The organism is Pseudomonas sp. AC070, from assembly GCF_979258635.1.
Window position 1 is genome coordinate 2,355,309 of sequence record NZ_OZ409871.1, and the last position, 56,560, is coordinate 2,411,868.

Here is a 56,560-nt window from a genome sequence, read left to right on the forward strand (position 1 = left end):
AGAAAGCCATCGAGGACACCGAAGATGGCCAGAACCGTATCCGCCAGGAAGAACAGATCGACGAAGAGCAGAAGGAATTGAAAGCACGTTTCAAAGGCGCGCTGAAAACCCTGAAGACGTCGAGCCTGTATCGCGGTCGCAGCGAACGCTGGCGCAGTGATTTGCCGTGGTATCTGCTGATCGGTCCGCAGGGCAGTGGCAAAACCAGCTTGCTGGACTTCTCGGGACTTGAGTTTCCGATCAACAATATTGATCGCAAACTGACCCGCGACACCCTCGGCACCCGTCACTGTGACTGGTATTTTGCCGATCACGGCGTGCTGATCGACACCGCTGGCCGTTACCTGACCCAGCCAGATGCCGGCGTCGATGGCAGTGCCTGGAGCACGTTGCTCGGCCTGCTGCGCAACCGTCGCCGTAATCGTCCTCTAAACGGTGTACTGGTGACCCTCCCGGTGGAAACCCTGTTGAGCGGCAGAGAACAGGAGCTTGAAAGCCTAGCCCGCCAAGTGCGTGCGCGCCTGCAAGACGTGCATCAGAAACTGCACGTCGACGTGCCGATTTATCTGGTGCTGAGCAAGGCCGATCGCCTGCTCGGTTTCGATGAGTTCTTCGACCAATTGACTCGTGAAGAAAGCAATCAGGTGCTCGGTACCAGTTTCCGCAAGGAACAGAGTGGCACTGATGTGACCGTGCTGCGCACCGAGTTCGAAGCGTTGCTGCATCGCCTCAACAGCCAGGTGATCATGCGCATGCACCAGGAGCGCGACACCCAACGCCGTGGCCGCATCCTCGATTTCCCGCATCAACTGGGGCAAATCGGCGAACGTCTGTGCCTGTTCGTCGATATGGCGTTCACCGGCAACCGCTACCAACGTGTGAGCCAGTTGCGCGGTTTCTACCTGACCAGCGCACCGCATCTGACTGAGAAAATGGACGCAACCTCCGCCGGCATCGGTGCCAACCTGGGCATGAACGCCGGCGTGCTGCCGACTCTGCGCAGTGGCCGTTCGCGCTTCATCCACCATTTACTCAGCCGGGTAATTTTCCCTGAGGCCGATCTTGCAGGCCTGGACAAACGCGAACGCAGCCGCATCCACTGGGGCCAGCGTGCGCTGTACGTGGGCGCACTGGCCACACTGACGCTATTTGGCATGCTCTGGGCGGGCGGTTTCTCCGCGAACTACGAACGCCTGGAAAACCTGCGTAACCTGGCACAAAGCTGGAGCCAACAGAGCTCGACCCTCACCACCCGTGATGACTCCATGGTGGTGCTCAAGACCCTCGACACCCGCTACGCGGCTACTCAGGTGTTCCCAGAAAAAGGTGATGTGGGTTACCACGAGCGTGGCGGTCTGTATCAAGGTGAAGACGTTAATCCGGTGGTTAAGACTGCCTATGAACGTGAGCTTGAAGGACAGCTATTGCCACGGGTCGCAACTCTGCTGGAAGGGAAGATTCGAGCCAACATGAAGGACCGCGAGCGTTTGCTCAACAGCCTGCGTGCGTACCTGATGCTGAATATTAAGGGTCGACGCGACGCGCCATGGCTTAAGGACTGGATCGCTACCGAGTGGTCTCAGCGTTATGCCGGTAACACCGCCGTGCAAAACGGTCTGAATAGCCACTTCGAACGCTTGCTGAAGCAGCCGTTTATCTATCCGCTTAATGATCAGTTAGTGACTCAGGCGCGTCAGGTTCTGCGCAGTGAATCCTTGGCCAACGTGGTGTATCGGATGCTGCGCGAGCAGGCTCGTAATCTGCCGGAATACCGTTTGAGCCAACACATCGGTCCACAGGGGACGCTATTTGTCGGCACCGACTACGTGATCCCGGGGTTCTACACCCAACAGGGTTATCAGCAGTACTTTTCGGTGCAGGGCTCAATGCTGGTCACTGATATCCTGAGTGACAACTGGGTACTGGGTGAAGGCCCAGGCATCAGCAGTATGGACTTACGCCGCCTGATGGTCGAACTCGAGCAGCTGTATTTTCGCGACTACGCCAACTACTGGAGTGAAGCGGTAGGCCAGCTCGCGCTGCCAGCGATCAACGACTTCGGTGAGGGCACCGAGCAGCTAGCGCGCCTGACGTCAGCCAATTCGCCTATCCTTCAACTGCTGGTGGAAGTGCGTGAAAATACCCGTTTCCCAGTGGTCGTTGACACGTCAAATGAGGCTGCCGATGCAGCAGACAAACTGGCAGACAAGAGCGGTAAACTCGGCAAGCTAGCGGTCGCTAAAACCAGCAAGGCGGCTGACGCCTCGGTGAAAACATTACCGGATACCGCGAAAAAGTCCCTGCAAAGTCGCTTCGAGCCGCTGCACCGTTTGCTGGACAACGACAACGGCCCAACCGCAGATCTGGCCCCGGCGCTGGCCGCCCTTAACGACCTGCAAATGCAGATGGCCAGCCTGGCCCGTGCTAGTTCGCCAGAGGAAGCTGCGTTCGAAATGGCCAAGACCCGCATGAGCGGCCAGCGTGATGCGCTGAGTAACTTGCGCAATTCGTCGGGCCGTCTGCCGCGCCCGGTGAGTGTGTGGTTCAACGTATTGGCCGAAGATACCTGGCGTCTAGTACTCAGCGATTCCTATCGATATCTGAATCAGCGCTATCAGAGTGAGCTGTACAGCTTCTACGGCAAGGCGATCAGCAAGCGCTATCCGTTCAGCGCCCACAGCGCCAGTGACGTGGCAATCAGCGACTTTCGTGAGTTCTTCAAGGTCCAGGGGATTGCCGACCGCTTCTTCGACAGCTACCTGCGTCCGTTTGTCAGCGGTGATCCGGGTAACTACCGCATGCGCAGCGTCGATGGTCATAGTCTGCCGATTTCCAAGGTATTCCTTGATCAGATGGCCGCCGCGCTCGTGATCCGTCAGAGCTTCTTCGCCGACAACCCAGCCGAACCTCAGGTGCAGTTCAAACTGGAGCCTTACACCCTCGACCCGGCTGTCAGCCGTTCCGAGTTCAAGTTCGGCGACAAGACCATCGAATACCGTCATGGCCCGATAGTACCGGTGTCGTTCAAATGGCCAACCGACGCTGAAGACGGGCGTACCAGCCTGGTGCTCGACAAAATGGTCGGCCGCCCGCTGGGTATCGAGAAGAACACCGGCCCTTGGTCGTTGTTCCGTCTGTTTGATTTGATGCAGACCGAATACCTTACCGGCCGTGACGTGCTGGTGCTCAAGGCTGACGTAGGAGGCCTGCGCGCCAACTACTTGTTGACCAGCCAGCGCACGCCAAACCCGTTCGACATGGGCGTGCTGCGCACCTTCCGCATGCCGGTGCAGCTTTGATGTTGGTGGCCAGCCCCTGGCGCAGCGCAGCGCGCACCGATGCCGGCAAGGTTCGGGCGCGCAACGAAGATGCTTTTCTGGACGCTCCACTGCAGGGATTGTGGGTGGTTGCGGACGGCATGGGCGGTCATCAGCGGGGCGATATCGCCAGCCAGTTGATTGTCGCCAGCCTGGCGGAGTTGCCGGTGCAGGATAATTTCGACGAACGACTCAAAGGAGTTCGCCAGTGCCTGCACTGGCTCAACCGTCGTTTGAGTCAGGAGTTAACGGTCACTGCTGGACGTCACGATAGCATCATGGGCAGCACCGTGGTGGCCTTGCTGGTAGAAGGCAGTCGCGCGGCCTGCATCTGGGCCGGCGATAGCCGCTGCTACCTTTGGCGTGGCCAGCGTTTGTATCAGCTGTCCAAGGACCATTCTTTGCAACAACAACTGATTGACGAACAACAAATGAGCGTCGAACGGGCCAAGGACCATCCCGCAGCGCATGCTCTGACCCGTGCGGTCGGGGCAGCCGAACAATTGGCCCTGGATGTACTGGAGCTTGAGGTCTACCCCGGCGATGCGTTCTTGCTCTGCAGCGATGGTCTGTATCAGGGGCTTGGCAGCGATGCACTCGGCGACGCCTTGAGCCTGACAGTGCCGCAGGTTGCACTGGAGCTGTTGTTTGACGGCGCAATGCGTGGCTCGGCCCGGGACAACCTGACAGCGGTAGTAATCCGCCAATGACTGAACACATGCGACCGATCGGCGACCTGTTGGAGAGCGAAAAGCCGAAGAGCAACCTGACCTACTTTGCGTTCGCCAAGTCGTACAAGGCTGAAGCCGTGCTGGCACCAACTAAGGCCAGCATCGGTGAGCTACCCGATGTGCTGGCAGGCCGTTACCGCATTGAGCGCCTGCTCGGCGCCGGTGGCATGGGCGCGGTTTACCGTGCACGAGACCTGCTGAGCGAACAGTTCGGCGATCCCGATCCTTACGTCGCTCTGAAAGTTCTCAGCGAAGAATTTGCCGAGTCACCGGACGCCAGCGCATTGCTCTACAACGAGTTCGCCCTGACCCGGCGCCTGCGGCACGACAACGTACTGCGTTTGCACACCTTTGAAGTGGACACTGACTGCCAACGAGCATTCGTCACCATGGAGCTTATGCGTGGCCTGACCCTGGATAACTTACTCTGCGAGCGTCCCCACGGCCTGCCGTGGGAGGAGTTGCGCGACATCGCGCTGCCGCTGCTCGATGCACTGGCTTACTCCCATGCTCGCGGCGTGCTGCATGGTGATATGAAGCCCAGCAACGTGATGCTTAGCGAAGAAGGCGTGCGCCTGTTTGACTTCGGTCTCGGCCAAGCGGAGAAAGGTATCATGCCTGGTCTGCCGCACCTGAGTCGCGAGCGCTTCAACGGCTGGACGCCGGGCTACGCTGCCCCGGAGCTGCTGGAAGGACTGCCTCTATCTGCGAGCGCTGACGTGTACGCTGTAGCTTGTGTAATCTACGAGTTAGCGGGGGGCCAACACCCGTTTCGCGGCTTACTCTTGGCCCAACCACGTAATGAATCGCTGGAGCGAGAGCTACGGGCACCTCAGAATTTACCGAAGCACTGCTGGCCGGCTTTGCGAGCGGCGCTGGCGTTCGACGTGGCTGACCGAACGATTACTGCTAAGCAACTACGTGATGCTTTTGCCGTCACTTCATCCTGGCTGCAACGCTTGACGCATTGGCGTAACGTACGACTACCGAACAGGGAGTAGGAACGATGAATAGCAACGCGAGCGCAAGCGCAGCGGGCTTCGGCTACCAGTATGAGTGAGCGCTACACGGGATTTCGTAGCACTCACACAGAGACGCGCTTTGTGAACCACCCCCGAGAATTCGGACACCCATGAAAGGGGGCAGTCCCCGAGTAGGTGTTTGATGGAACAATGCAATCGGTTTACAGCAGAGTTCAAGCGCGAAGCTGTCCGTCTTTTGAAGACATCCGGCAAGCCAGCCGCCGTGGTCGCTCGCGAGTTAGGCATCCCACGCAACCGGCTCTACAAGTGGGCCCAAGACATGCAGGACAAGGGCGATCAAGCGTTCCAAGGCAGTGGTCGACCGAAAGCAAGCAGCGATGAGCTAAGTGCCTTGAAACGGGAGACCGCGCGGCTCAAGGAAGAGAACGAGATTCTAAAAAAAGGCGGCGGCGTACTTTGCGCGAGAGCTGTCGTGAAGTACGCCTGGATCAGAAGCCAAAAGACTTCTTCGATTCGCAAGATGTGCCAGGTGCTCTCGGTTTCCACCAGTGGTTACTACGCTTGGGTCGGACGTAAACCAAGCGCCCGCAAGCTAGAAAATGCCCGACTGTTGAGCCAAATACGGCTGCTGCATACGCAAAGTCGAGAGGCTTATGGAACAGAGCGGATATGGCATGCACTGCGTAGCAAGGGAGAGACGTGTGGACGAAATCGAGTGCAACGGTTACGTCAGATCAACAAGATCCAGAGCCGCCGTCGGCGGCGTTATGTGCACGCAAGAGCGCCTTATCAACGTCAGGCAGTTGCACCAAACAAATTGAAATGGCCATTTTTCAGCCCCGGCCGTGATCGAGTTTGGGTAGCGTACATAACCTTCATACCGACTCGTCAGGGCTGGTTGTATTAGGCGGCAATACTGGATTTGTACACGCGCCGAATCGCGGGCTGGGCAATGGGCGAGCGAGCGGACCAACAATTAGCCAGTGCAGCCTTAAACATGGCCTTGCAAGTGCGCAGGCAAGCGCAAGAAACGATTCACCACAGCGTTCAAGGCGTGCAATACACCAGCAACGCTTACCGGCAGCAGCTTGAAACCGAACAGTTAGTGGTTAGCACCAGCCGCAAGGGGATGCCGTATGACAACGCCGTTATGGAGAGCTTTTTCGGCTCGTTGAAACAAGAAGTGACGCACCACTAAGACTTCGCAAGCCGTGACCAGGCACGCGTTCAGGTGTCTGATTACATCGAAGTCTTTTACAACCGCCAGCGGATACACAGCGCCCTGAGATACCGCACACCGCTGGAGTTCAGTGCGATGAATGAAGTACGTAATTAAACTGTACGAGAAATCGTGGGTGGTTCAGGCCGTCCCCGTCTTCGTGGGTGCCAGGGGTCGTTAGATTTTCAATTTGCTTTGCTGTCAGCTTTCCTAAGGAAATGTTCCTTTATCGGTTTTGTCCCCCCCATCTGTTCCCGCACAAAGGCTCGGAAGGTGACGAATGTTGGTGGATGTCTTGAGACGATGACAGGCTTTTAGCCCCCTAAAATAAGGATTGTAGAGTTTTATCGGTTGTTGGTGGATCTTAATTTGGCGGACTCCTTCACCGCCATATTAGAAAGCCCCGCAGCTCAACGAGTTGCGGGGTTTTTTTGTCATGGGTCAGCCGTGCAGCACGAATATCCCTACCTGCGGCGATGGGCTCAGCCAATGTCGCTCTACGGTCCAGCCCGCGGATTCAGCCAGGCGCGCGACAGAGTCCGGGGTGTATTTGTGAGAGCACTCAGTGTGCAAGCGCTCGCCCTCGGCGAAGTGGAACGTTTTTCCTGCAGCGTGTACGTCTTGATCCTGCGTACTCACCAGGAACATTTCCATGCAGCTTTGCTGCGGATTCCACCGGGCCAAGTGAAGAAACTGCTCAAGTTCGAAGGTGCCGTCCAGTTCGCGGTTAATACGGGCGAGCAGGTTCTTGTTGAATTGAGCCGTGATGCCGTCGGCGTCGTCGTACGCCGCTTCTAGCGTGGCAATGTCTTTGAGCATATCCAGGCCGAGGATGAGTCGCGCGCCTTCGCCCAGAAAACGCCGCACGGAAAGTAGGAAATCTACGGAGTCTTGTTTGCAGAAGTTACCGAGTGTCGAGCCTGGGAAGAATCCAACTCGAGGGCGCGTTCGTGCCGCAGCGGGCAAATCCTTCAGGTGGCAGAAATCACCGACTTCAGGCGCGACCCACAACGCGGGGTACGCTTGCTGAAGGTGTTCGGTGGCTTTGTGCAAGGCGGATGCACTGATGTCCAGCGGGATGTAGACGTCGAGCTGGGGCGAAGCTTCTAGCAGCAGCCGCGTTTTTAAGCTGGCGCCGCTGCCGAATTCGATTAACGCGGCGCCGTCGGGAATAAAAGCGGAAAGCTCGTGCGCGATATCTTTCAGCAGGGCGGTTTCTGCGCGGGTAGGGTAATACTCGCGTGTTTGGCAGATCGCCTCGAATAATTCCGAGCCGGCCGCATCATAAAAATACTTAGGCGCCAGGCTTTTCGTTTCGGCAGACAGCCCCTCGCGTACGTCTTTGGCGAAGTCGCTGCTGTGCTGAGCCTCGCCTGTCTCGGTTTCGTTTTGATCCGACACCAAGTCTCGAGCCAAGCGAAGGCCCGAAAACATCCAGCGTTGGCCGGGGTAGAAGAAGTTGCGGTAGCTCAAGCGCGAATGTCCAGTTGGCGTCACGCAGGCGCCGCCCCGAAGGACCAGCTGGCTCACCATAAATTTGCCGTTGTACTCGCCGACAGCGCTTTTAGCGGGGCGGAAGCCGGGGTAGGGCGCGTAAGCAGTTTGTGTCCATTGCCAGGCGCAATCGTCGATTTGTTCTAACAATCCCGAGCGAGCGGCGATTTCCCATTCCGTCTCGGTAGGAAGCCGCGCGTTCGCCCAAGTGGCGTAGGCGCACGCTTCGAAATAGCTGATGTGCGTCACCGGGGCGTCGAGATCAACAGCTCTTAAGCCCGCCAATGTCATGTGCTGCCAGTCACCGTCGCCCTTCTGCCAGTACAACGGTGCTTGCCAGCCTTCGGTCTGAACTTTGCTCCAGCCGTCAGACAGCCAAAGTTCGGCTCGTGCGTAGCCGTCGTCCCCCATAAAGGCGAGCCACTCGCGGTTGGTCACCAGCCGGTCACTTATTTCGAAAGGTTGAAGCCATGTGGCGTGACGCGGATTTTCGTTATCGAACGAGAACTCATCGCCGACGTGGCCAAGCTCGACCATGCCGCCGGCCATTAGCTGAAACTGCCCAGAGCGGTCGTTTCGAGGCGTGCGCCAGTCCCCGCTATACGGGGGCTTCAAGGGCGATAGGCTGAACAGATGGAGGATGTCCATTAACAACAGCTCTTGATGCTGCTGCTCATGGGCGAGGCCAAGCTCCAGTAGTCCGTTCACCTCGGTCGACACGCTATCGCTCAGGAACGCTTGGATATGCTCATCAACATAGGTTCGGTAGCGGCGAATATCTGCCATCGATGGCCGGGTTAAAACGCCGCGTTGGGGGCGTGGTTGTCGCGGGCCCAGCGATTCGTAATAAGAGTTGAAGAGATAGGCGTAGGCGGGGTTGAAGGGTTTGTATTCGGCTTGATGAGTAGCTAGTACGAAGGTTTCGAAAAACCAGGTTGTGTGTGCCAGATGCCATTTAGTGGGGCTCGCATCCGGCATGGACTGCGCGACCATGTCCTCATCGCTGAGTGTCGCTATCAGCGATTCGCTATGGCGGCGAACCTTCAGATAACGCTGAAGCAGGGGGCTTGTCATTCTTATTCCTCACGCAGCGCTACCGGTGAGGAACCGTGTTGCGCTGCTCAGCGGGGCTAGGCGGAAACAGCCAGAAGCTTGCGCCTAATATCAGGTTATAGGTCTGATACATAAGGTTCTAAAAAAGTTCGAACCGGGAGGTGCCGATCGCCGAGCGGCAAGCCACTCGGCGGGAGGAGGGATGAAGCTGATCGAAACGGCGGTTGGTTGGCCGGTTACTTTTTGCCTGTCTTGCGTCCAGTTTCACTACTCGGTTCGGTCGGAGAACTCTCCAACACACTGTTAGGAGGGTCTTCTATCCCGGTACCGTCCGTGCCTCGACTTGGTGCGCTGTCAGGGCCGTCAATACCTGTACCAAGATCGTTGCTGTCGTGGGTGCCCGCACCCGGTGTAGGCAATGTCGGAGGAGTAGGGTTCGTCGGCCCGGGACTTGAGCTGGGGCCAGTGCTGTCGATAGTGTCCGCCGCTAGGCTAATGGGACCGCTCATTAGCAACCCAGCGAAAAAGAGCGAAACGAAGGTAACCCTGTTCATCTCAAATCCCTCATGGAAGGTGGTATGAATTGGGCCTTTCCTTCGTTTAGCCGTTCTGAAAACTGGATAAGCGGTCTCAACGGATCGGACCGTAACAGCGACCTATGGTCGATCCGAGACAACGGACTTTAAGGTTCCGCTAAGTGCACCTTAGCGAGTGACTCGGCGGTGCGGTATGCAATTTTTACTTTCGCATGTTGCAGTGACCTGATCGGCACCATGCTGAAACCTGCTGTGGCTCCTGAAAGTATTTTTAGAAATTCTGCGTTAGTGCACTGGCGGGGAACCAGCGCAGCCGCTCCCGCGCTTATAAAAGCTTGCGTAGATCGATATGAATCGCGGGACGTGCACACGAGAACCTTTGTCGCGTCGGAGAGGTGGGATATTTGTAACATGGTTTCTGTCTGTCGGAGTACCGAGCAACGGAACCCAAAGATGATGACATCAGGTGAATGTAGCGCGCTTTTTGCTAACGTGTCCTCCAAACTCAACGCTTCGCCGCAAACAAGTAAACCGGAGGCCTCGCAGATTTTCTGAAAATGTTTCCGTACCGTAATTCGGTCGCTAGCTAATAAAATAGTGAGCATGCGCTTCCTGCGCTCCCTTAACCATTTAATGTATTAATGAGATTAAGGGGAACCCGGATGAACAAATGCAGGAGGGTTCTGAAGCGCAAGAAGCCGATGAGAGTTGATACAAGTTAAATTTTCGCCAATCAACCCAATCCATTGCGTTTGGCAAAGTCGACAAGAGCGACAAGATTGAAGGCGTTGAGCTTAAGTTGGAGGCGAGTTTTGTATGTGCTTATTGTCTTGTTGCTTAGCAGCAGGGAGTCGCCAATCTCTTTATTTGATTTCCCTTGAGCGAGCATTTGCAACACCATTATTTCCCGGTCTGACAGGCTATTAAGCATTGATTGCTCGCTGCTGTCAGTGATAGTGGGGTTGACGGTGCTGAGAATATCCGTCGGGAAAAAGCTATATCCCGAAAGAGCTGCCCAAACGGCGCGCTGTAGTTCTTCAAGATTGTCGCCTTTCGTTACAAAACCAGCCGCACCGGCTTTCATGCAACGGAATGCCAATAGGTCTGCAGGCTGTGAGGTTAAAATAAGCACCCGCGGCCTTGGTTTTAATGTACTGATTCGGGCGAGAACCTCCAATCCGTCGATTTTTGGAATGCCGATGTCCAAAATAATCAAGTCAGGCCTTTGAGTGCGAATCACGGTCAAAGCGTCTACACCGTTATCCGTCTCGCCTAGTAATGTATGACCTTCGCGCTCTAATAAAAGCTTGACAGCCAACCGCACTACGGGGTGGTCGTCGACGATGAGTACTTTTCCCATTGTATTTCCGTTATTAACTTCTGATGGTTTATGGTTGCGAAGCGCCAATTTCAATCTCAAGCGATCGCTGTAGGTCTTCTATTGCACAACATACTTCGGTAGCGATGGTTTCAATGTTCGACGTTTTATTTTCGAGATTCGTCGCTTTCTCGTACTTTTCAATCGATTCAACTAGCGTCTTCGCATTAATTAGCTTGGCTACGCCTTTGACGCGATGCGCAATGAACGAGAATCCCTCCCAGTCCAACAATTTCAAGTTATCCTGGAGCTTGTCCAAGTCAACTTGGTTAGTGATGTATAACTGCTGCAGAAAAAGAGCTTTTAACTCATCGTCTCCGTTTGTCAGTACGCGGATGCTTCTGTCGTCAACTAACTGCGAAATATGTTTTGGCTTAGCTGATTTCGATTGGCCGACCAGTCCAGCAAGGCTGTTAATGCAATGTTCCAGTTCCGATGCGCCTACTGGCTTGAAAAGACAATCATTCATTCCTGCCTGGATGCACAGAACGCGTTCATCCTGTTCCGTAGTTGCAGTCACGCCTATGATCCAGTAAGGCGGCAGAGCTAGAGTTCTTTCCTGTGCTCTGAGTTGATTTGCTAACTCGAACCCATCCATGACTGGCATTCGGCAATCCGTGATGACCAGATCGAATTTCGCTTGGGTCGTAAGCATTAATGCCTGGGCTCCATTCTCCGCACTTTGGGTTGTATGACCCAGAAAAATAAGCTGTTGCTCTAAGATCAGAAGATTGGCTGGGTGGTCGTCCACTAATAGAACATTTAATGAAGTCTTTTTGCAGTGGGCGGACTCCGTTCTCGGGGTAGGAAAATTCGATGATTTCCCCAAGGTTCCGTCTCCTTCCTGATTTAAAAATTTCTCGGATGCGGAAGTACCATGCAGCACGTTTTTACGGTCCATTATGTTCCCCATTAACGGCAATTCTCAGTCGAGTTTAGTCCAGCTTCATCAATTTGTTTTCTTTAAATCGCGTAGGAAATTTCATTTCTAATGGTTTAGCTCTGTAACTGGGTATCGATTACACTTTTTGTATTTCGCTACCTCTGCCAGCCACAGGTTGTGTCGCTCAACACTCATGGCCCAGATCTAGCCTTTCACTGTTTTCGAAATTATAAAGACGGAGCATCGGCCTGATTGCTGATTCACAAATGCATGATCAAACTAAAAGGAGCTGATCTTCAATTTTGCGAGTTGACATCCATTTAATAAGTCTTTCAGCTGATACAGGTGCAGAAAATAGGTGTCCCTGTCCAAAATGGCAATTAAGGTCTTGAAGAAATTTTAGCTGCTCGACGCTTTCGATGCCCTCAGCCACGAGTGAAACTCCCATCTGTCGGCTAAGATGAGCCATGCTCGCGACAGCCAGCTGAGTGCGCTTATTTAGAGAAATCTCTTTAACAAAGCTCATGTCTAATTTGATTTCGGTGCAGGGTATCTCGCAGATTCGCTGCAGCGAAGAAAGTCCGGTTCCAAAATCGTCGATTGAAATACCGCAGCCCATCGTCCGTAAAAGGATCAAATTTGTGTAGCATTCGGCCGGTGACTTAAGAAGTCCGCTCTCGGTGATTTCCAGAATTAAAGAATCCGGGCGTACGTGGTTGGCGCTCAATACCCTTGATACTCGCGAACTGAAGTCAGGTCTGGAAAGCTGGGTGGCATCGATATTTATTGAGAGCTTGAAGTCTTCATCTAACTCTTCACGATTTAGGAGTTTTAACGCGCTCTCAAATATTGAGAAACTCATCGCGTCTAGATGGCCGAAACGTTTCGCTAAGTCGATAAATGTATGCGGGCCGATAATCCCTAATTTTGGATGTCGCCAGCGCATCAGTATTTCGGCTCCAACTAATCTCATAGAGTTGAGATCTATTTTAGGTTGGAAGTATGGTATGAACTCATCATTTAATACGCCAGCGACCACCTCTTTTGCGGGAGGCAAGTTGGTGCGCAAGGGGCGTTGTAATTGCGTTTTTTTACGAAGTCCGCATTCTAATGCCGCTTGTAACTCAGGTTTTGTGAATTTATTGCCAACGCGACCGGCTACTTGAATTTCGCGAGACTCGGCGAGCTTGCAGAGAGCGATATATATGTCGGCGGACACATCGCTGACGAAGATTACGGCTCGAATGACTCCGGTACGGTTTGCATGGCGTAGAAGCTTTAACGCGGAAAAATTCGCTGAGCCGAATGAGCAAAAAAGTATGTCGAAAGACTTTTCTTCCAGAATAAGTTTTTCTGCAACGTCGTTCGTGGGTGCGATATGGAGGCGCGTGTACCCAAGTGATTTTAAGACACTTACTAATGCTTGTTGGGCAAGAGGGTGGCTTTCGGAGATAAGGATTTTCGGCTGGGACATTTAGTGTGTTCCTACGCGAGTAAAGTTGCCGAAATATCGCACCCGCCTAATTTTGGTGATGTACAATCGCTCTTCATTATCTGTAGGAAAATCCTTATATGCCCGATTTTGCTGAGCGTCGCTGAAAGCGGTTCGACGTTTTTCACCACGTCTAGCGAATTGTGGTGCTACAGTTTTTAAGCCACGAAGGCTAAGCAAATTTCGCTCGTCGCTTCTTTAACTTTATGAGTATCCAGGTGAATAAAATTTCTGAGTGGATTGGGGCCTACCGCATTCCTGTTCTTGTTGGAGCTCTATCGTTCTCGTGTGTGCTTGGCTTCGCCGCGACCGAAGCTTATCGGCTAATGGTGGAGGGGAGGTTTCGTGACGCGGAGAGGGCGCTGATCCGCGAAAATGCCTTCAGTCTTGAGGGCGTTACGCTAAACGGCAAAGGAATGGGCGCCCTGCTGTTAGCGGGGTTGATTAACTCATCGGTAAGGACTGCTTCACTTGAGCCGGACATCCGCCACGCTCGGCAATTTAATATCGCCCAACCTGCGCTGAAAGTGATCGCTAAGCGCGTAGGCGCAAGTCTCGCGTTCGTGGTCGACGGCGAGGGCGTCATTAAAAGTGATTGGAGCGGTGAAAACATATCGCCAATCGGAGTGGACGTGCGCAATCGTCCCTATTTCCAACAGGCGATGAAGGGGCTTCCAAGCGTTAGCGGCGGTGTGAGCCCTGTGTCTGGCCGGCTTGTGTATTACGTGGCGGCGCCGGTGTATTTGGAGGCCTCGTCGGATGAAGTGACAGGCGCTGTGGTCGGGCGATTTGAAGCCAGTGAGTTAGGAGACTTTGTCAGAAATGACGGTTCGCGCATCGGGTTTGTGATTTCTCCTCAAGGGGTTGTGTTTACCTCTGGGCGCTTGGAGTGGAGTCTGCGCACGACGGAGCAAAAAACTCCGGCGCAAATAAAGGAAATCGCGGAAACCACGCAGTTCGGCGCTTATTTTGACGATGAAAGCAAGGTCAGAGCGCTTCCTTTCAATCTGTCCGAAGACACCGTAACGATCGAAGGACAGCGTTACGCGGTATCGTCAGCTCCGGTCGACTGGAATGACCCGCGCGGTAAGTGGAAACTCGTCACAATCAGCGCTCTTGCGCCGGTGTACAGCTTTAAAGAAGGCTTTTGGATTTCATTTCTAACCGCTGGATCCTGCGGTTTATTAATGTGGTTCTTTCTTCGGCGATTATCGGATATGCGTATTCGTCGTAGCGACTCATTAGAAATCGCCCGGCAACATCAGCGCTTGCAATTGATTTTAGATAACGCCCCAGTTGCAGTTTGCATTATTTCCGACGATCTTAAAATCGGTACTACGGGAATTGTTCGGTTCGCCAATCCGCTATTTACCAATACGTTTGATGTGCGGGTCGATGTGCCTATGCCGCGTCTATATGTCCGCGGTGATGAGCGTGAACAATTGCGCGAAAGGTTGCGCCGTGAAGGCGTAGTGGAACAGCATGAAACGCAGGTCTATGACAACAATCATCAAATTCGAGACGTTTTAGTCAATTTCCTCCGCATCGATTTTTTGGGCGAGACCGGCACGCTTGGATGGCTTATCGATATTACGGCGCAAAAGGTAACCGAGCGAGAAATGTCTACCGCGATGAGCGCCGCCGAGTCTGCTAATAAAATAAAAGGTGAATTTCTGGCAAATATGAGCCATGAAATCCGCACGCCAATAAACGCTATCATGGGGATGTCGTTATTGGCACTGCGAGGGGGGTTGGATCCGCTCCAGCGTAACTATATTGAGAAGGTTCACAAAGCCGCCAATTCCTTGCTTGATCTGATTAATGACATTCTAGACTTTAGTAAACTCGAGTCGGCCAAGATGGAGATTGAACACGAAGAGTTTCGTCTGGAGGATGCGTTCGACGATCTTTCCAATGCTATTAGTCTGCGGGCTAATCAGAAGAACATTGAGTTTCTGTTTGATATCTCCGCCAATGTTCCTGCTCTGTTAATAGGGGACCGACTTCGTTTGGCGCAGGTGCTTATTAATCTTGGCAACAACGCGGTGAAATTTACCGAGCGAGGTGAAGTCATCGTTGGGGTGGAACTGGTAGAGGCTGTAGAAAAAAGGCTCACCTTGCATTTTTGGGTCAAAGACACCGGGATAGGGCTTACCGAGGAACAGAGGGCGAAGCTGTTCAATAGTTTCACCCAGGCAGATTCTTCCACTACTCGACGGTACGGCGGTAGTGGCCTGGGACTTGTCATATGCAAGCAGCTGGTGGAGTTGATGGATGGCCAGATTTGGGTGGAGTCCCAGTACGGTGAGGGGTCGACTTTCCACGTGCACGTCGATCTCGACTGCGTCGAAGCGCCTGACGCCAGCTTATTGCCAGCCACTGCTAATTCGCTAAGCGGCGTCCGCGCACTGCTGGTTGACGACAATGCCTCGGCTCGTGAAATTGTTACGACGATGGGTTTGTCGTTGGGAATGCAAGTTGACCAAGTTGCCAACGGCATCGAGGCACTCATCGCTATCGATAAAATGGAGCGGTCCGGCGGACGGTACGATCTCATTTTGCTCGACGAAAACATGCCGATCATGGGCGGGGCGCATTGCTTGCGGCTCATTCGGCAACGGGCGAGCCACCACGACGTCCGGGCAATTCTCATCGGCTCTGCAGGCGGCGAGGGCGATGCTCAGGTGCAAGATGCTGAAGCGTTCAACGCCGTGATGGTAAAGCCGCTGACGATCGCCAAATTGGCGGGCTCCTTGAGCGAAGCCCTAAGCCATTCCGCGCCGCTGCCTGCCCGGAAGGTTCGAGACGACAACAGATCCATTGATCTTCGTTCGCGCTTGCCTGGCCATCGCATTCTTCTGGTTGAAGACAATGAGATGAACCAGGAGCTGGCGGTTGCTTTGCTGGCTCAGGCTGGCGCCGAGGTTGTGGTGGCTGGCAACGGGCAGCGTGCGCTTGACGTTCTCGCCAAAGACCGCTCGTTCAGTTTCATTTTGATGGACTGCCAAATGCCAGTAATGGACGGGTATACCGCGACGCAGCACATACGAGCTGATCTGCGTACACAGGCAATTCCGATCATTGCGATGACGGCCAGCGCCATGAAAGGAGACCGGGAGAAAGCGTTGGCGGCGGGAATGGATGACTACATCACCAAGCCGCTCGATGTGCTGAGCATGTTCACCACCATCGCCAAGTGGGTTAAGCCGCTTCCTACCCCGGCCACTGCGAAAACTTCGGCTGAGCCGTCAGCGGTTTCCGAAACAATTGGTGCGCTTCCTGGTGTCGATGTTGAAGCGGGTTTGTCCGTTTGCATGAACAACACGGCGCTTTACATCAAGTTGTTGAAGATGTTTCGTCAACAAGCGGAGGACTTCTCCTCGGAGTTCCATGCAGCAGTCGAGGAGGGCGACGAGGTGTCAGCTACGCGCCTCGCTCATACGGTGCAGGGCACCGCCGGAAACATAGGGGCGTTCGACGCACAACGCGCGGCAGCGGCATTGCAACGCGCCTGTCAGGAGCAATTGCCGCAGTCGGAAGTGGAAAGCCGATTGCAGGCGCTTGTGAAGGAATTAGCCATTGTTGCTGACGGGTTGGAACGACTCGGGAAGTAACCTCCTACGGCATTTGAGGAAACATCGAGTTCAATGGCTTGGTCACCCTAAGGACACTTGCTGGCTCATTCTTTACGAGCCTTGACCATGTTAGCCAAGCACATGCGCATCCTGATTGCAGACGCCGACCCGCTGGTTCGCGCCAATGTAGAAAAACTCATGAATAACGCTGGTTGTTTCGGCATTGCTTCGGTCGCCACGCTGGATGAGCTGTTGTCGTTGATCGACTTTGGCGATAAGCCCTTTGACCGCGTGTTAATCAATCGCCGGCTTCTTGGACATGAATACACCGAAGCACTCAAAACACTGAGCAGTTTTCGTAACGTGGTGATCTACCGCAGCGGTTTTCAATTCGATCGCCTTGCCGATCCGCTTTGCAGCGACAGCACCTGCCTCGATGACGGCCTAGAGCCGTCTTACACCTTGCACTGACTCATCGCAGTTACGAATAAATGGCCGAATGATGGGGATAGTCTGCGGTTCTCGCCCCCATGATCATTTCCCCAATCCAACTATTGAGAATCGAGGTGTAGGCCTTTTGGTCGCTGTCCTGGCTGAGCGCATGGTCGGCGCCATCCACAATGCGATGGGTTAGTGAGTGGGCCTTTTCGAAGGCCGCGCGGTAGCTCATCAGCGTGGTGTGGGGCACATAATCGTCGTGCTCCGACTCCACTAACAGCACGTCTCCCTTGAATTTTGCGCAGCAGGCCAGGGCGCGGTTCTGTTCTGGCAAGCACAGCGTGCGCCGGTAACGCGCCAGGCGCTCGCGGTCCAGAAGCTGTTTGGGCACCGTCCATTCTTCGTCCCAGTACAACGCGGGGACGCGCAATGCGAGCCACCGTACCGGACGCATGTCGGTAAGAAACGTCGCCAGATACCCCCCGTAACTACTGCCGATCACTGCGATTTTGTCCGGATCGATTGCCGGATGGCCCGCCAGTTGGTCGTAGGCTGCAACGATGTCCGCCAGGTTCTGTTCCCGTGTCACGGTCTGTTTGCTGGCTGACGTGCGCTCGTGGCCGCGCAGGTCGAAGGTCAGGCATACGCAGCCGAATCCGGCGATGCCTTTGGCGCGTGCCAAGTCCCTCTGTTGGCTGCCACCCCAACCATGTACGAAAAGTATGCCCGGCACTTTCTGTTCCGGGGACATGAGGGTTCCGGCGATTGTTTCGTTATCAACGCGAATGTCTATGGTCTGGCTATGGGCAGGCATTGAGGTCAACCTTTACGAATTTGCTGATAGTGCCGTGGGGCGCAACTTCGCCTTGGAACAGGCGCGTCGCACCCGCTGGGGCGTCATCGCCATATGTTTCGTAGGTGCTTGCCTTCAGGCACAGGATTTCGGGGTGTTGCTGCAAGGCTTCCAGCGCGAAGACTTCAGCAGGACTAGCGCCGCCGATGCGCCAAGACTGTTCCAGAACGCCAGAGCGTTCTTCCCCCAGGGCGTCGATACCCTGGGCAATGTCGTAGTTGCGACGCGAGGCGATCAGCCCCAGGCAATCGAACGCGGCTTGTTCATACGTAACGGCCTGCTTGATCGCCAAACGGGCGTGCGCCGATAACGGCAGCGCATCAAGCGCTTCATAGCCCCCGCGCACGATCATCAAATCAGAGCCGCCGTAGACCTGCGCGCCGCTGTCGTCTTGGGTTAAGCGTTGCGAGCCGTAATAGCTGGCGACGAGCCCGGCGACTTGGATTTGTCCCACGCTGAACGTCACGACCTCCTTCAGGTGTTCCTCCAGTACCAGACCCCATTTCGAGACTTCCTGAGCATCCGCCTGGCGTAAACACGCGCTGAGTTCAGCGGCGTTTTCCACCAACGTCTGACCTCGACCGGCTTTGCCTCGCACAGCTTTCACCCGCACGGGCCCATGCGCCAGCAGGGCCGATCCGGCCAGCTCGGCATCGCTCAGGTCAAACACCGTGGTGCCGCGCAATACCGCATCGGCCGCCTGTTGGTGAAACTGCGCGGTCCAGCCTTCGGGCGTCACGGTCGGCTGCTCGATCAAGGGGTGGCTAATGGCTTTGGTCGCCATGAAGGGGAACCGCACGACGCCGCCGAAGAAGTCCTCGGCGCTGGCTATCCCGAGCGCCTTCATCTGCTGGATGCCCGCCACCGTTTCGCTGGGGATCCAATAACAGGCGCTGTTGTTTTCGGAAGACGTCTGTACGGGCAGACCGAGCAGGCCGCCGAATTTCTCTGCCAGTACCTGCTGAACTGCGCGCTCGTGGTCGGCCAGTGGCGTGTCGAGGGTCAGCAGTGCGACGGCGCGTTTTGTGTTCATCCGGGCTCTCTGTCGTTGAGCATCGTCCCGCGGGCTGCGCGGACGGGCATAACGTGAGAAGGAAGAATGCGCCGTTCGGTTCCCTTTTCCGCACGACGCATTGTTCTCCGGCTAACGCACCTCGGAAGGTTCGCCGCCGCTTTGGGCGCTGTCCCGCTCTGGTTCTTGAATGCGGTAAGAAGCGACGTACAAAGCCGGCAGGAACAGCAAGGTCAGCAGCGTGGCGCTGATGATGCCGCCGATCATCGCAAAGGCCATCGGCCCCCAAAACACTTCGCGTGCGATAGGAATCATGCCCAGGCTGGCCGCTGCAGCAGTGAGCAGAATGGGGCGGGTTCGGTGATGAGTCGCTTCAATGACCGCGTCCCAAGCGTGTGAGCCTGCCTCGCGGAATTCGTCGATCTGCGTCACCAGAATCACCGAGTTGCGAATGATGATGCCGATAAGCGCTAGCACCCCAAGAATCGCCACAAAGCCCAACGGTGTGCCGGTGGGCAAAAGCGCGGCAACCACGCCGATCAAGCCCAGTGGTGCGACGCTGGCAACCAGAAACAGCTTCTTCACGCTTTGCAGCTGAATCATCAGAAAGGTCGCCATCAAAAACAGCATCAGCGGTATCACCTTGCCAATCGGTCCCTGCGCCTTGCCGCTTTCCTCGACGGTGCCGCCCGGTTTGATCCGATACGCCGCCGGCAAGTTCGCGGCGAACTCGTCTATTTTCGGCTGCAGTTCGGCCATCACGTCGGTGGGTTGTTTGTCGCCGTGCACGCTGGCTTTGAGGGTGATGGTGGGCTTGCGATCGCGGCGCCATACCAGCGGTTGCTCAAGCTCATAGCTCACCGTGGCGAATGCGCGCAGCGGAATAGAAGTGCCACGCGGCGTGGTGATTTGCAGGTTTTCCAAGGTCTCAGGGGAACGTCGTTCGCCTTCCTCGGAACGGCCCACCACGTTAATCAGATAGATGCTGTCGCGAACCTGAGTGACGTTTGCGCCGGTCACCACGCTGTTCATGGTCTGCGCCACGTCTTGTGACGACAGCCCCAACTGCCGGGCTTTGTCTTGCGCCACGTCAATTTTCAGCACCCGACCAGGCTCGTTCCAGTCGTAAATCATGTCGCCGATATCGGCGTTACCGTCGAGCAGTCCGGCCACTTGCATGGCGTATTCGCGCACCTGCTCGATGTTCGGCCCGCTGATGCGGTACTGAATCGGCCGTCCTACAGGCGGGCCCATTTCCAACGGTTGAACCAGGCTGCTGATGCCAACGAAGTCTTCCCGCAAACGGGCCTTCAGTTCAGCGGCCAGGCGTTGGCGCGCTTCCAGGTCTTTGCTGACGATCACTAGCTGGGCATAGAAGGGGTTTTGCAGTTGTTGGTCGAGCGGCAGATAGAAGCGCGCGGCGCCCTCGCCGATATACGTGCTCCAGCGCTGAATGTCGGGGCTGTCCTTGATGGTGGCTTCCAAACGGTCCACGACTTGGCGGGTTTCCTCCAGGCTGCTGTTCTGCGGCAGGTTCAGGTCGACCAACAATTCCGGCCGGTCGGAAGAGGGGAAGAATTGCTGCTGCACAAATTGCATCAGCACGATCGAGGTCACGAACAGCGCCACCGTCAAGCCGATGCTCAGCCAGCGATGACGCATTGCCCACTTCAAGCCGCGGTCCATGCCTCGGGTCAGCCGGCCGGGTTCTTTGTCTTTTTTGTGGCTCAGCGATTTCGGTAAAACATGGACGGCGATAACCGGGGCGAACAAAACCGCCACCAGCCACGACACCAGCAGCGCCACAGCAATAACGGCGAATAGGGTGAAGGTGTACTCGCCCGCCGAGCTGGCATTCAGACCAATCGGCACAAAGCCTGCCACCGTCACCAACGTGCCGGTGAGCATCGGGAAGGCTGTGGAGGTGTAGGCGTAGGTGGCGGCTTGGGCGCGGGTGTCGCCGGCCTCCAGGCGCGTGACCATCATTTCCACGGTGATCATCGCGTCGTCTACCAGCAGGCCGAGGGCTATGATCAGGGCGCCCAGGGAAATCCGCTGCATGGTGATGCCGCTGTATTCCATGAACACGAACACCATGGCCAACACCAGCGGAATGGAGCACGCCACCACCAAACCGGCGCGCACGCCCAGGCTGATAAAACTCACCACCAGCACAATTACCACCGCTTCGAACAGCGCACTGGTGAAACCGCCTACGGCTTTGTTCACCACTTCGGCTTGGTTCGACACCTGATGCACGCCGACGCCGACCGGCAACTCCGCCGTTATTTCCTCCATGCGCTGGTGCAATTGCTTACCGAAGGTCTGAATGTTCCCACCGTCGCGCATGGCAACGGCTAAGCCGATGGCAGGTTGGCCGTTGAAGCGGAACAGCGATTCCGGCGGATCCTGAAAACGGTGCTCGATGGTGGCCAGGTCGGCCAAGCGATAGAACTGATCGTTAACCCGCAAATTCACCGCTTGCAGGTCTTCCTGCGAGCGGAATTCGCCGGACGTGCGCACCGAAATTCGCTCGGGGCCGGCCTCGATCACACCGGATGGCGTCACGCTGTTTTGCGCTTGCAGGCTTTGCACCACCTGGCTTTGGTCCAGCCCCAACGCGGCCAGTTTGCGGGTGGAGAAGTTCAGGTACAGCACTTCGTTTTGTTCGCCGATCAACTGCACCTTGCCCAAGTTGTCGACGCTGCGGATATCAAGGCGCACCTGTTCCACATAGTCGCGCAGTTGCCGGTAGCTCAGGCCGTCGCCGGTGAAGGCGTAGATGCTGCCGAACACGTCGCCGAATTCATCGTTGAAGAATGGCCCCTGCAAACCTTGGGGAAATTCGCCCTGGATGTCGGTGATTTTCTTACGCACCTGGTACCAGATGTCGGGGATGTCTTTGCCGTTGGTGGTGTCTTTCAGGTACACGAATACGGTCGATTCGCCGGGCCGCGTGTAGCTCTTTACGTAGTCCAGCGTATCCAGTTCTTCGAGTTTCTTTTCGATGCGGTCGGTGACTTGGTAAAGGGTGTCGTTCACCGTCGCGCCCGGCCAGCGGGTTTGGATGACCATGGTTTTGATGGTGAATGAAGGGTCTTCCTCCCGCCCCAATTCAAAGTAGGAAAAAATCCCCATGACCAAGGAAACAGCCATCAGATACCAGACCAACGACTGATGGCGCAGGGCCCAGTCCGACAGGTTGAAACCGCCCGTTTCCCGACTCATTGCACTGCTCCTGGGTCCAGCTTGACGACTTGTCCGGGTTGCAAACTGTTCACGCCGGCGCGCACCACGTGTTCGCCGTCGCGTAGGCCTTCGCCAATTACCACCGAGTCGCCTTCACGTCTTAACACCTGCACGGTCCGCTGATTCACGGCGAGACTCGTGGGGTCGATTACCCAGACCTGCGCGCGGCCGTTTTCGACGCGGTCGCCAATCAATACGCTGGCCGGCAACGTGCTGTGTGCGGCCGTTTGGCTGCTGAGTTCGACGTTAACGGTGGTGCCCAGCCGCAGTTCTTCCGGGCTGTCGATCAAACTCAGGCGCACGCGTCGCGAGCGTGTGGTGGGGTCGGCCTGCGGTGCCATTTCGCGAACCTGTGCCTGGGCCTGAACGTCTGGCTGTAATTGCGAGCGCACGGTAAAGCGCGCTTCAGCGGGCAATTGCGCCACTTGTTCGTCAGGCAGGTCGAACACCGCTTCGCGCACATCGGGGCGGGCCAGAGTCAACACTTCCTGGCCGGCCGCGACCACTTGGCCGGTTTCTGCGCGCCAGGCGGTGACCACGCCGGGGAAGTCGCTGAGCAGGCGGGTGTACTGCACCTGGTCTTTGGCGTTTTGCACGTCGGCGGCCATTTGGTCGAGGTTGGCGCGCGCCGTTTTCAGGCGTGTTTGCGCGTCATCGAGATTGGCTTTGGCGCCCACGCCGCGGTCGAACAGTTCCTGCTGGCGGCGTGCATCGGCTTGCGCGTCGATCCACTGCGCGTTGGCGCTGGCCATCTGACCTTCGCGGGCGCGCAGCTGATTTTCCTGGTCGCTGGGGTCGAGGGTGGCGAGCAGGGTGCCTTTGTCGACTTTGTCCCCGACGTTCACGGTGCGTGAGGCAATGCGGCCGTTGGTGCGAAAGCCGACGGTGGTTTCGTAACGGGCTTCGATGGTGCCGGCGTAGCGGCCCACCGTGGCTTGCTGCTGGGTACTGACCACGCTGTAGAGCACTGGACGCGGCGCTGGTTTTTCCGGTTTTTTTTCTGAGCAGGCCGTCAATCCCAGGGCCAGGCAGATGGACAAAGCCAGCAGTGTGAAACGCTTCATGGCGCGGCCTCCCGACTGTTACCCGCAGGTGGCGGCGCGGCGATTTTCGCTTTTTCGGGTTCGGCGGCTTTGTCCGGCGTGGCGATTTCTACCACTTGCCCCGGATGCAGCAACTGCCCTCCGGCGACCACTACGTGTTGGCCAGCTTTCAAACCTTTGCCGATCATCACCGTGCCGCTGCCGTACGCCACATCACTCACTGGTTGCAGGGTGACTTTCTGCTGGTCATCCACCAGCCATACCGCCGGCTGATTCTGGCTTTTAAACAGCGCCGACCATGGCAGCACCACGCGGTTGCTGGTTTTAGGGTGCACGGTGGCGCTGACCACGGCGCCCAGGTTCATTTCTTCCGGTGCGTTTTCCAGCGCCACCTTGACCTTCACCGTGCCGCTTTGCGCATCGATGGTTGGGGTTATCTCGCGCACCTTGCCTTGCGCCGTGACGGCGGGGCGGTTCAGCAGGCTGACGGTCACCGGTTGTTCGGCCAGGTCAGCGTTGAATAGCGATTCGTACACATCGAAAACCGCGTCCCGTTCGCCCGCGCGTGCCAGGGTGAAGATCGGCACCGTGGCTTGCACCACTTGCCCGGCCTCAGCCTGACGCTGGGTGATGACGCCATCGGCGGACGCGCGTAGTTCGGTGTAGGTGAGCAAGTCGCGGGCGTTGGCCAGCTGCGCCTGGGCGGCGCTGTAGGAACTGCGACTGGAGCGCAACTGGGCCTGCGCCTGGTCGAATTCGCTTTTGCTGGTGTACCCCTTGGGCAGCAGCTGTTGCTGACGTTTGAAACTCACTTCAGCCAGACGCAACTGCGCCTCCTGCGCCTGCAAAGCGGCGCGGGCGGTATCGACATTGGTTTGCTGTTCTTGCGGGTCAAGGCGAGCCAACACTTGGTCGGCCTTCACCTGGTCGCCGACCTCGACCATGCGCTCAATAATCTTGCCGCCGACGCGAAATGACTGCTGCGCTTCAACGCGCGCCTGAATATCGCCGGTCAGCTCCACTTGGTCGCTGAAATCACCGGGCTTAACGCTCTGCACGAGCACGCGGGTATGGGGCGGCGTTTGCTGTTTGTCGTCGCAGCCGGCGAGCGCCAGGCACGCGGCGATTGCCAGCAGAATCGCGAGGGTCGACGGCTTGCGCTCAGGCCATGCCTGTTCCGGCATTGGAAAACTCCTATTCCTTTAAGACGGCGGCGAACGCCATGTCGTGCATGGGTTTGAGAGGAAGCCATAGGTGGGAAAGTTCAAGTTTTCAAGCAGATAACGGCCTAGACGACGAAATTCGACCATGAATGGATGCGGTTACAAACCTACCTGAACCGATCTGGCGTTGCGCCAGTCAGCAGGTAAGACACCGACACATTTAACGCGGAGATCAGCGTATGACCCATTGGGTGATCAGCTATAACAGGGACCAAAACACGTCCGTTCTGGATGTCGATCAGGACGACAAGCCTAGCGTCGATCAGGCGGTGGAGTATGTATGGAAATGGGCTGAGCAGAATCTGGAGAAAGGCGAATTCGGCGATCCGGAGGAAGAGGCGACCGAGCTGCCGCTGAAATTGCTGAAGGATTACGGCATCACCATTACCGGCATTTTCCCGAAATAGCCGGGGGAACTAATCGACCTGGCAGGCCTGCTTGCGCGGGCCTGCCCACACCACGCTTAAACCGATTCGCCGCCGCATTGGCGGATCAACCTTAGCGCTTGTTCAACCGACAGCGGTTCGCGCATCCGCTCTGCCAACAACGCCGTGGCCGCCTCGCGCTGGCATGCCACCACGCCTTCTACCTGACCCTGGCTGCAGAGCAGGGCGATAAAGTGCAGGTTCGCCAGATCGCCTTCAATAATGGTTTCCTGCCAGTCTTTGGCGTGGCCGAGGTAGTCGAAGCGCTTGCCGAAATGCTGGGTCCAGAAGAACGGCACGCTGTCGTAGGCCACTTCGCCGCCGAGCATATTTTGCGCAGCGATGCGCGCGTGTTGCTGGGCCACGCGCCAATGTTCGATGCGCAGGTGTTCGTCGGCCAAGGGGAAGCGCGCGATATCACCAGCCGCCCACAGGCCCGGCGCGGCGCGCATGTGTTGGTCCACCACCAGCGCGCCGTCGTCGCATAAGCGCAGGCCCTGCAGCAGGTCGGTAGCGGGGCTCACGCCGACGCCGACCAGCACCAGGTCGGCGGCAATGCGTTCACCACAGGCCAGGCGCACCGCCTTTACGTGTTGGTCTTGCTCGGCTTCGTCGGCCTCGAAGCTCACGGCTTCCTCACCCACGCGAAACACCACGCCGTTGCTCTCGTGCAGCAGGCGGATGGCGCGGCCCACTTCAATGCCGAATTGCTTGGCGAAAGGCACTTCATGGCGGGCGATCACGGTCACGCCGAGGCCACGTTTGCGCAACGAACTGGCCGCTTCAAGGCCGATGAAACTGTCGCCGATAATCACCGCGCGATCGCCCGGCAGCGTGGCGTGCAGGATGTCCGCGGCATGCGCACGGGAGCGCAGCACATGCACGTTGTCCAACTGCGCGCCGGGCAGGTCCAGGGTTTTCGGCTTGGCGCCGGTGGCCAGCAGCGCGGAGTCGTAACGGTACAGACGACCATCGCTCAGCTCGATTTCGCGGCGCTGGGCATCCATGCGATTGACATGGCCATGCACGCGCTCGATGCGCTGGTCGCGGTAGTAGTCGTCGTCTTTAAGGTCGGGAATCTGCGCTGGCGCCATGTCGCCAGCGATTACAAATTTGCTCAGCACCGTGCGGTCAAAGCCCGGCGCCTCCTCACGGTCGATCAGTAACAAGCGCCCGGCAAACCCATGCTCTCGCAATGCCGAAGCTGCCGCTGTACCGGCTGCGCCACCGCCGACGATGGCGAATAAACGCTCGTCTGGCGATTGGGAGTTGTCGATTAAAGCGGGCAGCGGTTGATCGTCCACATACACCTGGCCGTCGCGAATGGTCACCGCGTAACGCTGCAAATCTTCCAGCGCTGGCGGTTCGCACACGTGCCCATCACTCAGGCGGAACGTGCCTTTGTGCCACGGGCAAATCAGCCGTCCGTTGCACAGTGCGCCGTCCGCTAACGGCGCGCCGGCGTGCGGACAATTGCCCTGAAATGCCTGCACCGTGTCGCCGGTTCGCAACAGAATCAACGATTGCTCACCAATCTTGCCCTGGCCAATCTGGCCGTCGGGCAAATCTGCCAAGCAGGCGACATAGTGCAGTGGCATGGACAGCTTTCCTTAACGTGAACGACAGGGGCTAACGCAAGCGTTAACGACCTCAGGGTTTTTCGTAGGGCGGGTATTCATCGCTAGGCGCGCGCTTCTCGGCCCGCGGATCCGGCGCATCGTCGGGAATGCGCGGTGGATGCCGCGGGTCGATTTGCGGGTCGGCAAGGTCCGGCGAATCCGGGTCGAAGTCCGCTTCGGAATCGACCTGCTTGCCGGCTTGCTGACGCGGATACCCGGGAAGCCCCCGGGTATCGGCCGGCGTGTCTTGAGCAGGCCACTGCTCGGCGTCGAGCGTGGCCCCGTCACGATCCGGCGGCGCGGTGTGTTGAGCGTTCATACAACCTCCGCTGGGCTTAGTGGTCGTGCTTGGCTTTTAGCTGCTTGGCCATTTCCAGGTGGTGTTCCAGGGCGGGCAGCTTCTCTTTGGCGAAAGCTTGCAGCTCTGGGTTTTCATTCGACTCGGCTTGTTTCTTGAACAGCTCGATGGTCTGTTCGTGGGCGGCTACCTGGTTGCCGGCGTAGCCCTTATCGAACGACTCGTCGCGCATTTCCAGCAGCAGCTTTTTGGCTTTGTCGATCATCGACGCTTCGTCTGGCACCTCGATGTTCTGCTTCTTGGCCAGGGCGGTGAGCTCTTGATTCACCTTTGTGTGGTCCGCCTGCATGGTGGTGGCGAACTCGCGCACGTCGGTGCTTTTGCTTTTTTCCAGCGCCAGCTTGGCGGCTTCAATTTCCAGGATGCCGCCTTGGGTGGCGTTTTCGACGAAGGAATTGGACTCGGCGGCCACGGCACTTGCCAGGGCGCTGAAGCTGAGAACGCAAGCCAGACCGAAGTGTTTGAGCGGGGTAGTGTTCATTCCATTTTTCTCCACTGTGACGCGAACGGGTCGTCGCTAATAAGTGGACGGGTGGGTTTGGCGGAAGGTTTCGATTATTTGCCGAGCGGTACGGTGGGGTGTTTTTTTGGTTTTTTTGGTTTTTAGGTGCATGCGCGTTAGAGGGGGTTAGACGGGTACCGATACATGAACGAGCCTGGATCCCGAACCGGGCTTGGACAAAGCTATGCGAAAAAAACACCGTCATCCCCGCGCAGGCGGCGGTCCGACGATTCGGGATCCAGGCTTGCATGGTGAACGCCGATTTTGACGACGCGGCCGTAGCATGTGCACTAATCCTTACGATTCAGCGCCGCACTCAACATCTGCGCCACCTGTTCAGACGAGTAAGGTTTGCGCAGGAAGGCGAAACCCTGGAAGCCTTCGGCGGACAACGTCTGGCTGTAACCGGAGGTGAGGATGATCGGCAGACCGGGGCGGCGGCGGCGCAGTTCGGTGGCCAGGTTCAGGCCGCCAATGCCGGGCATCATCACGTCAGAAAACACGGCGTCGAATTCCAGCGCCTCAGGGCCCATGCGTTGCAGGGCTTCCTCGGCGGTGCTGGCCCAGGTCACGTCGTAGCCCAGGTCTTGCAGCATGTCGGCGGCAAAGCTGCCGATCTCTCGGTTGTCTTCCACCACCAGTACCCGCTGCTGCGTACCACGCAGGGTTTGTTGCATCGGTGGCGGGACAGGTTCAGTAAGCCCGGCTTGCGCTTCCACCTGCGGCAGAAACAGGGTGAACGTGGTGCCTTGCCCGGGCACGGAGTACACGTCGACGTCGCCGCCCGATTGCTTGGCAAAGCCAAACACTTGCGACAAGCCGAGACCAGTGCCCTGGCCAATTTCCTTGGTGGTGAAGAAGGGTTCGAATATTCGCGACATCACCGCTGGGGCGATTCCGGCACCGGTGTCGGTAACGGCAATCGCGGCCAGCAGGCCGGCCTCGGCCGCTGACTGGGAAGCCGATGGCATGCGCTGGTTGCACGTCAGGCGCACCGTCAGTTGGCCTTCGCCGCCCATGGCGTCGCGGGCGTTGATGGCCATGTTGATCAGCGCGGTTTCCAATTGACCGAGATCGGCCCGAACAAAACACGGCTGCCTTGGCAATTCCAGCACCACCTGAATGCGCGCGCCTGCGGCCGAGTCGAGCATGTCGTGCAAGGCCTCCAGGCGTTGGCCCACTTCGAACACTTGCGGATGCAGCGGTTGGCGGCGGGCAAAGGCCAGCAGTTGCCCAGTGAGCTTAGCGCCGCGCTCGATGGTGTTGGAAATGGTGTCGATGTAACGGTTGCGGCGCTCCAGCGGCAGATCGGTGCGGCGCAAGAAGTGGATCGAGGAGCGAATGATGGTCAGCAGGTTGTTGAAGTCATGGGCCACGCCGCCCGTGAGTTGGCCGATGGCCTCTAATTTCTGCGCTTGGCGCAGTTCCGCTTCGGTTTCGACCAGCCGCGCCGTGCGTTCCTCCACCCGTAACTCCAGCGTGCTATTGAGCGTGGCCAGGGCGTTCACGGCTTCACGTAATTCGGCGTCGGCGCGCACCCGCTCGATGTGTGCCCACGAACGTTCGGTGACTTCACGCAGCAGGCCCATATCGGTATCGGTCCACTGCCGGGGCACGTTGTCGTGGATAGCCATCAACGCCGTAAGGCGGCCGTCTTTGATCAGCGGCATGCAGATGGTCGCCGTGATGCCCAGGGCCTGGAACGCCGCCGATTCGTGGCTGGGCAGCTCGCTGAGGTTGTCGTTGATAATCAACGGCAGCCCGGCGCTGAGGTTGCGCACAGCCAGCTCGCCAAAGTCGGCCAGGCGATAAATGCCGAGAATATGCGGCGAGCCCGGCGCGGCCCAATCGCCGCGAATGGTGAAGCCGTCCTGGTCGGTGTGCATATCGGCGTAGGCGCAGTTCGACAGGCCTAACTGCTGCGCCAGCATGCGCGTGGTGGCGGCCAGAATCACATCGGCGCTGGTGGCCGTTGCCACCGCACGCCCGAGGCCATCGAGAAAGGCCAGGCGCTGGTTGGCCACCACCGTGGCCGTGGTTTCAGCCACGGTATCGAGGATGCCAACGACCTTGCCGGTGTGGTCGCGAATGGGGCTGTAGCAAAAGGTGAAGTAGGCCTGCTCCGGGGCGCCGCCGCGCTCGATCAGCAGCGGGAAATCTTCCAGGTAGGTGGCTTGGCCTGCAAAAGCGGCGTCGGCGAAGGCGCTGATATCGGGCCACGCTTCGCTCCACACGTCGCTGAACGAGCGGCCCAACGCAGAGGGTTTATTGCCGAGAATTTGATTGAAGGCTTGGTTGTGCAGGGTAGTGAGGCTTTCGCCCCAAACGATGGCTTGCGGGAAGCTTGAACCGAGGCTCAGGGCAACGGTGGTCTTTAAAACATCCGGCCAATCCTCAATCGGCCCCAGCGGCGACGAGGCCCAGTCGTAGGCTCGTATCCGCTCCACCATCTGCTCGTCACCTTTGAGCCACTGCGCCATCTGTCCCCATCCGTAGCCAATCAAACACGTCTTTTTCGTGGCGTTCCTTATACCGTCCTGCACCTATGCATCCAAGCCAAAGGTGAAAACGCTGATAGGCAGTGCGGCCTGTCGCACGCGCCTGCTGATCTATAGTCAATCGGTAACGATTCGGCAAAACAGGGGTGTGCGGTGAGAGCAATGTTGTGGGCTGTGGTCTGGCTTGTGCACAGTGCGGCGGCATCGGCCGCTGAAGATATCACCCTGTTTTGCTACCAGAACAAACCGCCGTACGTGGTGGATTACGCCGCGCAACAAGGGCTGTATTTCGACCTGTCGCAGCGGCTGGAAGCGTTGATGCCGGATTACCACTTTGCCGTTCGTGAGATTCCCCGCAGGCGCCTCGATCGGCAATTGACCGAGGACCGGCTGCCGGGTCTGGTGCTCGGCGTGAGCCCGGCGTGGTTCCCCAGTTCGCCGGCCTTTACGCTGACAAAGCCGTTTATCGATGACGTTAATTTGCTGGTGTCGCGCAACAGCGGCGAGCCCGCGCGGCTCACGCTCGACACCGTGCCGGGGCATCGCTTGGGGCTGGTGGCCGGGCATTACTACCCGGAACTGATTCCTCTGCTCACGAGCGGTTCGGTGAAACGCGAAGACAGCGTCGACGAGCGCGTGAACGTCGAACGCCTGCAACGCGGTTGGATCGACGCCACGGTAGTGGGCAAACGCACCCTGGAATTTTTCTGGTCTGAGCGACCGGCCTTGCAGGCCGAGTTATTTGTCGCCGAGCCGATGAGTCGCTACGAGCGCCACCTGCTGGTCCCCACGGCCTACGCTCGGTTGTTGCCAGCGCTCAACAAAGCCATTGAAACGCTGGCCAACGACCCCGAATGGCAGGCGAGGGTGGCGGCTTATCGGTAGCCGCCACGGCCTGCTTTTAAAGCTCAAAAAGCATCGAGGCTAAAGCCTCTCCCACAGACGGAGTGGTTTGGGCGGGTCTAGGCAGGGTTCGCCTTGGCGCGGCGAACCACGAGGGCGCCAATTATCAGGCCGAGCGTGGCGGCAATGGCCGAGGCGAGCAGCACACCGAGCTTGGCGGCACTGAGTAGGCCATCGTCGGTAAAGGCCAGTGAGGCGATAAAGATCGACATGGTGAAGCCAATGCCCGCCAGGCAGCCAATCAAACCCAGCCACGACCACGTCATGCCCGGCGGCAGCACGCACCAGCCCAGGCGCACCAGCAGCCAGGTGCTGAACATCACGCCAAGCGGCTTGCCAATCACCAGCGCGCAGAGCACGCCGAACATCACTGTCAGCGAGGCCGAATCGTTGAGGTCGACGCCGCCGAGGCTGACGCCCGCGTTAGCCAGCGCGAACAACGGCATCACGCCATAGGCCACCCAAGGATGCAGCGCCGCCTGCACGCGGATCACCGGCGGCAGCAATTCGCGCTGTGCGGTGCGCAGCTGTTTGACCGAATGCAAGACCTCGCCGGTGTCTTCCTCGGCGCGGTGCGTGAGGTTGTGCAGGGCGCCCCTGGCCTTGTCCAGCGGACCCTCGGTATCGGGGCGGGAAAACACCGGCGTCATCAGCCCCAACACCACGCCGGCCAGGGTGGGATGGGCGCCGGTTTTCAACAGGCCGAACCATAAAATGGCGCCGGGCAGCACATAGGCAAACGCGGAGCCGATGCCAATTTGCTGAAAGATCAACACCAGCACAATGCCCGCAGCGGCGATCAGGAAACCGATGGGCTCCAGGCCGCCGGAATAGAACACGGCAATGATCAGCACCGCGGCAATGTCATCGATGATCGCCAGCGCCAGCAAAAATACCCGCACGGACGGCGGAATCGATTTGCCCAGCAAGGCCAGCACGCCCATGGCGAACGCGATGTCGGTGGCCGTGGGCACGGCCCAGCCGGCGCGCAGGTTCGGGTCGACGTTAAGGGCGACGTAGATCAGCGCTGGCACCACTACGCCGCCGAGCGCGGCGGCCATCGGCAGGGTCGCCAGCTTGAGTGTGGCGAGGGCGCCTTCGTGAATTTCGCGGCGAATTTCCAGGCCAACCACCAGAAAGAACACGGTCATCAAACCGTCGTTGATCCAGAAGTGCAGGGTCTGGGAAATTTGCCAATCGCCCAAGCCAAGGCTGATCGGCATGTGCCAGAGGTGGTGATAACTGTCGGCGGCCGAGGAGTTGGCCCAGATCAGGGCGATGGCAGCGGCGAGCATCAAAACGATGCCGCTGACGGCTTCGATATGAAGGAAATGCTCGAGGGCGCTAAATGCTTTGTCGGCTACGCGGCGCGCAGCCGGAAGAGCCTTTGGGGGAAGGGGTCGGTTCATGGTCGCTCACTTTTTCAGACTGTGCGGCGGCCCGACCAACACAAAAAACCTGCCCGGCTGCGCAACTGCAGCCGTGACACCCGCCGGCAACCTTACACAACGAAAACCGATACCGCCACCCGCGATTTACTCGGTCAGGGTCATCAGCACATCGGAATACCAGGCGCAATTAAGGCCCAGCGCTTCGTCCAGCTCCTGATCGCGGTTAACGTCCAGACGCGATGAATGCACGCCCAGCAGCAGCCACGGAAGCTCGCGGTTATCGTCGGCGGCCATGCGCATCACAATCGGTGCGCCGCTAGAGCCACGGTGCGTGCGCGCGTCGGTGAGGAAGTAGCCTTCACCCTTGAACCGCAGGCCAAACGCCGAAGCAATGCTGGCCTGCCGCGCTACGGGCATGTGGTGCAAGGTGTCGTGGAAACCCAGCGGGAAACCGACCACCAGCAAGGGGCTGCCGATTTCGATGGGCTTGGTCAGATCGGCCAGGTGCTCAGGCGTGAAAGCCAGGTACGCGGTGGTCGGCGGCAGGGCGCTGCGATCAATTTCGACCACGGCAATATCGATTTCACCGCCCGAATCGGTGCCTTGGCGCCACAGGCTTTTACCGTCTTTGAACAGCGGAATGGAGAAGCCGATGGACTCCGCCAGGTTGTTTTTATTGGTGTGCAGCTCGATTTCCAGGCGGCTCGGGTGATGCTCGGTCGGAGCGTCGACGACCACGTGACGGCTGGTGACCAGAAACAGGCGTTCGTCGCGCTGGAAAAAAAAGCCACTGGCGTTGGTGAGTGGGCGGTCCAGGTCGTAGGTGGACACGCGCGTAGCGGCGAGAAGGAGAGGTTCCAGCATGATGAGTTACATCCTGTAAAGAAGCTGCGGTGTTAAGTAAGAAGGGCGCAGCGGCTGGAAGGTTCGAGCGATATTTTTGCGCCGGCAAAGCGGGTTTCGTCAGGACAGCGAAACCCGCATTGAAAGCGCTGCGGTTATTTGTCCACCACCGGGCGGTGCATGTGGAAACGCTGGCTTTCTTCGATGGCGAAATAGTCGGTCGGGCCGCCGCCGCGCATGATCGGTTGCGCCAGCACGGTGTTGTACACGCCGTCCTCCAGCACCGCCGTATCGATGTGCACCGCCACCACCTCGCCCAGCACCAGCCAGGTATCAATCAGCCCGCCGTCGGCTTTCTGCAGCTGCACGATATCGCTCAACCGGCACTCGAAGGACACCGGGCTGGCCAGCACCCGTGGCGGTTTCACCAGGCGTGAAGGCGCGGTCTCCAGGCCTGCCAGCTCGAACTCATTGACCTCGGGCGCTACCAGCGCCGACGAGGTATTCATCTGCTCAGCCAACGGGCGGCTCGCCAGGTTCCAGACAAACTCTTTGCTGGCCGCAATGTTTCGTACGCTGTCTTTCCAGCCGATGCTGGAAAAGCCAATGATCGGCGGCGTGTAGTTGAAGGCATTGAAGAAACTGTATGGCGCCAGATTGAGTACGCCGTCAGGGCTTTGCGACGAGATCCAGCCAATCGGCCGTGGGGCGACGATGGAATTGAGCGGGTCGTGTTTCAGGCCGTGGCCGAGTTTGGGTTCGTAGAAATGGAATTCACGCATGGAGGACCTCAAGTGCTCTCTGTGGGCGGGCGATTAACCGCGCTGCTCCTAAAAACATCCCGGCTAAAGCCGCTCACACAGGTAAGGGGGTTAGCCGTTAATCACGCGGTAGCACGGCACATAGGCCGCGCCGCCGGGCAGTTTCATGCGGTGTTGCTCAACAAAGGCTTGCAGCAGTTTGTCCAGCGGCTCCATCACGGCGGGGTCGCCATGAATTTCGTAGGGGCCGAATTCTTCGATCAGGCGAATGCCGGTGGCCTTCACGTTGCCCGCCACAATGCCGGAAAACGCGCGACGCAAATTCGCCGCCAGCTCGTGCGGGGCGATGCTGCGGTTGAGTTTCAGCGCTGCCATGTTGGCGTGGGTCGGCTCGAATGGGCGCTGGAAGCCTTCATCGATTTTCAGCAGCCAGTTGAAGTGGAACGCGTCGTTGCGCTCGCGGCGGAACTGTTTCACCTGCTTCAGCCCCTGAGTCATCTGCCGCGCCACTTCAGCGGGGTCATCGACAATGATTTGATAATGCGCCTGCGCCGATTCCCCCAGCGTTGCCCCAATAAACGCGTGCAGCTGCTCGAAATACGCCTTGGCGCTTCTCGGTCCGGTGAGGATGACGGGGAAAGGCAGGTCCTGGTTGTCCGGGTGCATCAGGATGCCGAGCAGATACAGGAACTCTTCGGCCGTACCGGCGCCGCCTGGGAAAATGATGATGCCGTGGCCGACTCGCACGAACGCTTCCAGGCGTTTTTCGATGTCCGGCAGAATCACCAACTCATTGACGATCGGGTTCGGTGCCTCGGCAGCGATGATGCCGGGCTCGGTCAGGCCCAGGTAACGGCTGCCGGTGATGCGCTGTTTGGCATGGCTGATGGTCGCGCCCTTCATTGGGCCTTTCATCACGCCTGGGCCGCAGCCGGTGCACACATCGAGGCTACGCAGGCCCAGCTCGTGGCCGACTTTCTTGGTGTACTTGTATTCCTCGGTGCTGATGGAGTGCCCACCCCAGCACACGACAATTTTCGGCTCCACGCCGGGTCGCAGGGTGCGGGCGTTGCGCAGCAGGTGGAACACGTAATCGGTGATGCCCTGGGAGGTTTCCAGGTCGATGCGTTGGCTGTCGAGTTCGTTCTCGGTGTAGACGATGTCGCGCAGGGCGCTGAACAGCATTTCGCGGGTGCTGGCGATCATTTCGCCATCGACAAAGGCGTCGGCCGGCGCATTCAACAACTCCAGGCGCACGCCACGGTCTTGCTGGTGGATGCGCACTTCGAAGTCTTTGTAGGCGTCGAGAATGGTTTTGGCGTTATCGATATGGGCGCCGGTGTTGAGGATAGCCAGGGCGCACTGGCGGAACAGGTCGTAGATGCTGCCGGAACCAGCTTCGCTGAGTTGTTGCACTTCGCGTTGGGACAATGTTTCCAGGCTGCCCTTGGGGCTGACGGAGGCGTTGATGACTTGTCTGTGGCGCATTCTGTTTTCCATAAAGAGGAGCGGTGGACAGGAGCACTCCGGCTCCGGTGTGGGGGTAGTTTGCCGTGTGGGAGGGGGGATGTCACAGGGCGATGCAGGTCGGGGTTTTTTGCGGGCTGGGTGTATGGCTAGAGACCGGTGGGGAGTGGGGGTTGTTCCGTTGGGGCTTGTACTGCGAGCGTTATCAAAACCTCCGTCATCTGCGTTCTCGGAGTGACGGAGGAATTACCAAACACCACCGTCATCCTCGCGAACGCGGGGATCCAGTATCTCAAGCCGTACACGGTGGATCGGCGAGGGTATTCATTACCGCGTGTGCTGAACGTTTTGGTTTCGCGCCTTACGCGTGAGTCACTTTTGTCATTGCGACAAAAGTAACCAAAAACGCTAGCCCCTACCTTGGGTCTACGCTGCGCTCCGACTTCCCTCCTTCCGTCGTTACTCCGGGGGCACGGACTAGGCGTCCCCGCGATAAGGGCCATCCATGGCCCGACACGCCTCTCGCGGCTCCCGGCCGCTCAACCCCCTACGCAACGACTCCACTCGGCCTGCGATAAACGGTGCGGGGTAGATCAAGATCAAGATCAAAAGCGGCAGATCACAAGCTGTAGATCAAAGGCTTTGGAGCAAAATCACAAACATCGCGGCTCAAAGCGATTCCCCCCTAAACCACCCGCCAAACCCCACCATCCCCCACCACAAAAACCCGCTCCCCATCCTCAGGCAACACGCCCATCGCACCAGTAAAACTCCCAAACGCGGGCATCAGGCTCACCCGTTCGCCAATCAAAAAGCACGGCAGCCGCAAGCTCTGCCGACCTTTGCCGCGCAGGCGATACGCGGGGTGCACGTGCCCGGCCAGTACATGGTGGGTGGCGTGGGCGTCCGGTTCATGTTGCAGGGCCAGCGGGCCCACCAGTAGCGGCTCGGCGACGGTTTCAATGCCCAGCTCCGCCGGTGGGTCGCCGGCGTTGCGGTCGTGGTTGCCGCGGATGAGGGTGATGTCCATGGCCACATGGCCACTGCGCCATTGCTGTAGGGCGGCCAAGGTGGCGGGGTTTTTGGCTTGGCGGGCATGGAGAAAGTCGCCAAGTACGATCAGGCGCCGGCTGGGGTAGCGGTGCAGCAACTGGTCGAGGCGGTGGAAGTTTTCAGCGGTTGTGCCGTGGGGCACAGGTTGGCCCAGTTGGCGGTAGGTGGCGGCCTTGCCCAGGTGCAGGTCGGCAATCAGCAGCGCCTGGTAGTCGGGCCACCAGATGGCTTTGTCGGCGAGCAGCCAGAGCTCGGTTCCAGCCAGTTGCACGGGCAGATGTTCGCTCAAGGACGCTCCTTAACGGGACGTGGTCGGCCGTCTTTGCCTTGGCGCGGGGCGCGGCCTTTGCGTGGGGCAGGGCGCTCGTTGTCGATGGCGAATCGGGCGTCGGTTTCGGCTTCGTAACCGCCGGGGCCGGCGGCTTTTTCCAGGTCTTGCACCATGCGTTTGATGCGGTCGGCCAGTTTTTCCGAGCTGAGGCTTTCGCGGAAGCGTTCCACCAGCAGCGGAAAGGCCAGGGGCGTGGCGCGTTTGATCACGTGCACGTCCAGGCGCCGCGTTTGCAGGCGTTCCAGGGTGTGCTGCAGTCGCTGCACTTCCAGTTCCTGGCGCAGCACTTCTTGTTGGGCCTGGGTGAGCAGCAGGTTGCTTGGGTCGTATTGTTGGAACACGTCGAAGAACAAGGCACTGGAGGCTTGCAGTTGCCGGGCGCTTTTGGCGGCGCCGGGGTAGCCGGAGAACACTAGCCCGGCGATGCGGGCGATTTCGCGAAAGCGGCGGCGCGCCAACTCACCGGCGTTCAGGCTGGCGAGCACGTCGCGCAACAGGTGCTCGGTGCTGAACAGCGCCGGGGTTAGGGCGTGGGCGTAGTCGATGGGACTGGCGCACAGCAGTTCCAGGCCGTAGTCGTTAACGGCGATGGAAAAGCTCAGCGGTTGCCCTTCGGCCAGGCGCCAGGCGAGCAGGCTGGCCAGCCCCAGGTGCACGGAACGCCCGGCGAACGGGTAAAGAAACAGGTGCCAGCCTTCGCGCGATTTCACCACTTCGGCGAGCAAGGTGTAGGCGGTCGGCAGCGCGGACCAGCTTTCCTGCACCGCGAGCAACGGGCGCAAAAGCCGCATCTCATCGCTGGCGTATTCGCCCGCGGCGGCGGCGCCGAGTTTGTCGACCACGGCGTCGGCCAGTTCGCTGGACAGCGGCATGCGTCCGCCATTCCAGCGCGGCACGGCGGCTTTTTTGCCGGTGGCGCGGCGTACGTAGGCGGTCATGTTTTCCACCCGCACCAATTCCAGCAGGCGCCCGGCGAACAGGAAGCCATCACCGGGGCGCAGGCGGGCGATAAAGCCTTCTTCGACGCTGCCCAATGAGCCGCCGCTGCCGCCTTTGGTCCAGTACTTCACGCTCAGGCTGGCGTCGCTGACGATGGTGCCGATGCTCATGCGGTGGCGCCGCGCCAGGCGCGCATCGGGCACGCGCCAGCGGCCGTCGGCGTCGGGTTCGGCGCGGCGGTAGTCGGGGTAGGCGGTGAGCGAGTGGCCACCGTGGCGGATAAAGGCCAAGGCCCAGTCCCACTCTTCGTCGGTGAGCTGGCGGTAAGCCCAGGCGCTGCGCACTTCGGCGAGCATGGCCTCGCTCATAAAACCGCCGCCCAGGGCCATGCTGACCAGGTGCTGAACCAGCACGTCGAGGGGTTTTTCCGGAGACTGGCGCGCCTCGATTCGGCGCTCGGCCACGGCCGTTTGCGCCGCCGCCGATTCCAAGAGTTCCAGGCTGTGGGTCGGCACCAACGTCACGCGCGAAGGCCGCCCCGGCGCATGGCCGCTGCGCCCGGCACGCTGCATCAGGCGCGCCACGCCTTTGGGTGAGCCGATTTGCAGCACGCGCTCCACCGGCAGAAAGTCCACGCCCAAGTCGAGGCTGGAGGTGCACACCACGGCTTTTAGCGAGCCTTGCTTGAGCGCCAGTTCCACCCAGTCGCGCACCTCGCGCGACAACGAGCCGTGGTGCAAGGCCAGCAAACCCGCCCAGTCGGGACGCGCTTCGAGCAGCGCCTGGTACCAGATTTCCGCCTGCGACCGCGTATTGGTGAACACCAGTGTGGTGCTGCTGCTTTCCAACTCTTCAACCACTTGCGGCAACATGCGCAAACCCAGATGCCCGGCCCACGGAAAGCGTTCAATGCCGGGCGGCAACAGGGTGTCGACGCGCAAGGTTTTGGCCATTTTGCCTTGCACCAGACGCCCGGTTGGCATCAGCACTTCCATGGCGTGGGGTTGGTTGCCGAGGGTGGCAGACAGACCCCATACCATCAGTTCCGGCGTCCATTGCCGCAGGCGCGCCAGGGCCAGTTGCAGCTGCACGCCGCGCTTGTTGCCGAGCAGTTCGTGCCATTCATCGACGATCACCATGCGCACGCTGGCGAAGGTTTCGCGGGCTTTGGCGCCGGTAAGCAGCAGCGTCAGGCTTTCCGGTGTGGTGATCAGCGCGCTGGGCAGCTTGCGGCTTTGCCGCGCGCGCTCGGCGCTGCCCGTGTCGCCGGTGCGCAGGCCCACGCTCCAGTGAATGTGCAAATCATCCAGCGGCGCCTGCAAGGCGCGCGCGGTGTCGGCGGCCAGAGCACGCATGGGCGTAATCCACAGCACCGTCAGCGGCGCCACCGTCGGTTTGCGCGGGCGCGCTGTGGGCGCGGGTGCAGCGGGAATCTTGGCGAAGCGATTGAGCGCGGCGAACCACACGGCATAGGTTTTCCCCGCGCCGGTGGTGGCATGCAGCAAGCCCGACTCGCCGGTTTTTACCGCAGCCCACACCTCTTTTTGAAAGGGGAAAGGTTTCCACTGACGCAGCGCAAACCAGGCGCTGGCGGGGCTGGTCATAGCAGGCCCTGCAGGGTGGCGAGGGTGTCGGCTTGGTCCACGGTTTTGTCCGTGCGCCAACGCAACATGCGCGGAAAGCGCACGGCGATGCCGCTCTTGTGACGCTTGGACAGGGCAATGCCTTCAAAGCCGAGCTCGAATACCAGGCTGGGCGTGACGCTGCGCACCGGGCCGAATTTCTCTACCGTGGTCTTGCGGATGATGGCGTCCACCTTGCGCATTTCTTCATCGGTGAGCCCGGAATAGGCTTTGGCGAACGGCACCAAAACGCGCTCGCCGGGGCTGGCGTCGTCCCACACGGCGAAGGTGTAGTCGCTGTACAAACTGGCGCGCCGGCCGTGGCCGCGTTGTGCGTAGATGAGCACGGCGTCGATGCTGAACGGGTCGATTTTCCACTTCCACCACAGGCCCATGTCCTTGGTGCGGCCGACGCCGTAGAGCGAGTCGCGGCGCTTGAGCATCATGCCTTCCACGCCTAGCTCGCGGGAGGCTTCGCGCTGGCGGGCCAAGTCGGCCCAGTCGCTGCCGCGCACCTCGGGCGACAAGCGCAAGCGTTCATCGCCCATCTCGGCCACCAACAATTCCAGGCGCGCGCGGCGTTCGTCCTGGGTGCGGCTGCGCCAGTCTTCGCCGCGCCATTCCAGCAGGTCGTAGGCGAGCAGCACCACGGGCACGTCATCGAGCAGTTTCTTGCTCAGGGTTTTGCGCCCGATGCGTTGTTGCAGCAGGGCGAAGGGTTGAATGCCGAAGGCTTTTTCACTGTCGTGTTTCCACACCACCAGCTCGCCGTCGACCACGGTGCCGTCGGGCAGCGCCTCGCCCAGTTCGTGCAGCTCGGGGAAACGCTCGGTCACCAGCTCTTCGCCGCGCGACCAGATCCACAAGCGGCCTTCACGCTTGACCAGTTGCGCGCGAATGCCATCCCACTTCCATTCCACCAGCCAGTCCTCGACCGGGCCGAGCACGGTGTCGAAATTGTCGATGTCCTGTTGCAGCGGATGGGCGAGGAAAAACGGATACGGCTGGCCGCCGCGCTGGGCGTGTTCGTCATCCGACTCAGCAGCGATCAGGGCCAAGTAACGCGCGGCGGTGGGGCGGTGCGACAAGTCGGTGTAGCCCACCAACCGCTGCGCCACGCGTTTGGCATCGATGCCGGCCAACGCCGCCAAGGCGCGGGTGACCAGCAGCTTGGACACGCCGACGCGAAACGAACCCGTGAGCAGTTTCAGGCTGACCATCAAACTTTGCCGGTCGAGTTGCGCCCACAGCGGCGGCAAGCGGTCGGCCAGGGTTTCCGGCGGCAAACCGCGCAGCGGTAGCAAGTGTTCTTCCAACCACCAGGCCAGGCCGTGGTCGCTGCTGTGCTCGGCTTCGGGCAGCAGCAGGGAGATGGTTTCCGCCAGGTCGCCGACCGCTTGGTAGCTTTCTTCGAACAGCCAATCGGGCAACCCCGCCAAGCGGCTGGCCAGTTCACGCAGCACGCGGGTTGGCACCACTTGGCGGGGCCGGCCACCGGCAAGGAAATAGGTGGCCCACGCCGCGTCGCCTGGCTCGGCCCCGGCGAAGTAGTCCTGCATGGCTTGCAACTTGGCGTTGCTGGAGGTGGTGGCGTCGAGGCGCGCGTACAGCTCGGCGAAGGCTTTCATTCGGGCACCTGCGCATCGTCTTCATCGCCGTATTCGGTTTTGAAACCGCGCGCGTCGAGGCCCTGTTCGCGCAAATGCCGGACCAGCACATTCACCTGGCCGTGGGTGACCATCACCCGTTCTGCGCCGGTTTGCTCGATGGCCCAGAGCAGGCCCGGCCAGTCGGCGTGGTCGGAGAGCACAAAGCCCCGGTCTACGCCACGACGCCGACGTGTGCCGCGCAGCAACATCCAGCCGCTGGCAAAGGCGTCGCTGTACTCGCCGAAGCGGCGCATCCAGGTGCTGCCGGCAGCGGAGGGCGGCGCCAGGATCAGCGCCTCGCGCAACAGCGGGTCGTTCTTCGCGATGTCGCCGGCATACAACGTGGTGGGAATGCGCACGCCGGCCTCGCGGTACACCGCGTTCAACGGCTCGACGGCGCCGTGCACGAGAATCGGCCCGATGCTGTCGTCGATGCCATGCAGAATCCGCTGCGCCTTGCCGAACGAATAAGCGAACAACACGCTGGCGCGTCCGGCGGCGACGTTGTCGCGCCACCAGCTATCGATGCCGGCGAAAATCTCGCGCTGCGGCTGCCAGCGGTAAATCGGCAGGCCAAAAGTCGACTCGGTAATAAACGTGTGGCAGGGCACCGGCTCGAACGGCGTGCAGGTGCCGTCGGCCTCGACTTTGTAATCGCCGGAGGCCACCCAGACTTCGCCCTGGTATTCCAACCGCACCTGCGCCGACCCCAGCACGTGGCCGGCCGGGTGAAAGCTCAGGGTCACGCCGTGATGATTGAGGCGCTCGCCGTAGGGCAGCGTTTGCAAGTTGATGTCTTGCCCCAGGCGCGAGCGCAAAATGCCTTCTCCCGGCGCCGCCGCCAGATAGCGTTGGTTGCCGGTGCGCGCGTGGTCGCCGTGGGCGTGGGTGATGACCGAGCGCTCCACGGGGCGCCACGGGTCGATGTAAAAATCACCGGGTGGGCAATACAGGCCTTCGGGTCGAGCTATCACCAGCTCCATGCAGGCACCTTGGCGGTTTCGGTTCAGTTAAGAGGCCCACAGCGGCCGATAGGTTCGCTTGCTTTCACCGCAGCGTCTCACCGTAGCAAACACCTCGAACCATTGCCGTACCGCCTCAGTCCATTTTTTATGGAGGAGCCGAACCATGGGCATGATCCGGGTAAAACTGACTGAACACGATGCGCGCAGCCGCCTCACGCCGGTGCACGAAAACATGGCCGTACAGCGGCGCTTATGGCTGCTCGAACGCCTTGGCCTGGTCGGCATGAGCGTGCTGGTGCTGCTGACATTGCTCGGGCTGTTTTCCAAAGGCCTGTTAAGCAGCAGCCAGGCCAGCGCCGGCCAGGATCAGGTGGCCGTGAGTTACGAGCGCTTTCTGCGCAACGGCGCGACGTCGGTGATTGTTGTCAACCTGCGCGGCGCGCCAAACGCCGACCTAACGCTGCGTATCGAAGGCGAATTGCTCGACGGCCTCACCGTCGAGAGCATCACGCCACCCGCGAAGAATGCCGCCACTTTCGACAAAACCGGTATGCAGCTGGTGCTTCGCGCTGACGCTGGCGGTCAGGTACGCGTGCACCTGGCCGTGCGCTCGGACGGCGTCGGTGCGTATCGCTCGGTCGTGCATGGGCCGGGCGGCAGCGTGACGCTCAACCAGTTCATTTACCCCTGATTCGAGGCCTTTATGGACGCTGTGTTACGCGCCGCCGGTATCTACTTTGCGCTGCTGATCATCTTGCGATTCGCCGGGCGGCGTTCGTTGTCGGAACTGACGATCTTCGATTTCATCCTGCTGCTGATCATCAGCGAAGCCACGCAGCAGGCGCTGCTGGGCGACGACTTTTCCTTCACCAATGCCGCGGTGGTGATCGTCACGCTGGTGACCATCGACGTGGTGCTGTCGCGGCTGAAATACCGCTGGCCGTCGTTTGATTTATGGATGGAGGGTTCGCCCACCATCGTCGTGGAAAACGGCGTGCCGCTACAAAGCCGGCTGCGTGCCATGCACCTGCGGGAGGAAGACATTCTCGAAGCCGCGCGGGAAAAGCAGGGCCTGGTGAGCTTGCAGCAGATCAAATTCGCGATAGTGGAGAAGAACGGCAAGATTTCCATCATTCCGGTGGAGTCTTGAAAAGCATCGCGGCTGATCGAAATGCCGCCCAGCCGCTCCCACAGGAGTCGGTGGAGGCCGGCACCGAAGCTCTACTGTAGGAGCGGCTTCAGCCGCGATTGGCCTGACCTGCAACCGCCATCTCCAGAGTCGACCGACAAGCCCCACGCCCCTCATCGTAAAAGTTGAACGGCCATCGCGCGCCGTCAGTCGACCCTACTCGATCAACTGACTGGAGCGAACCGATGAAAGAGTACCCAACGCCCCCATTCCCTTCGCAAAAACAAGCCGTGCCAGGCAGCCAGACCCGTATGGAGCCGTACCCCGATTGCGGCGAGCAGAGCTACACCGGCCACCATCGCTTAGCCAATAAAATTGCGCTGATTACCGGTGCCGACAGCGGCATCGGCCGCGCTGTGGCGATTGCCTTTGCCCGTGAAGGCGCGGACGTGGCCATCGCTTACCTGGACGAGCACGAAGACGCCAAAGAAACCGCGCGTTGGGTCGAGCAGGCCGGGCGTCAGTGCCTGTTGCTGCCGGGCGATATCGCCGACAAAAACGTCTGCGAACAGCTGGTGGCCAAGACGGTGGAAACCTTTGGCCGCATCGACGTGTTGGTCAACAACGCCGCGTTCCAAATGACCCACAGCGAATTGGCCGACATCCCTGATGAAGAGTGGGTGCGCACGTTCGATATCAACATCACGGCCATGTTTCGCATCTGCAAAGCCGCCGTGCCGCACATGGCGCCGGGCAGCTCGATCATCAACACCAGCTCGGTCAATTCCGACACACCGAAGCCGACCTTGCTGGCCTATGCCACCACCAAAGGCGCCATCGCTAACTTCACTGCCGGCCTGGCGCAGCTGTTGGGTGAGAAGGGCATTCGCGTGAATTCGGTGGCGCCGGGGCCAATCTGGACGCCGTTGATTGTCTCGACCATGACTGAAGAAGACATCACCAGTTTCGGCTCGCAAACACCGCTGGGCCGGCCGGGGCAGCCCGTGGAAGTGGCGCCGATCTATGTGCTGTTGGCTTCGGATGAAGGCAGTTACATCTCCGGTACGCGCTATGGCGTAACGGGCGGTAAGCCGATCTTGTAACGGTGGCTCGTTGGGCTTCGTTCGAAGCGAAGCCCAGCGCTCCCGCTGATTACGCCCCCTGTCCCCAATTCATTTCTAAGCCGCCATCCACGACAAAATTCTGCCCGGTGATATACGCCGAATCCGGACCGATCAGAAACAACGCCATCTCGGCGATTTCTTCTGGGCGGCCGGGGCGCTTGAACGGAATATTCGGCAGCTCTTTGGCGCGGGTTTGCGGGTCTTCCAAACGCTTGTGGGTCATTGGCGTGTCGATCATGCCGGGCGCCACGGCGTTGACGTTGATGCCCATCGGTGCCAGTTCCAGCGCCAGGCTGCGGGTCATGGTCAGCAGGCCGCCTTTGGCTGCACCGTAGGGCACGTTGCCGGGGCTGGGGATGGAGTCGTGCACCGAGGTGATGTTGAGGATTTTCCCGCCGCCACCGGCTTTGTCCCGCAGACGGACAAATTCGCGGCTGCACAGGAACGGCCCGCGCAGGTCAGTGCGGATGGTTTTGTCGAAGTCTTCGGCAGTCAGCTCGATAAAGGCTTTGCTCATGCCAATGCCGGCGTTGTTGACCAAAACGGTCGGCGTGCCGAGCTCGGCGGTGACGGCGTTGAACAGCTCGACCACACTGGTTTCATCGCCGACATCCACCTGGCGCATCAGCGCGCGATTGCCGCGCCGTTTTACCTCATCAACAGTTGATTGCGCGCCGTCCTCATCGCTGTGGTAGGTGATCACCACATCAGCGCCTTCTCTGGCGAAGGCCAGCGCCATGGCGCGGCCCATGCCGGAGTCCGAGCCGGTGACGATAACGATTTGTCCGCTCAGTGTGTTCATTTGCCCATCCTCGGTTTAGTGCGCCGCTGGCGCGTGGCAGTCCAGACGGAGCACCGCGCCGGGGGTGAGCGTTTCGCTACCGCCGGGGTGACACACGTCCAATGGCTCGGCGTTTTCCGCCAGGTGCAGGCTCAGTACCTTGTCGCGCAGCTGCACGCGCAGGTAGCGGCCTTGAAAGGTGAAGCCCATCTGCACGCCGTCGAGCGCGGGCGGCACGGCAGGAAATAGGCGCAGGCATTCGGCGGTGGGGTGCAGGCCCAGGTAATGACGCTGCAATACGTCCAGCGAACCGGCCATGGCGCCCAGGTGCACGCCTTCCAGGGTGCCGCTGTCAGCCGGGGCGTCGAGGTCGGTACGCAGGCAATCGCACCAACTGTCCCATGAGGCTTGCGGGTTCAGGTGGGCCAGCGCGCCGGCACACACCAGTTTCGACAGGCTCGATTCATGGCTCAGTCGCGCCAGGTGAAAATCAGCGGTGCGGCGCATGGCGGCCAGGTCGAAGTGATAGTCCAGGCGTTCACACAGGTCGCTGAGTTCGGCCGGCGGGAATAGATGGAACAAGGCGAGCACGTCGGCCTGCTTGCTGACTTGGTAGCACTCGCAGCAGTCGTTGCGCGCTTCGAGCATCCAGTCCAGGCGCGGGTGCTCGGTGGTCATCCATTCTCTGGGGGCCGGTTGCAGGTGCTCGTAGCCGTCGAATTGGTTGAGCACGCCGTCGGGTAGAAAGGGCAGATACATTCGTGAACCGATATGGCGCCAGTGTGCGACTTCGCTGTCTTTGAGCTGTAGGCGGCTGCGCAACGCTGTCTCCCGATCGGCTGGCAGGCAGTGCAATAAATCCACGGCCCGTTGCAGCACCCAGGCAGCCATGAGGTTGGTGTAGGCGTTGTTGTTCAATCCTGGCTGGCCGGTGTGCGGGTAGCCCGTGTGGTATTCGTCGGGACCGATCACGCCATTGATAACAAAGCGCTCCAGGGTTTCGTCGTAGCTGACCAGGCTGGCCCAGCAGCGGGCTATTTCCAGCACCATTTCGCCGCCCCAGTCGGCCAAAAACTCCTTCTCGCCGCTGATTTGATAGTGCTGCCAAACGCCGTACACCACGGCAGCACCAATGTGCCGTTGCAGGTAGGTGTGGTCGGCCATCCAGCGCCCCGACAGCGGGTTGTAATTGAACGGCGGCGTTTGCTCGCGGCCGCTGCGGGCGCTGCGCCAGGGGAACAGGGCGCCTTCAAGGCCGGCCTGGCGCGCATTCTCGCGGGCGGCATCGAGGCGCCGATAGCGGTAGCGCAACATGCTCAGCGTGATGGCGGGCAGGCGGCTGGAAAGGAACGAGTAGGCGAACAATTCGTCCCAGAAAACCTGCCCGAAATAGCCTTCATGCCAGCCGCGCGAGGGGAAGCTTTGGTCGCGCTCGGCACTCAGCGGCGAGGCGGCTTGCAGCACATGCCAGGCGCCCAGGCGCAGCGGCGTGTCGAGCACGGTATCGTCCAATTGCACATCGGCAGCGCGCCAGAGTTTGTCCCAGGCGCGCTGATGCGCTGCGCGCAGGCTGGCGAACGGTGCGGTCGGCAGTTCCACCGTGCCGGCCGGAATCTCGTCATCCACCAGCACCCGAACGCGTTTTTCCAGGGTGACGCGGGTGCCGGGCTGCTCGATCACGGTGTGCTGCACCAGGCGCTCGCCGTCGATGTGGCTGTGCCAATTCAGCGGCTCGTCGCTGCGCAGCTGGTAAGCCACCAGCACCTCGCCGATGCCAGAAAGTAACGGCGCGCGAACCTGCGCGTGGCCGTCGGCGCGCTGGGTGAAGGTTCCCGGCCGCAAGCGCGTGCCTTCATAGGGATGACTGCCGCTGACCAGCCCGTTGCTGACCCCGGCATTGAGCAGCGAACGCAGGTGCAGGGCCGGCAGTGGCTGGTCGCTGCTCAGTGTCCAGCGCAGTAGGGCGAGCGTCGGGTCGGCCATGCTCACCAGACGCTCTTCGTGCAGCTGAATGCGCCGCTCGCCGAGGTTAAAACTCAGCGTGCGATTGAGCTGGGCGGCGCGCAGGTCGAGGTGCTGCTGGTAGTCCAGCGCCTCGCTGGCGAACCACCGCTCGCCGTCCAGCGAAACGCTCAGGCCGAAGGGGTCGGGCAGGTTGACCAGGGCTTCCAGGGTTTGCGTTACACCATTGACCGAGCGCGGCGCGGCGTCGTACCAGCCGGCGCGGTAAAGGCCGGCGTAACGCATACCCGGCGCGCCGCCAAAGGCTGCTTCTGGCGCGCTGGAACGCCAGGTCAGCACACCGTTGCCGAGGGTGAACAGGGCTTCACGGCGGCGCTCGTCGTGGGGGTCGAAGGCGGCGAAGGCGAGCATGGCGCCGCCACAGTGATCAATCATTGAGCAGTTCCCGCGCCTGGAAAAACCGCTGGCCCGCCAGCGCTTCCAAGTGTTCACGGTCGGCGTAGGCTTCCTGCGAGCCATAACCGGTGACGGCCTGTTGCGCGGCGGCGACGGCCCACGCCACGGTTTCCAATGGCGCCAGGCCTTCGAGCAAAGTGATGGCCAGCACGGCGGTAAAGGCGTCGCCGGCGCCGGTGCTGTCGACCACGTTGACTTCGGCGGCCGGCACATAGAAAACCCGTTGCTCGTGGGCCATGACGGCACCGCCATCGGCGAGTTTGATGCAGGCCAATTTCACTCCGCGTGCGCACAGTTCACGGGCGGCGTGGGCGAGGGCGTCGAGGTCGTTCAATTCGCCAGGTTCCAGGCCCAACAGCGCGGCCACTTCTTCACAGTTGGGGGTAATGGCGGTCAGGCCGTGGAGCAGGGCAGGCGGCACACGGTCGGGAAAGGACGGGTCGAGGATCACGGAAATGTGCAGGCGGTGCGCCTGCTGCACCACCTGCTCGACCACGCGGGTAGGCACTTCGCAATCGACCACCAGACACGCAGGCGCCGCCAGCCCAGTGAGCGGTTCAAGCGCCACGTCGATGGCCGCTGGGTCCCATTCATCATTGGCGTTAGCGGCCAGCACGATCTGCTTCTTGCCACCGGGCGGCAGCACAATCATGGACACGGCGGTCGGTTCTGTATGGGAACGGCTGACACCGCTCAGCTCGACCCCGGCCGCGCGCAACGGCGCCAGGGCTTGTTCGGCCAGGTCGTCGTTGCCGACTCGACCGAGTAACACGCTGCGATGACCGAACAGGGCACCGATGTACGCCGTGTTGGCGGCCTTGCCACCCGGCCGCCGTGCAAAGCCGGTGGCCAGTTGCGTTTCGACGTCGCTCAGGGCGTTGTTCACGCGTAATTGGAAGTCCGCGTTGATGCTGCCCAGCGATACCAACGTGCCTGCCATGGGGTTCTCCGCTGCGGGTGGTAGTGGATTGCTTGCTAAGCAGATGACCCGCCCCGGTCGGCCGGAGTTCGTTGCGTTTCGTCGCAGGGCGTCAGCGCTTGAGCGTGATCCAGGTGGGGGCGTGGTCGCTGGCGTGTTCCTGATCGCGCACCCAGCGGTCGACGTTGGCGTCGACCAAACGCTTGGCCAGTGGTTTGCTCAGCAGCAGGTGGTCGATACGCAAACCGCTATTGCGTTGCCAGTGTTGACGGAAGTAATCCCAGAAGGTGTAGATCGGTTCATCGGGGTGGCGCTCGCGCAGCGAGTCAGTCCAGCCCTGGGCGAGCAGGCGTTGATAACACTCGCGACTTTCCGGTTGCAGCAGCGCGTCCTTGCGCCAGGATTTGGGGTTGTAGATGTCGAAATCGGTCGGCACCACATTGAAATCGCCGGCCAGCACCACGGGGTGGCCGTTGTCGACCAAGCCTTCGGCATGGCTGATCAAACGTTCGAACCAGGCCAGTTTGTAGTCGAACTTCGGCCCCGGTTGCGGGTTGCCGTTGGGCAGGTACAAGCAGCCGACCACCACGCCATGAGCCGCTGCTTCCAAGTAGCGGCTTTGGGTGTCGTCCGGGTCGCCGGGCAGTTCGTTGCGGATTTCCAACGGCTCCATGCCCTTAGCCAGAATCGCCACGCCGTTCCAGGCCGGTTGGCCTTTCCAGATCACGCCATAGCCGGCTTCGCGGATCGCACTGGCGGGAAACTTTTGTTGCGCGGCTTTCAGTTCCTGCAAGCACACGATGTCGGGCGCCTCGCGCTGCAGCCAGGCCAACAGCGCCGACAGGCGTGTGTTGATGCCGTTGACGTTGAAGGTGGCGATGCGCAGCGTGTCGGCAGCGGCGGATTTCTTGGCCATAAGGTCTCGGTCTTCAGGCGGGTGTTAAGGCCGCAAAATCACCTTGCGGCAATCGTCGTCGGCTTTGTCGAAAATCTTGTAGCCCTCGGCCGCATCGGACAGGTTCATGCGGTGGCTAATGATTATTTCCGGGTGCAACTCGCCGCGTTGAATGTGTTCGAGCAAGGTCGGCAGGGTGCCGTGCACGTGAGTCTGGCCCATCTTGAAGGTGAGGCCTTTGTCGAAGGCATCGCCAAACAGGAAGCCGTGAATGAAGCCGGCATACACGCCCGGCACACTCACCGTGCCGCCACGACGAACCGCCGCGATGCATTGGCGTAACGCCTTGCCGCTGCTGCCTTCGATTTTCAGCGTGGACAGCACGGTTTCGGTGGCACTGCCTTTGGCTTCAAAACCCACGGCGTCGATCACCGCATCCACGCCACGGTGGCCGGCGGTTTGCTCGATGATGGCGGCGGCGGGGTCGTCGACGTCGCGGAAGTTGATCGGTATCGCGCCATAGGTGCGCATGGCGTAGTCGAGGCGATAGGGGTGTTGGTCGACGATAAAAATCTGCTCGGCGCCCGCCAGGCGCGCGCAGGCTGCCGACATCAAGCCGACTGGCCCGGCACCGTAAATGGCCACGCTGCTTCCGGGCTTAACGCCGGCGTTGGTTACGGCTTGGTAGCCGGTGGGCAGAATGTCGGTGAGAAATAGCACGCGCTCATCGTCGAGCTCATCCGGCACTTTGAACGGCCCGGCGTTGGCCTTGGGCACGCGCACCAGTTCGGCCTGGCCGCCCGGCATCCCGCCATACAAATGGCTGTAGCCGAACAACGCCGCGCCCGAGGGAATCTGCTTTTTGTTGAGAATGGCGCCACGGTCCGGGTTGGTGGTTTCGCAGGCCGCGTGCAGGTTCATGTCGCAGAAGAAGCAGCTACCGCAGGCAATCACAAACGGCACGATGACGCGGTCGCCTTTGGCCACGGCGGTCACCGCGCTGCCGACTTCCTCGACGATGCCCATGAACTCATGTCCAAAAATATCGCCGTGTTTTACCGCCGGAATCTTGCCGCGATACAGGTGCAAGTCCGAGCCGCAGATGGCGGTGGCGGTCACCCGCAGAATGATGTCGTCCGGCTCTTGAATAATCGGGTCGGGTACGTTGTCGACCTTGACGTTATGGCTTCCGTGATAGGTCAGTGCGCGCATGGGAAAGGTCTCCTGATGCTGGGCAAAAAAATCCCGGCGCCTTACGGAGCCGGGCAAGTCTATCGCTGAGGGAAATCGTGCTGCTTAGGCCGACATGGCCGCGTTGAGATGCGGACGCATGTGAGCCAGTGGACGCTGGGACAGGCGCTTGGCCTTGGTGACGTGGATCGGGCCTTCATAGGTGGGCAGGCGTTGCCACACCCAATGAGCGCCGGCGCCTTTCCAGCACAGCTCGCCAGAGGCCAGCTTCATGTCGCGCTGGATGTCGCGCACCACGTCTTTGATTTTGGCTTCGTTGAATACCGCTTCGCTGGCAATCACCTTGGTGATTTGTTGCTCGCCGCATTGCAAATTCAGCAGCAGCGTACCGTCGGGGCGAGGGGTTACGGCCACTTGTTGGTCTGGGAAGGATTGGAAGAGGTAGTTGATCGCCAGTTGCATTGTTTGTGCTCTCCGATTTTTGTTTGAGATGCAAACAAGAGAGCAGCAGACGTGCCAATTTTTATCTGACTAGTAAGTCTAGTAAAATCAATAGTTTAGCGATTGCTGATATCACCGTAGTATTTGCAGACTGCATGGTGAGGCGGGGGTGCGGTTGCAAACTGCAAGTTCGATATCAGCCCGAAGCGCCCGTTGCAGGCGCTCGGGGGGCAATGCTCAGGCGCGTTTCAGGCCTTCGCTGGCAATTTCGTGGCGAGCCGCCTGGAGCAATTCGGCGTCGACGTTGAGACGGTGAATCACGTTAAGCAGCTGCTGCTTCAGCAATTGATCGTTACTCGCCTCGGCGGCGCGCATCATGGCGATGGCGGCGGTTTGGTTGTTGGCGGCAACGTGGTCGAGGGTTTTGCACAGGTTACGGATGGTGCGATTCACAAGCCTTACTCCTGAATTCGAGGCTGCACTGTAGGGCGGCGATATTGCGATTTGATGGCTGGCTGACGACGGTTTGGTTCCGTTATCGGCCAGCTGTTGCCTCATTGACCCAGGCCGCTGAGCTTTGGTTGCAAGAATAAATCGCCGCTGTGCTTGCCTTACTGCGCGGCCTCGCCAAGCCCGGCGTAACTGGACAACAACACCTCGCCCAGAAGCGGATGCGGCGCTTCTACGCGTTCTTTGAGTTTGTCGGCGAAGTGCATGGCCGAATCCTGGTCGGAAAAGGAAATGGCCATGTTGCCGGTGGTGACCATCCAGGTTTCACGGTTAGCGGTCGTCTGCTTTTGTACTGCGATGTCCATGTTCGCCTCCTGCGGCTGGGTTTCAGCCGGTCAAAAAAAATGCCAACCCAGGGTCGGCAAATTATCGAGCACACACGCAATAAGCTGCGTGGAAGTAGGGTGAACCGGCTTTATGACGACTTGATGATGCTCAGGCGCCGTTCGGCAGTTTGGCGATCACTTTGATTTCAAAGTCGAAACCGTACAGCCAGGTCACGCCTACGCAGGTAATGTTCGGGAACGGAGCTTCGCCCCAGAACTCCGGCACCACGGTCCAGATGGCTTCGAATTTTTCCTGCGGGTCGACAATAAAGACCGTTACGTCCACCACATCGTCGAAGGTGCAATCGGCCGCGGCGAGCACAGCGTTGAGGTTACGGAAAGCGGTACGCACCTGGGTGAGCAGGTCTGGTTCCGGCGAGCCGTCTTCGCGGCTGCCGACCTGGCCGGAAACGAACAGAAAACCATTGGAGCGAACGGCCGGCGAATAGCGGTTGATGTCGTACAGCGCCTGGCGGCCTTCGGGGAAAACGACGTCGCGGTTGTTCATGGCAAAGCCTCGTATCAGTGGATGTGCGGTCACTCTAGGGCTTGGCCTCAGGCCAATAAACGCGCAACCTTGGCCAGCACTGTTTGTGTATTCCAAACAATCAAGCCGCCAAGGAACCTGCCCATGGACCGTTTCGACGCAATGCTGGCCTTCGCCCGGGTAGTGGAAGCGGGCAGTTTCACCAAGGCCGCCGACACCCTGCACATGAGCAAAACCACGGTCACTCAGTTGATTCAGCAGTTGGAGGCCAGGTTGCGGGTGAAGCTGCTGAACCGCACCACACGCAAGCTCAACCTCACCGCCGACGGCGCCGTGTACTACGAGCGCGTGGTGCGCTTACTCGGTGAGCTGGACGATGCCGAGACCAGTCTGTCGAGTGCCGCCACAGCGCCGCGCGGCCGACTGCGGGTGGATGTGCCGAGCCCGCTGGCGACCACCTTGCTGATACCGGCGTTGCCTGAGTTTTACGCGCGCTATCCGGATATTCAGATCGACATGGGCGTGAGCGACCGCATGGTCGACCTGATCGGCGAGAAGGTGGACTGCGTGGTGCGCGGCGGCGAGCTGCTCGACCAATCGCTGATGGCGCGCAAGGTCGGCGATTTGCAGCTGGGCGTGTACGCCGCGCCGGACTATCTACAGCGCATGGGTACTCCAAATCACCCGCGCGACCTAGAAGAGTCGGCGCACCGCGTGGTCGGCTACCTCTGGGCGCGAACCGGCAAAACCTTGCCTTACACCTTGCACAAGGCAGACGAGGCCGTGCATTTGCGCGGGCGTTACGCGCTGGCGGTAGACGACGGCAATGCGTACCTGGCGGCTGGCATTGCCGGGTTGGGCATGTTGTGGCTGCCGGCTTATATGGCCACAGCGCCTGTGGCGGCGGGGCAGTTGGTGCCGCTGTTTGAAGACTGGCAGATGGAGCCGATGCCGCTTTACCTGGCGTATCCGCCGAACCGGCATGTGAGTTTGAAGCTGCGGGTGTTTATTGAGTGGGTGGTGGAGGTGATGGCGCGGTATGCGCCGGTCACGTGATAGGGCTGGCGCACTGGTCACGGCTTGCTTTGTCGTATCGCCCTACACGGGTGTAATCCGTTTCGCATTAATCCGCAGACCCTTTATCGAGCCTAATTCGGTCCTGTACTTCGCACCTATCTGAAGCCGCTGCTTGCGTGCCGGTGCGATGTGTTTTCCCCCTTACTGGACGGCTCTCATGATGCTTCGACGGATTAACCTCGGCTTTCGCTCAACCCTGTGCTTCGGCCTGTTTTGTGTCGTGATTGCCGGGCTCGGTTTCGCCGCGCTGCGCCAAGCCAGCACGCTGAACGATGTCAGCACCTACTTCCAGATGCAGATCGTGCCGGCCGTTAAAGAGCTGGGTGATCTGGACAGCAACTTTTCGAAAATCAACGCGGCCGACAGCATTTTGCGCAACGCCGTGGAAACCCAGGCTTCCCGAGATGCGGCCGGCGCCGAGATTCAGCGCTGGCGCGCCAAGGTCGACGCCAACCTCGACCGTATCGCCGCGCTGCCATTGAGCGCCGATGAACAACCTGCCCTGGCCACGTTGCGCGCAGCGGTCGTGCAGTTCGACCGAAATCAGGAACAGTATTCGAGGCTGATCGATGCGGGTGACGATGCCGGCGCTGCTGCCTTCAATGAATCCACCTTGCGTGGCAGCAATGCTGCCATTCAACAGCAGATCAAGGATTTCGCTGCGGCGAAAAACGAACTGGCCGTGGCCTACAGCGCCCAGGCCAAGCGCGCCTACGACGACACCTTCGTATGGGTAATCGGCTACAACGTGTTCGCCGTTCTGGTATGCATCGGCATGGCCTGGCTGTACACCCGCAGCGTGCTCAAGCCCGTGCGCCAGGCGCTGACTATCGCCGAGCGAATTGCTGACAATGATTTGAGCGGCGCTGTGATCGTCGACGGCAATGACGAGATGGCGCGCCTGCTTAAAGCCTTGGCGACCATGCAAAACAACCTGTGCCAGGCGCTGGGCAAAATCAGCGATTCCTCCTCCCAACTGGCTGCCACGTCGGAACAGATGCACTGCATCACCGAGGGTGCGTCGCAGGGGATGGAACGCCAGGCTTCAGAAGTCGACTTGGCCGCTATAGCGGTTACGCAAATGAGCGCGGCCATCGAAGAAGTTGCTCGCAACGCCGCCGGTGCGCTGGAAGTGGCTACACAAACCAGCGTCGCCGCCGGCCATGGCTGTGAGCGAGTGGACGAAACCCTCGCCGCCATCGCGCAGATGGTCGACAGCGTGCAAGACACCTCGAGCAGCGTGGAGGAGTTGGCCGGCGTTGCCACGGGCATCAACAAGGTGCTGGCGGTGATCCGCTCGGTCGCTGAGCAAACCAACTTGCTGGCACTCAATGCCGCCATTGAAGCGGCCCGAGCTGGCGAGGCAGGGCGGGGCTTTGCCGTGGTGGCCAATGAAGTGCGGGCGTTGGCACGGCGCACCCAGTCCGCTACCCAAGACATCGAAACGATGGTGACCGGCATCCAGACCCGCAGCGGCGCCGCGCTTGAAGCCATGGCGCTGACCAGCGAACAGGCCGGGCGCACCCAGCAGTTGTCGGCTGCTGCCGGCGCGGCGCTGGTGCAGATCAACCAGGCGATCGAGCAGATCAACGAGCGCAGCCTGCTGATAGCCACCGCCGCCGAGCAGCAAACCCACGTGGCGCATGGAGTGGATCGCAGCCTGATCAGCATCCGTGATCTGGCGTCGCAATCCAACGAAGGCGCGCAGCAAACCACCATCGCCAGCGGCGAGCTTTCGTACCTGGCGGTAGACCTGAGTCAGTTGGTTCGTCAGTTCAAAGTTGCCTGATTGGCGTGCCAGGGCGCATCAGTGCCCTGGCTGGTGCAAGCCGTCAGATCACGAAAAACCCATGGGTGGCGTCACGCTCCAGTTGCGCCACCAAGCCATATTCCCAATCCAGATACCCCTGCATCGCCGCCACTGCATTGTTAGTGCCTTCATAAGGGCGGCGATAGCGGTCAATGCGCGGCGAAACCAGGTGCGTTTCGCCCGTCTCCAGCGGCAAGCCGGCTTCGATCCACGCGGCGGTGCCGCCCTCCAATACGCTCACCGGCACGCTCGTTAGCGCTTGCAAATCCACCGCTGCAAAGCGCGCCAACAAGCTGCTGCCACAGGTCAGCACATAGCGTTCTGCCACCGGCAGTTGCTCAAGCGCGTCTCGCAGCTTGGCCCGCAATAGCCAGTAAGCGCCGGGGATGTGGCGTTTGACGTAGTTGGCGCTGCTGGTGAAGTCGAGCAGCACGGTGCCGGGTGTTTGTTGCCACTGGCTGAGGGTTTGCGCTGTGATGCTGGCCACCTCTGGTAAGGCGGGCAGAGGCGCTTGCCACGGACCAGTGGCGCTTAATGACTGCACAGGTTGTGGCGCCAGTACCCACGCTTCCCAACCCATTTGCGCCAGCCACGACGCACTCATAGGCGCGCGCACGCCGTCATTGTCGACCAGCACCACGCGGGCGCCTCGCACGCTGGCGACGTGGTCGGTTTCCTGCACCAGTTGACCGCCTTCAACCCACCGCGCGCCGGGCAAATGCCCAGCTTCGTATTCCTCGGCCGTGCGTACATCCAAGAGGTAAGTGGTGCGGCTATCGTCGGCCTGCCAAGCGCTTAGTTGCTCCAGCGTGGCTTCGCGCACGCCGGCTTGTTCGGCGACCTGACGGGCGCTGTCGCGGGCAGCGGGCAAGTGCTCTGGTGTGTCGAGGTTGAAGCGCCGCGCCTGGCCATGCTCCAGCGTCTGGCCGGCAAGCGTCCAGCCGATGGTGCCGTTGCGCAGTGCCGCCACCTTGTTGGGAATGCCGGCGTTTACCAATGACTGCGTACCGATAATGCTGCGCGTACGGCCGGCGCAATTGACGATTATCTGGGTGCTGGGGTCTGGCGCCAGCTCGCGCACCCGCAGCACCAACTCGGCGCCCGGCACGCTGATGGAGCCGGGGATGTTCATGGTCTGGTATTCGTCGAACCGCCGCGCGTCGAGCACCACCACATTGGCCTTGGCGCTTAGCAGCGCCTGCACCTCTTCGGCCGCTAACGAGGGCGTGTGCCGACGGCTTTCCACCAGTTCACCAAAGGCTTTGCTCGGCACGTTGACGTCGCGAAACAGCTCGCCACCGGCTTCGCTCCAGCCGCTTAAGCCACCTTGCAGCAAAGCCACGTCGCTGTACCCCAGGGCGAGTAAGCGTTCAGCCGCCCGCTCGGCCAGGCCTTCGCCGTCGTCGTAGACCGTAATCGGCGTATGGCGGTGCGGCACGCGTGCATAGATTTCCAGCTCCAACTTGGACAGCGGCACATTGGCCGCGAACAGCGGATGGGCTTCGGCGAAGGGCGCTTCTTCACGCACGTCCAGCAGCGCCAATTCGTGGCGGGCGAGCAGGGCGGTGCGAAGGTCGGCGTACTGACGATGGGCAAAGTCACTCATGGCGCAGGGTTCTCTTTGGACAGGTCCCAGATGTTGGGCAA

At 59.8% G+C, this 56,560-nt stretch carries 47 protein-coding genes and 2 pseudogenes (2 of these 49 only partly in view); 16 read left to right on the top strand and 33 right to left on the bottom strand.

Features of this window, described 5'->3' with window-relative positions; genetic code table 11:
* The 6 genes and pseudogenes from tssM to ACZZ0Q_RS10670 all read left to right on the top strand — a co-directional run.
* Positions 1-3,299, top strand: partial view of a type VI secretion system membrane subunit TssM gene (gene tssM, locus ACZZ0Q_RS10645; RefSeq protein WP_463539037.1) — the 3' portion only. The gene continues 229 nt to the left of window position 1, outside the view; the window shows 3,299 of its 3,528 coding nt (coding positions 230-3,528); its start codon lies beyond the left edge, outside the window; its stop codon occupies positions 3,297-3,299.
* Positions 3,299-4,027, top strand: a complete 729-nt coding sequence (locus ACZZ0Q_RS10650) for a PP2C family protein-serine/threonine phosphatase (protein ID WP_463560551.1) — start codon at positions 3,299-3,301, stop codon at positions 4,025-4,027. The genes tssM and ACZZ0Q_RS10650 overlap by 1 nt, the downstream gene beginning before the upstream one ends.
* A complete protein-coding gene (locus ACZZ0Q_RS10655) occupies positions 4,024-5,049 on the top strand; it encodes a serine/threonine-protein kinase (RefSeq protein ID WP_463560552.1) in 1,026 nt (341 codons plus the stop codon). The genes ACZZ0Q_RS10650 and ACZZ0Q_RS10655 overlap by 4 nt, the downstream gene beginning before the upstream one ends.
* A gap of 163 nt (positions 5,050-5,212) precedes the next feature.
* Entirely contained in the window at positions 5,213-5,938 is a 726-nt protein-coding gene (locus ACZZ0Q_RS10660; protein ID WP_463560554.1) for an IS3 family transposase, read from the top strand.
* A 15-nt stretch (positions 5,939-5,953) separates the two neighbouring features.
* The gene (locus tag ACZZ0Q_RS10665) at positions 5,954-6,229 is read left to right on the top strand and encodes a DDE-type integrase/transposase/recombinase (protein ID WP_463539035.1); all 276 of its coding nucleotides are present in this window, start codon (positions 5,954-5,956) and stop codon (positions 6,227-6,229) included.
* 15 nt (positions 6,230-6,244) lie between these two features.
* A pseudogene (locus ACZZ0Q_RS10670) lies at positions 6,245-6,367 on the top strand (IS3 family transposase); the annotation flags it as partial.
* Between the two features lie 324 nt (positions 6,368-6,691).
* Here the strand turns inward: ACZZ0Q_RS10670 and egtB are convergent.
* The 5 genes from egtB to ACZZ0Q_RS10695 all read right to left on the bottom strand — a co-directional run bounded on the left by egtB (position 6,692) and on the right by ACZZ0Q_RS10695 (position 13,068).
* Positions 6,692-8,818 carry an ergothioneine biosynthesis protein EgtB gene (gene egtB, locus ACZZ0Q_RS10675; RefSeq protein ID WP_463560555.1) on the bottom strand — a complete coding sequence of 709 codons (2,127 nt, stop codon included), beginning with the start codon at positions 8,816-8,818 and terminating at the stop codon, positions 6,692-6,694.
* A 661-nt stretch (positions 8,819-9,479) separates the two neighbouring features.
* Complete coding sequence (locus tag ACZZ0Q_RS10680; protein ID WP_463539034.1) at positions 9,480-9,938, bottom strand: response regulator; 459 nt, start codon at positions 9,936-9,938, stop codon at positions 9,480-9,482.
* A 128-nt stretch (positions 9,939-10,066) separates the two neighbouring features.
* A complete protein-coding gene (locus ACZZ0Q_RS10685; protein ID WP_463539033.1) occupies positions 10,067-10,693 on the bottom strand; it encodes a response regulator in 627 nt (208 codons plus the stop codon).
* A gap of 28 nt (positions 10,694-10,721) precedes the next feature.
* The gene (locus tag ACZZ0Q_RS10690; protein ID WP_463539032.1) at positions 10,722-11,612 is read right to left on the bottom strand and encodes a response regulator; all 891 of its coding nucleotides are present in this window, start codon (positions 11,610-11,612) and stop codon (positions 10,722-10,724) included.
* A gap of 256 nt (positions 11,613-11,868) precedes the next feature.
* Positions 11,869-13,068: an EAL domain-containing response regulator gene (locus tag ACZZ0Q_RS10695; RefSeq protein ID WP_463539031.1), complete on the bottom strand. Its 1,200-nt coding sequence runs from the start codon at positions 13,066-13,068 to the stop codon at positions 11,869-11,871.
* Between the two features lie 236 nt (positions 13,069-13,304).
* On the opposite strand from ACZZ0Q_RS10695, the gene ACZZ0Q_RS10700 reads away from it, so the two are divergent.
* Together ACZZ0Q_RS10700 and ACZZ0Q_RS10705 are read left to right on the top strand one after the other, a co-directional pair.
* Positions 13,305-16,700 carry a response regulator gene (locus tag ACZZ0Q_RS10700; RefSeq protein ID WP_463560557.1) on the top strand — a complete coding sequence of 1,132 codons (3,396 nt, stop codon included), beginning with the start codon at positions 13,305-13,307 and terminating at the stop codon, positions 16,698-16,700.
* A gap of 87 nt (positions 16,701-16,787) precedes the next feature.
* A complete protein-coding gene (locus ACZZ0Q_RS10705; protein WP_463539027.1) occupies positions 16,788-17,132 on the top strand; it encodes an ANTAR domain-containing protein in 345 nt (114 codons plus the stop codon).
* Between the two features lie 10 nt (positions 17,133-17,142).
* Here ACZZ0Q_RS10705 and ACZZ0Q_RS10710 read toward each other — a convergent pair whose 3' ends face one another.
* The 5 genes from ACZZ0Q_RS10710 to ACZZ0Q_RS10730 all read right to left on the bottom strand — a co-directional run bounded on the left by ACZZ0Q_RS10710 (position 17,143) and on the right by ACZZ0Q_RS10730 (position 24,440).
* Entirely contained in the window at positions 17,143-17,913 is a 771-nt protein-coding gene (locus ACZZ0Q_RS10710; protein WP_463539026.1) for an alpha/beta hydrolase family protein, read from the bottom strand.
* A complete protein-coding gene (locus ACZZ0Q_RS10715; RefSeq protein ID WP_463539025.1) occupies positions 17,900-18,985 on the bottom strand; it encodes a DUF3182 family protein in 1,086 nt (361 codons plus the stop codon). Before ACZZ0Q_RS10715 ends, ACZZ0Q_RS10710 begins: the two co-directional genes overlap by 14 nt.
* A gap of 111 nt (positions 18,986-19,096) precedes the next feature.
* Positions 19,097-22,192: an efflux RND transporter permease subunit gene (locus tag ACZZ0Q_RS10720; RefSeq protein WP_463539024.1), complete on the bottom strand. Its 3,096-nt coding sequence runs from the start codon at positions 22,190-22,192 to the stop codon at positions 19,097-19,099.
* Positions 22,189-23,277 (bottom strand): efflux RND transporter periplasmic adaptor subunit, encoded by a 1,089-nt coding sequence (locus ACZZ0Q_RS10725; RefSeq protein WP_463560558.1) that lies wholly within the window; start codon positions 23,275-23,277, stop codon positions 22,189-22,191. The genes ACZZ0Q_RS10720 and ACZZ0Q_RS10725 overlap by 4 nt, the downstream gene beginning before the upstream one ends.
* Positions 23,274-24,440: an efflux RND transporter periplasmic adaptor subunit gene (locus ACZZ0Q_RS10730; RefSeq protein WP_463539023.1), complete on the bottom strand. Its 1,167-nt coding sequence runs from the start codon at positions 24,438-24,440 to the stop codon at positions 23,274-23,276. Before ACZZ0Q_RS10730 ends, ACZZ0Q_RS10725 begins: the two co-directional genes overlap by 4 nt.
* A 218-nt stretch (positions 24,441-24,658) precedes the next feature.
* Here ACZZ0Q_RS10730 and ACZZ0Q_RS10735 point away from each other — a divergent pair, with 218 nt between their 5' ends.
* The gene (locus tag ACZZ0Q_RS10735; protein ID WP_463539022.1) at positions 24,659-24,886 is read left to right on the top strand and encodes a hypothetical protein; all 228 of its coding nucleotides are present in this window, start codon (positions 24,659-24,661) and stop codon (positions 24,884-24,886) included.
* A 56-nt stretch (positions 24,887-24,942) separates the two neighbouring features.
* On the opposite strand, the gene ACZZ0Q_RS10740 is transcribed toward ACZZ0Q_RS10735, so the two are convergent.
* From ACZZ0Q_RS10740 to ACZZ0Q_RS10755, 4 genes are all read right to left on the bottom strand, one after another.
* Positions 24,943-26,502: an FAD-dependent oxidoreductase gene (locus tag ACZZ0Q_RS10740; RefSeq protein WP_463539021.1), complete on the bottom strand. Its 1,560-nt coding sequence runs from the start codon at positions 26,500-26,502 to the stop codon at positions 24,943-24,945.
* Positions 26,503-26,554: 52 nt separating this feature from the next.
* Entirely contained in the window at positions 26,555-26,842 is a 288-nt protein-coding gene (locus ACZZ0Q_RS10745; protein ID WP_122495761.1) for a DUF6021 family protein, read from the bottom strand.
* 16 nt (positions 26,843-26,858) lie between these two features.
* The gene (locus ACZZ0Q_RS10750) at positions 26,859-27,362 is read right to left on the bottom strand and encodes a DUF4142 domain-containing protein (RefSeq protein ID WP_463560559.1); all 504 of its coding nucleotides are present in this window, start codon (positions 27,360-27,362) and stop codon (positions 26,859-26,861) included.
* A 311-nt stretch (positions 27,363-27,673) separates the two neighbouring features.
* Positions 27,674-29,863, bottom strand: a complete 2,190-nt coding sequence (locus ACZZ0Q_RS10755) for an ATP-binding protein (protein WP_463539019.1) — start codon at positions 29,861-29,863, stop codon at positions 27,674-27,676.
* Between the two features lie 180 nt (positions 29,864-30,043).
* Between ACZZ0Q_RS10755 and ACZZ0Q_RS10760 the strand changes: the two genes are divergently transcribed.
* Positions 30,044-30,766: a hypothetical protein gene (locus ACZZ0Q_RS10760; RefSeq protein ID WP_463539018.1), complete on the top strand. Its 723-nt coding sequence runs from the start codon at positions 30,044-30,046 to the stop codon at positions 30,764-30,766.
* A gap of 77 nt (positions 30,767-30,843) precedes the next feature.
* On the opposite strand, the gene nhaA is transcribed toward ACZZ0Q_RS10760, so the two are convergent.
* The 8 genes from nhaA to ACZZ0Q_RS10800 form a co-directional block, all read right to left on the bottom strand.
* A complete protein-coding gene (gene nhaA / locus ACZZ0Q_RS10765; protein ID WP_463539017.1) occupies positions 30,844-32,193 on the bottom strand; it encodes a Na+/H+ antiporter NhaA in 1,350 nt (449 codons plus the stop codon).
* A gap of 126 nt (positions 32,194-32,319) precedes the next feature.
* The gene (locus ACZZ0Q_RS10770; protein ID WP_463560561.1) at positions 32,320-33,039 is read right to left on the bottom strand and encodes a S1 family peptidase; all 720 of its coding nucleotides are present in this window, start codon (positions 33,037-33,039) and stop codon (positions 32,320-32,322) included.
* 134 nt (positions 33,040-33,173) lie between these two features.
* Positions 33,174-33,800 (bottom strand): flavin reductase family protein, encoded by a 627-nt coding sequence (locus tag ACZZ0Q_RS10775; protein ID WP_463539015.1) that lies wholly within the window; start codon positions 33,798-33,800, stop codon positions 33,174-33,176.
* Between the two features lie 90 nt (positions 33,801-33,890).
* The gene (gene ppnN, locus ACZZ0Q_RS10780; protein WP_463539014.1) at positions 33,891-35,267 is read right to left on the bottom strand and encodes a nucleotide 5'-monophosphate nucleosidase PpnN; all 1,377 of its coding nucleotides are present in this window, start codon (positions 35,265-35,267) and stop codon (positions 33,891-33,893) included.
* Positions 35,268-35,931: 664 nt separating this feature from the next.
* Positions 35,932-36,588, bottom strand: a complete 657-nt coding sequence (gene pdeM / locus ACZZ0Q_RS10785) for a ligase-associated DNA damage response endonuclease PdeM (protein WP_463539013.1) — start codon at positions 36,586-36,588, stop codon at positions 35,932-35,934.
* Entirely contained in the window at positions 36,585-39,173 is a 2,589-nt protein-coding gene (locus ACZZ0Q_RS10790; protein ID WP_463560563.1) for a ligase-associated DNA damage response DEXH box helicase, read from the bottom strand. The genes pdeM and ACZZ0Q_RS10790 overlap by 4 nt, the downstream gene beginning before the upstream one ends.
* Positions 39,170-40,819 (bottom strand): ATP-dependent DNA ligase, encoded by a 1,650-nt coding sequence (locus ACZZ0Q_RS10795; protein ID WP_463539012.1) that lies wholly within the window; start codon positions 40,817-40,819, stop codon positions 39,170-39,172. The genes ACZZ0Q_RS10790 and ACZZ0Q_RS10795 overlap by 4 nt, the downstream gene beginning before the upstream one ends.
* On the bottom strand, positions 40,816-41,823 hold the full coding sequence (locus ACZZ0Q_RS10800; RefSeq protein ID WP_463539011.1) for a ligase-associated DNA damage response exonuclease: 1,008 nt from the start codon (positions 41,821-41,823) through the stop codon (positions 40,816-40,818). Before ACZZ0Q_RS10800 ends, ACZZ0Q_RS10795 begins: the two co-directional genes overlap by 4 nt.
* Before the next feature lie 145 nt (positions 41,824-41,968).
* Between ACZZ0Q_RS10800 and ACZZ0Q_RS10805 the strand changes: the two genes are divergently transcribed.
* From ACZZ0Q_RS10805 to ACZZ0Q_RS10815, 3 genes are all read left to right on the top strand, one after another.
* On the top strand, positions 41,969-42,496 hold the full coding sequence (locus ACZZ0Q_RS10805) for a hypothetical protein (protein ID WP_463539010.1): 528 nt from the start codon (positions 41,969-41,971) through the stop codon (positions 42,494-42,496).
* Between the two features lie 12 nt (positions 42,497-42,508).
* The gene (locus ACZZ0Q_RS10810) at positions 42,509-42,955 is read left to right on the top strand and encodes a DUF421 domain-containing protein (RefSeq protein WP_463539009.1); all 447 of its coding nucleotides are present in this window, start codon (positions 42,509-42,511) and stop codon (positions 42,953-42,955) included.
* A gap of 224 nt (positions 42,956-43,179) precedes the next feature.
* Positions 43,180-44,037, top strand: a complete 858-nt coding sequence (locus ACZZ0Q_RS10815) for an SDR family oxidoreductase (protein WP_463539008.1) — start codon at positions 43,180-43,182, stop codon at positions 44,035-44,037.
* A gap of 49 nt (positions 44,038-44,086) precedes the next feature.
* On the opposite strand, the gene ACZZ0Q_RS10820 is transcribed toward ACZZ0Q_RS10815, so the two are convergent.
* The 9 genes from ACZZ0Q_RS10820 to ACZZ0Q_RS10860 form a co-directional block, all read right to left on the bottom strand.
* Positions 44,087-44,860 carry an SDR family oxidoreductase gene (locus ACZZ0Q_RS10820; protein WP_463539007.1) on the bottom strand — a complete coding sequence of 258 codons (774 nt, stop codon included), beginning with the start codon at positions 44,858-44,860 and terminating at the stop codon, positions 44,087-44,089.
* A gap of 15 nt (positions 44,861-44,875) precedes the next feature.
* A complete protein-coding gene (locus tag ACZZ0Q_RS10825) occupies positions 44,876-47,236 on the bottom strand; it encodes a glycosyl hydrolase family 65 domain-containing protein (RefSeq protein WP_463539006.1) in 2,361 nt (786 codons plus the stop codon).
* A complete protein-coding gene (locus tag ACZZ0Q_RS10830) occupies positions 47,229-48,197 on the bottom strand; it encodes a PfkB family carbohydrate kinase (RefSeq protein ID WP_463539005.1) in 969 nt (322 codons plus the stop codon). The genes ACZZ0Q_RS10825 and ACZZ0Q_RS10830 overlap by 8 nt, the downstream gene beginning before the upstream one ends.
* A 91-nt stretch (positions 48,198-48,288) precedes the next feature.
* A complete protein-coding gene (locus tag ACZZ0Q_RS10835) occupies positions 48,289-49,092 on the bottom strand; it encodes an exodeoxyribonuclease III (RefSeq protein WP_463382837.1) in 804 nt (267 codons plus the stop codon).
* Positions 49,093-49,116: 24 nt separating this feature from the next.
* Positions 49,117-50,283, bottom strand: a complete 1,167-nt coding sequence (locus ACZZ0Q_RS10840; protein ID WP_463539004.1) for a zinc-dependent alcohol dehydrogenase — start codon at positions 50,281-50,283, stop codon at positions 49,117-49,119.
* An 84-nt stretch (positions 50,284-50,367) separates the two neighbouring features.
* On the bottom strand, positions 50,368-50,724 hold the full coding sequence (locus ACZZ0Q_RS10845; protein ID WP_122450971.1) for a DUF3509 domain-containing protein: 357 nt from the start codon (positions 50,722-50,724) through the stop codon (positions 50,368-50,370).
* A gap of 216 nt (positions 50,725-50,940) precedes the next feature.
* Entirely contained in the window at positions 50,941-51,156 is a 216-nt protein-coding gene (locus ACZZ0Q_RS10850; protein WP_122495799.1) for a hypothetical protein, read from the bottom strand.
* A gap of 158 nt (positions 51,157-51,314) precedes the next feature.
* A complete protein-coding gene (locus ACZZ0Q_RS10855; RefSeq protein WP_463539003.1) occupies positions 51,315-51,518 on the bottom strand; it encodes a hypothetical protein in 204 nt (67 codons plus the stop codon).
* 130 nt (positions 51,519-51,648) lie between these two features.
* Positions 51,649-52,047: a RidA family protein gene (locus tag ACZZ0Q_RS10860; protein WP_463539002.1), complete on the bottom strand. Its 399-nt coding sequence runs from the start codon at positions 52,045-52,047 to the stop codon at positions 51,649-51,651.
* 123 nt (positions 52,048-52,170) lie between these two features.
* On the opposite strand from ACZZ0Q_RS10860, the gene ACZZ0Q_RS10865 reads away from it, so the two are divergent.
* From ACZZ0Q_RS10865 to ACZZ0Q_RS10875, 3 genes and pseudogenes are all read left to right on the top strand, one after another.
* Positions 52,171-53,082 (top strand): LysR family transcriptional regulator, encoded by a 912-nt coding sequence (locus tag ACZZ0Q_RS10865; protein ID WP_463539001.1) that lies wholly within the window; start codon positions 52,171-52,173, stop codon positions 53,080-53,082.
* Between the two features lie 181 nt (positions 53,083-53,263).
* Positions 53,264-53,806 (top strand): annotated as a pseudogene (locus ACZZ0Q_RS10870) (MCP four helix bundle domain-containing protein); the annotation flags it as partial.
* A 72-nt stretch (positions 53,807-53,878) separates the two neighbouring features.
* Complete coding sequence (locus ACZZ0Q_RS10875) at positions 53,879-54,892, top strand: methyl-accepting chemotaxis protein (RefSeq protein ID WP_463561015.1); 1,014 nt, start codon at positions 53,879-53,881, stop codon at positions 54,890-54,892.
* A gap of 43 nt (positions 54,893-54,935) precedes the next feature.
* On the opposite strand, the gene ACZZ0Q_RS10880 is transcribed toward ACZZ0Q_RS10875, so the two are convergent.
* Positions 54,936-56,519 carry a rhodanese-related sulfurtransferase gene (locus ACZZ0Q_RS10880; RefSeq protein WP_463539000.1) on the bottom strand — a complete coding sequence of 528 codons (1,584 nt, stop codon included), beginning with the start codon at positions 56,517-56,519 and terminating at the stop codon, positions 54,936-54,938.
* On the bottom strand, positions 56,516-56,560 hold the final stretch of the coding sequence (locus tag ACZZ0Q_RS10885; RefSeq protein WP_463538999.1) for a cysteine dioxygenase family protein. It continues 564 nt past the right edge of the window; 45 of the gene's 609 nt are visible here — the last part of the coding sequence; its start codon lies beyond the right edge, outside the window — the gene reads right to left on this strand; it ends in the stop codon at positions 56,516-56,518. Before ACZZ0Q_RS10885 ends, ACZZ0Q_RS10880 begins: the two co-directional genes overlap by 4 nt.

Excerpts from the sequence above, each read along its gene's own strand:
- ACZZ0Q_RS10650 (WP_463560551.1), top strand. The coding sequence starts at position 3,299 with ATGTTGGTGGCCAGCCCCTGGCGCAGCGCAGCGCGCACCGATGCCGGC.
- ACZZ0Q_RS10655 (WP_463560552.1), top strand. The coding sequence starts at position 4,024 with ATGACTGAACACATGCGACCGATCGGCGACCTGTTGGAGAGCGAAAAG.
- ACZZ0Q_RS10660 (WP_463560554.1), top strand. The coding sequence starts at position 5,213 with ATGGAACAATGCAATCGGTTTACAGCAGAGTTCAAGCGCGAAGCTGTC.
- egtB (WP_463560555.1), bottom strand. The coding sequence starts at position 8,818 with ATGACAAGCCCCCTGCTTCAGCGTTATCTGAAGGTTCGCCGCCATAGC.
- ACZZ0Q_RS10680 (WP_463539034.1), bottom strand. The coding sequence starts at position 9,938 with ATGCTCACTATTTTATTAGCTAGCGACCGAATTACGGTACGGAAACAT.
- ACZZ0Q_RS10685 (WP_463539033.1), bottom strand. The coding sequence starts at position 10,693 with ATGGGAAAAGTACTCATCGTCGACGACCACCCCGTAGTGCGGTTGGCT.
- ACZZ0Q_RS10690 (WP_463539032.1), bottom strand. The coding sequence starts at position 11,612 with ATGGACCGTAAAAACGTGCTGCATGGTACTTCCGCATCCGAGAAATTT.
- ACZZ0Q_RS10695 (WP_463539031.1), bottom strand. The coding sequence starts at position 13,068 with ATGTCCCAGCCGAAAATCCTTATCTCCGAAAGCCACCCTCTTGCCCAA.
- ACZZ0Q_RS10705 (WP_463539027.1), top strand. The coding sequence starts at position 16,788 with ATGTTAGCCAAGCACATGCGCATCCTGATTGCAGACGCCGACCCGCTG.
- ACZZ0Q_RS10710 (WP_463539026.1), bottom strand. The coding sequence starts at position 17,913 with ATGCCTGCCCATAGCCAGACCATAGACATTCGCGTTGATAACGAAACA.
- ACZZ0Q_RS10715 (WP_463539025.1), bottom strand. The coding sequence starts at position 18,985 with ATGAACACAAAACGCGCCGTCGCACTGCTGACCCTCGACACGCCACTG.
- ACZZ0Q_RS10720 (WP_463539024.1), bottom strand. The coding sequence starts at position 22,192 with ATGAGTCGGGAAACGGGCGGTTTCAACCTGTCGGACTGGGCCCTGCGC.
- ACZZ0Q_RS10725 (WP_463560558.1), bottom strand. The coding sequence starts at position 23,277 with ATGAAGCGTTTCACACTGCTGGCTTTGTCCATCTGCCTGGCCCTGGGA.
- ACZZ0Q_RS10730 (WP_463539023.1), bottom strand. The coding sequence starts at position 24,440 with ATGCCGGAACAGGCATGGCCTGAGCGCAAGCCGTCGACCCTCGCGATT.
- ACZZ0Q_RS10735 (WP_463539022.1), top strand. The coding sequence starts at position 24,659 with ATGACCCATTGGGTGATCAGCTATAACAGGGACCAAAACACGTCCGTT.
- ACZZ0Q_RS10740 (WP_463539021.1), bottom strand. The coding sequence starts at position 26,502 with ATGCCACTGCACTATGTCGCCTGCTTGGCAGATTTGCCCGACGGCCAG.
- ACZZ0Q_RS10745 (WP_122495761.1), bottom strand. The coding sequence starts at position 26,842 with ATGAACGCTCAACACACCGCGCCGCCGGATCGTGACGGGGCCACGCTC.
- ACZZ0Q_RS10750 (WP_463560559.1), bottom strand. The coding sequence starts at position 27,362 with ATGAACACTACCCCGCTCAAACACTTCGGTCTGGCTTGCGTTCTCAGC.
- ACZZ0Q_RS10755 (WP_463539019.1), bottom strand. The coding sequence starts at position 29,863 with ATGGCGCAGTGGCTCAAAGGTGACGAGCAGATGGTGGAGCGGATACGA.
- ACZZ0Q_RS10760 (WP_463539018.1), top strand. The coding sequence starts at position 30,044 with ATGTTGTGGGCTGTGGTCTGGCTTGTGCACAGTGCGGCGGCATCGGCC.
- nhaA (WP_463539017.1), bottom strand. The coding sequence starts at position 32,193 with ATGAACCGACCCCTTCCCCCAAAGGCTCTTCCGGCTGCGCGCCGCGTA.
- ACZZ0Q_RS10770 (WP_463560561.1), bottom strand. The coding sequence starts at position 33,039 with ATGCTGGAACCTCTCCTTCTCGCCGCTACGCGCGTGTCCACCTACGAC.
- ACZZ0Q_RS10775 (WP_463539015.1), bottom strand. The coding sequence starts at position 33,800 with ATGCGTGAATTCCATTTCTACGAACCCAAACTCGGCCACGGCCTGAAA.
- ppnN (WP_463539014.1), bottom strand. The coding sequence starts at position 35,267 with ATGCGCCACAGACAAGTCATCAACGCCTCCGTCAGCCCCAAGGGCAGC.
- ACZZ0Q_RS10790 (WP_463560563.1), bottom strand. The coding sequence starts at position 39,173 with ATGACCAGCCCCGCCAGCGCCTGGTTTGCGCTGCGTCAGTGGAAACCT.
- ACZZ0Q_RS10795 (WP_463539012.1), bottom strand. The coding sequence starts at position 40,819 with ATGAAAGCCTTCGCCGAGCTGTACGCGCGCCTCGACGCCACCACCTCC.
- ACZZ0Q_RS10800 (WP_463539011.1), bottom strand. The coding sequence starts at position 41,823 with ATGGAGCTGGTGATAGCTCGACCCGAAGGCCTGTATTGCCCACCCGGT.
- ACZZ0Q_RS10805 (WP_463539010.1), top strand. The coding sequence starts at position 41,969 with ATGGGCATGATCCGGGTAAAACTGACTGAACACGATGCGCGCAGCCGC.
- ACZZ0Q_RS10810 (WP_463539009.1), top strand. The coding sequence starts at position 42,509 with ATGGACGCTGTGTTACGCGCCGCCGGTATCTACTTTGCGCTGCTGATC.
- ACZZ0Q_RS10815 (WP_463539008.1), top strand. The coding sequence starts at position 43,180 with ATGAAAGAGTACCCAACGCCCCCATTCCCTTCGCAAAAACAAGCCGTG.
- ACZZ0Q_RS10820 (WP_463539007.1), bottom strand. The coding sequence starts at position 44,860 with ATGAACACACTGAGCGGACAAATCGTTATCGTCACCGGCTCGGACTCC.
- ACZZ0Q_RS10825 (WP_463539006.1), bottom strand. The coding sequence starts at position 47,236 with ATGATTGATCACTGTGGCGGCGCCATGCTCGCCTTCGCCGCCTTCGAC.
- ACZZ0Q_RS10830 (WP_463539005.1), bottom strand. The coding sequence starts at position 48,197 with ATGGCAGGCACGTTGGTATCGCTGGGCAGCATCAACGCGGACTTCCAA.
- ACZZ0Q_RS10835 (WP_463382837.1), bottom strand. The coding sequence starts at position 49,092 with ATGGCCAAGAAATCCGCCGCTGCCGACACGCTGCGCATCGCCACCTTC.
- ACZZ0Q_RS10840 (WP_463539004.1), bottom strand. The coding sequence starts at position 50,283 with ATGCGCGCACTGACCTATCACGGAAGCCATAACGTCAAGGTCGACAAC.
- ACZZ0Q_RS10845 (WP_122450971.1), bottom strand. The coding sequence starts at position 50,724 with ATGCAACTGGCGATCAACTACCTCTTCCAATCCTTCCCAGACCAACAA.
- ACZZ0Q_RS10855 (WP_463539003.1), bottom strand. The coding sequence starts at position 51,518 with ATGGACATCGCAGTACAAAAGCAGACGACCGCTAACCGTGAAACCTGG.
- ACZZ0Q_RS10860 (WP_463539002.1), bottom strand. The coding sequence starts at position 52,047 with ATGAACAACCGCGACGTCGTTTTCCCCGAAGGCCGCCAGGCGCTGTAC.
- ACZZ0Q_RS10865 (WP_463539001.1), top strand. The coding sequence starts at position 52,171 with ATGGACCGTTTCGACGCAATGCTGGCCTTCGCCCGGGTAGTGGAAGCG.
- ACZZ0Q_RS10875 (WP_463561015.1), top strand. The coding sequence starts at position 53,879 with ATGGCCTGGCTGTACACCCGCAGCGTGCTCAAGCCCGTGCGCCAGGCG.
- ACZZ0Q_RS10880 (WP_463539000.1), bottom strand. The coding sequence starts at position 56,519 with ATGAGTGACTTTGCCCATCGTCAGTACGCCGACCTTCGCACCGCCCTG.